Below are 57,671 nucleotides of genomic sequence, written 5' to 3'. Positions count from 1 at the left end.
TTTACCATTTGATTCACTTCTCTTTTTTTGAATTCACGAACGATAACAACTGTGATAAAAAAATTTTTCTAAGAAATGTTGCACATGTCAATGAAAAAGGGTAGTATATTAAAAATAAATTAGAATTGTCAAAATATTCAAAGGATTGATGACTATGATGAAGCATGACAGAACGAAGCAACAGACAATGTATGATCCTTCATTTGAGAAGGACGCATGCGGAATGGGTTTTATCGCCCAAATGGAAGGCCGGGCCTCACGTGAATTAGTAACGCATGCATTAACAATGTTAGAGCGCATGAATCATCGTGGCGGAACGGGTGCAGAACCAGATACTGGAGATGGCGCGGGAATTTTATTGACTTTGCCAGATACTTTCTTTCGAGAAGAGGGGGAAAGGCAAGGAATCGATTTGCCTGCCTCAGGGGACTACGCCGTTGGAATGTTTTTTCTACCAGCGGATGAGCAGCAAAGACTTGGCTTGCTTCAAGCTATCACTAAAGATATTGAGATCGCAGGCTATCCTGTGATCTGGCATCGCGATGTTCCCTTTCAATTTGAAAATTGTGGACCTGGAGCACAACGGGTAATGCCTAGTTTTGTCCAGCTGTTTATCAAACGACCAATGGATGTGACAAAGGGTCGAGTTTTTGAAGATCATTTATTTCGGTTACGAAGAAAATTAGAGAAGACCTATCGAGGAAATGATATGTCGATCTGCAGTCTTTCTTCAAAAACGGTGGTATACAAAGGAATGCTGCATGCTTATCAGGTAGGGATCTTTTATGATGATTTGCAGGCGGAAAACTTTAAAGCCAGTATTGCTGTCGTCCATTCTCGGTTTTCTACCAATACTTTTCCTAGCTGGGATCGGGCACAGCCTTTTCGATTCTTGGCTCATAATGGGGAGATCAACACGTTGCGCGGTGCTGAAAACTGGATGAAAAGTCATGGTGTAGAAGTGTACAACCCTGAGGATTCCGATTCGGCTAAATTAGAAAATTGTATGGAATTTTTGTACCGAAACGGCAGAGACATTCCACAGGTGCTGATGATGATGGTACCTGAGGCTTGGTCGGAAGAAGCTAGCTTAAGCCCCAAATTGACTGCATTCAGTGAATACAATGCGAGTTTTATGGCGCCTTGGGATGGACCAGCGGCGTTATGTTTTACGGATGGTGAAATGGTCGGTGCCGCTCTGGATCGAAATGGACTGCGGCCTTCGAGATATTCGATCACAAAAGATGGGTTAGTCTTAGTTGCCTCTGAATCAGGTGTGGTTGATTTAGATTTCTCTACAGTGGTGGAAAAGGGTGTATTAGGCCCTGCGAATATGATTTTGGTGGATACGACAAAAGGAAAGTTTTATCGCAATCAAGAAATCAAGGAAAAATATGCAACACAATACCCTTACGAAGAATGGTTAGAGAAGCATCGTTTAGAGCTTCATCAGCTACCCGAGAATGAAAACGAGGCCAGTGAAATTTCAGAAACTGAATTGAAAAAGATGTGGCAGCTGCACGGGTATACCGATGAAATCATTCGTGGATTAATTCTGCCTATGGCGGAAAACGGGGAAGAACCCGTCATTTCAATGGGATTCGATGCTCCGTTGGCTGTGCTGAGCGAAAAGCCTCAATCGTTGTTCACGTATTTTAAACAACAATTTGCCCAAGTCACGAATCCACCGATCGATGCGATTCGTGAGCAGCTGGTTATCGGAACCGAGATGTTTTTAGGAAGAGACGGGGATATCCGAAAAGACTTACCAACCAGCTGTCAAAAATTGAAAATCACCAGTCCTGTATTGAGCACGACAGACTTCAACAAGTTGATTTCGTTGAATGAAAAGGGTCAAAAAACAGTTGTGATCTCCACCCTTTATAAAGTTCGAGAACATGAAGCTTGTTTAGAAGATGCATTGGAGCAAATGTTCAAGCAAGCTGAAGAAGCCGTCGATCAAGGAGCAACGATTTTAGTATTGAGTGACCGCGATCCAATGCCTGAAAAAATCTCAATGCCGATCTTATTAGCGGTCTCTGGATTGCATAATTACTTAGTTCGTAAGGAAAAAGCCTCATTAGCTAGTATTGTAGTTGATTCGGCTGAAGTGTGTGAGGTCCACCATTTTGCTACGTTGATCGGATACGGCGCCAGCGGAATCCATCCTTACGGCGCGTATGCCACCTTACAGGATTTTTCAGTTGAAAATGGACTGGAAAAATACCGAAAAGCAGCTGAAAAAGGAATTGTCAAGGTCATGTCGCGGATGGGAATCTCGACGATTGCTGGCTATCATGGTGCTCAACTATTTGAAGCGGTCGGCATTTCAAAACAAGTTACAGATCGATATTTCACTGGAACAGCTAGTCGAATCGGTGGATTGTCGCTGGTTCAGATTGAAGAAGAATACTTGAAACGCCATGCTGCAGCTTACGGAGCCAATGGCAATGATCAGCTTCCTTCTGGCGGAAGTTTCCAATACAAGGCAGAAGGCGAGCATCATTTATATAATCCAAGTACGATTTATCAATTTCAACAAGCGGTGCGCTCTGGAGATTATTCATTATACAAACAGTATGCAAATAAAATGAACGAAGAGGCCCTGGAAACACCAACGACCTTACGTTCAATGTGGGAATTTACTGGACAGCGAGAACCTGTTAAGCTTTCTGAAGTGGAGCCTGCTTCTAGTATCGTAAAACGTTTCAAGGTAGGAGCTATGTCCTATGGTTCATTAAGTGAGGAGGCCCATCAATGTATTGCTGAAGCAATGAATGCGATCGGTGCCAAATCAAACAGTGGGGAAGGTGGGGAAAATCGAAACCGATTCAAACCACGTGCAGATGGAAAAAATTTCAACAGTAAAATTAAACAAGTAGCTTCTGGCCGTTTCGGTGTAAATGCTGAATATTTGATGAGTGCAGAGGAACTGCAAATCAAAATGGCGCAAGGAGCAAAACCTGGTGAAGGTGGACAATTGCCAGGTAATAAAGTTTTCCCTTGGGTAGCAGAGATTCGCGGCTCTACACCAGGTGTTCGTTTGATTTCTCCACCGCCGCATCATGACATTTATTCGATTGAAGATCTTGCTCAGTTGATTTATGATTTAAAAACGATCAATCCTTATGCAAAAATCAATGTGAAGCTGGTTTCCAGTACAGGTGTAGGAACGATAGCCACAGGGGTTGTCAAAGCAGGTGCCGATGTAGTCGTCATTTCGGGATACGATGGCGGTACCGGCGCTTCTCCTAGAAATTCCATCCGTGATGCAGGACTTCCTTGGGAGATGGGACTGGCTGAGGCTCATCAAACATTGGCAATGAATCAGCTGCGTCAACGAATGATTTTAGAGACGGATGGCAAGCTGATGACTGGACGCGATGTTGCAATGGCTACTTTGCTAGGTGCCGAAGAATATAGTTTTGCTTCTTTAGCCTTGGTTGCTATAGGCTGCGTGATGATGCGTGTGTGCAGCTTGAATACTTGCCCAGTCGGTGTAGCTACGCAAAATCCGGCGCTGCGTAAATTCTTTGTCGGCAAACCTGAACATATTATTAATACCATGATGTTCATTGCAGAAGATCTACGAGAGATCATGGCTGAATTAGGCTTTAGAAGTATTGACGAAATGGTTGGACATACTGAAGTCTTGAAGCCGCGATTTGTAGCAAAGGGAAAAGCTAAATCCTTAGACTTCAGCCGAATGCTAACGTCAAGTGTTGGAATCACACGGAAAGTTGAAGATCCCTTCACTGAACAGCGTCAATGGAAAGAACTGGATGCCTTCTCAGAAGCGGCCATCAAAAATGGCGAGTTGATCCAAATCGACAGCACGATCAATAATGTGAATCGTTCTGTCGGCGCACGAATGGGCGGCTGGATCGCAGAGCGGTTTGGAAACTACGCATTGACTCCAGGACAGTTGAAGTATACTTATCGAGGCATTGCTGGTCAAAGTTTTGGAGCATTCATCACGCAAGGAATGGAATTGAAGCTGATTGGCGAAGCAAATGACTATGTGGCAAAAGGATTAAGTGGAGGCCGTTTAGTGATCGTCCCACCTGAAGAGGCGGGTTACGATGTTGAACATTCTCCAATCGTGGGAAATGTGGCGTGCTTCGGTGCAAATCGAGGAGAAGCCTATTTCAGAGGAAGAGCCGGCGAACGTTTTTGTGTTCGAAACAGTGGAGCCAACGTTGTTGTTGAAGGTGTGGGCGATCATGGCTGTGAATATATGACTGGCGGTGTGGCAGTCATTCTGGGATCAACTGGTCGAAACTTTGCTGCTGGAATGTCTGGAGGTGTCGCCTACGTTTACGATCCGCAAAACGAATTAGCTGGAAAATGCAACATGGAGATGGTTGATTTATTCCGTTTGGATGAATCAGGCGATGATACGATTTTAAAAGAGCTGCTGGAAAAACATTTAATCTTCACTGACTCGTTAAAGGCAGAGCAGTTACTGGCCGATTGGGAGAGAGAACAACAGCACTTTGTAAAAGTATATCCAACAGAATACCATGAAATGATCCAAGTCACTGATGAATTAGCGAAAACAGGATTAACCGGCGAGGAATTGATTGAAGAAGCCTTCACTAAAGTTATGGGTGTACAAACAGTCCCAGTTGGAAAGGAGCGTGGCTAATATGGCAGATCCATTTGGATTTTTGAAATACACCCGTCAAGACAATCCTTATCGTCCAGTAGAGGAGCGTACTCAAGACTGGTGCGAGTTGCAGATTCCTTTAAACGAAGAAGCGCGGCGTGAGCAGGCATCTCGTTGTATGAACTGCGGCATTCCTTTTTGCCATACCGGCATTTTTTACGGCGGCAAACGAGCAGTCTCGGGTTGCCCTAATGATAATTTGATTCCTGAATGGAACGATTTGGTTTATCGCGGAGAATTTAAAAAGGCCTTTGATCGACTAGCGAAAACCAATCCTTTGCCCGAAATGACGGGAAGAGTCTGTCCAGCACCTTGCGAAAAAGCCTGTACGGAGGGCCTAAATGGTTCTGGTGTAACGATCCATGACAATGAACGTTTTATCATCGATCATGCTTTTGAGAATGATTGGGTGAAAGAAACGGGGGTACCTGTGGAGCGAACTAATTTTAAAGTTGCCGTTATAGGATCAGGCCCTGCAGGATTGTCTGCTGCGTGGCGCTTGAATCAGCTGGGACACCAAGTCACCATTTTTGAACGCAGTGATCGTCCAGGCGGATTATTGATGTATGGAATTCCCAACATGAAATTGGACAAAGACGTCGTTCAGCGTCGAATTGATGTGATGGAACAAGTCGGAATCGAGTTTGTATTAAATACAGAGGTTGGAGTAGATATCTCGGCAGAAGAATTGCAAGCAGCGTACCATCGGGTGATCATTACCAGCGGCGCCAGTGTACCGAGAGATCTTAAAGTAGTCGGCAGAGAACTACAGGGGGTTCAATTTGCCGTTGATTATTTGACGGAATGCACAAAAGATGTGCTGAAGCACGGGAAAGAAGCCACCAGCAAAAAATTAGCTGGCAAGCACGTGATTGTTATTGGCGGTGGAGATACAGGAAATGATTGTATTGGATCTGCCATTCGGCAAGGTGCTGCTTCTGTGAAGCAGCTGGAAATCACTCCACGATTACCTGAATCAAGAGTGCCAGACAATCCTTGGCCAGAATACCCAATGATTGACCGAACGGGGTACGGACAAGAAGAGGGCTTGTTTGAAAATACGGATCCTTTGACTTATTACAGTACTTCTACAACTGCTTTTATCGGTGCAGAAAGAGGGCAAGTCATTGCGATAGAAACAGCAAAAGTCGACAATACCTTCCAGCCTATTGCAGGGACTGAACAAACCTTCAAGGCTGACCTCGTATTGCTTGCGATGGGCTTTATGGGAGCTGAGCAAAGCTTATTAGACCGTTTTGATGTACAAGAGATCTTTGATGATTACACAACGAATAATGAGCATGTTTGTGTAGCTGGTGATGCCAAGAGAGGACCAAGTTTAGTGATCTGGGCAATCAGAGAAGGTCGAAAGGCAGCGGAAACAGTAGACCAAATGTTACGTGCCTTTGTTTATCAGTAAATAAAAAAGAGCCATTCTCCTCAAAGGAGCTGGCTCTTTTTTAACTGGCAGGTGAAACAGCCATGTTGATATCATCCGCTTCGTCATACAATAAAGTCGGGACGCCGTCTTCGGCTTTGAGCAGTAAATGGTATCCTAATTGATCCTGTATCGCAAATTTTTCATCGCTTAATTCAATCAGCTGATAGTGGATCTCTTTTCCATCGATCATAATTGATAGGTCGGGATAAATGGTCATGGTATGTTTCGTCGCTTCTTTAGGATGAAAGAAGGACCACGATCCTACATATAATTGTGTCACATCTCTTGATTTCGTTGGCTCTCCCTTTTTTAAAATCGCTGACCCTGCAAGACCGGCTAACAAAGATGCGCCTAGAAACAATTGCCATCTTCTTTTCATCAAAAAAGCTCCTTTCGAATTCTTTACCATTTTACTATATAATAAAGAAGGTCTCGTGACTATCAGACTTTAGCAGTATTATTGAAAGAGAAGGATGACGCTATGAAATACGCATCAATCAAGATGGCCTATTTTATTGAGCGGCCCAATCGGTTTATTGCTCATTGCCGATTGGCTGAAACAGATGAAATAGTCATTGTGCATGTCAAAAATACGGGAAGAGGAAAAGAAGTGCTGCTCCCAAATGCTTTAGTAGCATTAAATTATCAACCCTCTTCAAAAAGGAAAACCGCCTACGATCTTGTAGCGGTAAAAAAGGGCGGAATGTGGATCAATATTGATTCTCAGATTCCAAATACATTGGCGGCAGATGGGATTAGAGACGGATGTATTTGTTTACCAAATCTAAAAGGAAAGATCACTTTTTTAAAACGAGAGTACCTTTACGGAACATCCAAATTCGATATTTATTTTGAGACGGATCACCATGAAAAAGGGTTCGTGGAAGTAAAAGGAATGACTTTGGAAAATCAAGGAATTGGAGCGTTTCCTGATGCACCAACATCTAGGGGATTAAAGCATGTAAAGGAGCTGTCTTCTGCGCAAAAGGAAGGCTACAAGAGTTACGTATTGTTTGTCGTGCAGTTTTCTGACGTTGTTAAAGCAACGATTCATCGGGAGATGCAACCCGATTTTTGGGAAGCTGTTTTGCATGCAGTACAAGACGGTGTGATGATTTTAGCGTATAATTGTGAAGTGGATGAAGAAACGATCTCGATCAAAGAGCGCGTTCCTTTTGATTTGTATCAATCTTTTGTTGATCCTAATCTTTGAAAGGCGGAATATCTATGATTAATTTAGGCATCATTGGAACAAATTGGATCACGCATCAATTTGTCGAAGCAGCATTATCGACAGGAAACTATGAATTAACTGCTGTTTATTCCAGAAAATTGGAGAGAGCACAGGAGTTTGGTGAGCGTTATGGCGAGGTAGAATATGCGGTTGATTTGACTACCTTTTTTGGTATCTCTCACATGAGTACGGTTTACATTGCTTCACCTAACAGTCTTCATTTTGAGCAAGCGAAACAAGCCATTTTGGCAGGAAAGAATGTTATCGTTGAGAAGCCAGCGTTTTCAACACCAGAAGAAATGGATGAAATCATCCATTTGGCTAATGAACATAACGTCTTTTTCTTTGAGGCAGCGCGAAATATCCATGAACGAGCATTTAAAACAGTAGCGGATTTCTTACCGCTGAAGGATCAAATCATTGGCGCTGATTTCAGCTTTATGAAGTATTCCTCTCGATATGACTTAGTCTTGGATGGCGAAGAACCCAATATTTTCTCAACGCATTTTTCAGGAGGAGCTTTGGTCGATCTCGGGGTTTACCCAATCTATGCAGCCTTGGCCTGGTTTGGGATGCCAAAGGAGAGCCATTATTTCGGAAAACTAATCTCTACTGGTGTGGATGGATTGGGAATCGGTATTTTGCGTTATGAAGATTTTGATGTTTCAATCCGTACTGGTAAAATCGGGGATAGTTTTCAGCAAGCAGAAATCTATTTGGATTATGGGACCCTTGTCCTAAACGCGGTCAATTCGATCGAAGAAGCTGTTTTTCATGATAGAAACCACGAACGTCAAGAAAAGTTGCCTATTCAGCAAGTAGAAAATCCGATGTCAGAAGAAGCAGATGCTTTTGCAGCTGTTATAATGAATCCGGAAGATCAAGACTTGGGCGTTTTATACGAATCTTGGGTCGAATTAGCAAGAAATGTGAATCAAGTCTTATTTGATATGCGAAAAAGTGCAGGGATCATTTTTGATGCCGACAAGAAATAGAGGAACTCATGAATAATTACGAATTGGCACCATTTTTACAAGCAAATTGGGAGAAAAATCATTTTTCTGAACCATCGTTGATACAAGAAAAAGTATTTCCCGAAATACAAGCGAAAAAAAATGTCGTTGGTATCGCACCAACTGGCAGTGGAAAAACGCTGGCTTACTTGATACCACTTCTAAACCAAGCCATCGCTGGACAGGCGAATCAGCTGTTAATATTAACCTCTTCGCAAGAACTGGCTATGCAAGTCGTGGAGGTCGCTCGTCAATGGACAGGTGGCAGCGATTTGAAGGTTCAGCCATTGATTGGTGGAGCGAGTATCAAACGTCAGCAGGAGGGCTTAAAGAAACGTCCAGAATTACTCATCGGTACTCCAGGGCGAGTGTTGGAGTTAGTGACCAGTAAAAAATTGAAGGTCCATCAGCTTCAAACGATTGTATTTGATGAGATCGATCAATTGATTCAGGGACAGAATTTGACCTTGATCCAACGAATCCTTAAAGCAATTCCCAAGGAGACACAGCGACTGTACTTTTCAGCTACTGCTGACAGAGTCTTGGAGGAGCTGCAGCATCTTGATGCTCAATTGGTGGTTGCTGATGTGAGTGAGACGGATCAGAGCCAAGGAACTGTTCGCCATTTTTATTTAGAAACAACAGAACGAAAAAAGGTTGACATGATGCGTAGATTATTGAACATGCCCATCTTTTGGGGGATTTTCTTCTTTAATCAGGTAGCTGATCTAGGCGCAGCTGAAGAGAAGTTATTGTATCATCAATTGCCCGTTGCTGGTTTAGCTTCCGACCAGTCAAAGCTTTCTCGAAAGCAGGCTATTGAAGGGTTCAAAAAACACCGACTGCTGGGACTGTTAACGACAGATATTGCCAGCCGTGGACTAGACATCCCAGCGCTGCCTTTCGTCATCAACGTTGATTTTCCTTTAACGGCAGAAAGCTATTTGCATCGAGCAGGCCGTGTTGGAAGAATGGGCAATGAAGGGACCGTCATTTCCATGTTGGCCTCTCATGAGATAAAAGAAGCAAAACGGATAGCCAAAAAATTACAGATTGCGTTGACACCAATTTATTTGCATGGTGGAGAATTAACAACAGAAGAGCCGATCAAACTGACGGAGAAACCTAAAAAAAAGAAGACAAAGAGCAGAGGGAACAGGCGGAGATAAGTCTTTGCCTTTTCTTCTTGCGAAATCCCACAATAATCGCTACAATAAATAAAGCTGTTCCTGTAGCTCAGTAGGATAGAGCGATCGCCTCCTAAGCGATAGGCCGCTGGTTCGAATCCAGTCAGGAACGTTAATCCCGCAAGAAAAATCTTAGCGGGTTTTTTTGATTTCTAGCAGGAAGTAAATGATGACAATGGAAAGCACGACGATTCTTTAAGCGGGATCGTTGTGCTTTTTAAAATACCCAAAATAAAATTTTTACGACGAAAAAAATGATAGTTCTGTTATTCAATGAACGGTGGTACTATTTGTTTGGAAGATGATCTGCAACGAATCCTTGATAGATACAAGTTTTTGGTGATTTATTCTAATTTAAAATGATATAAAAACAGTCTCTGTGTTTGTAAAATGAAAACAGGTGTTTTTTTATGAAATGTATTTCAGCAGATCTGTATAAGATCCAACAAATCCCCGACAGATCAATCTTCGTTAAACTTCGTCACAATCGATTATTTGATACCGTTTTCATTTTGTGATGAACTCGTCTGAAAAAGGCTATTTATCCTTTAATATAAATGATGTGAGGTGCAGGTCAATGAAAGAAATGGAAATCCAAATCATTCAAGAGTGTATGCAGCAGCAAAGAATCAATTTGAAAGAATTTACAACGCAGTATGAACTAGAGTCAGGAAAATTCGAAGCGGCTCTTCGATCGATCAACTGTTTGTTGGAAACGAATTTAGTCATTGATGAAAAACAAGTGTTTGTATCGGAGAAGGATCGGGAAAAGTGCTATCGCTATTTAAAAGGCAGCCGAATAAAATTAAATGCCTATTTTGATGTCTTCAATCGACGCAATTTATTGTATTTGCATCTGATTTTCAGCGAATTGGATTTAAATCTGCAGGAATTGGCAGATTTGCTTTTGGTCAGTAAGAATACAGCGTTGGCAGATATCAAACGGTTAAAAAAGGAACTTGAAGCAAAGGAGATTTATGTCAAATATTCAAGAAAGACCGGTTATTATCTATTTGGTTCAGAATTTCATTTGAGAAATGAGCTACTGAATGTCTTGAAGCTGTTGCTTACGAAACCTTATGGCCGCTATTTATTACTGGATACAGGGTATATCCAGCAAAACGAATTACTGCTTTTACGCAATCGATTAATCAATATACAACAAAAAGCTAGAATCACTTTTACCGAAGAAAGTATCGAGGAATTACCCATTCTCTTGAGTCTATTGATCAAACGTGCGCAGCGGTACAAGCAAAATTGGCATCTTCCATTTGAAAAATACGATCTGTCCAATACAAAGGAATATCCGATCTACATGGATATTTTTCGCGGATTTGAAGAGTTGAATGACTACGACCGACTTTATATGGTTATTCAAATTCTTTCCGCTACATTCGTTGAAACCAATCATGACGTTTTCGAGAATAGTGAGGTGAATATTGAGAACGCTATTGATCACTTTGTGACATTTTTAGAGGATGACTGTGTGATGCAGTTTAAAAATCGAGAGGAGCTGAAAAGCAAATTATTGCTCCATCTTCGTCCTGCAGTCTTTCGCTGCTTACTAAATGTGAATATTCGCAATCCATTAACACATGTACTTCGTCAAGAGTATCGGATGCTCTACAGCAAAATCAATGAAGGTGTGCCGATTATTGAGGCGGAAGCCGGTTGTCGATTTCCAGAAGAAGAAATTGCGTTTATCGCCATGATTGTGATCAGCTCAATGCAGGGTGTTAACCAGACGGAGAAGCAAAAAACGTTCAGTGCAATGGTTTTATGCAGAAGTGGTATGTCAATTTCGAAAATGCTGTTGGAAACGTTGAAGCAGCTGTTTCCAAACATCAAATTCATTGGAGCTTACGCGATCAGTGAGGTAGCCAAAAGTTCTGTCAAGCCTGATTTTCTCTTCACGACTGTTCCGATACATTCCGAAGTCACAACGTTTTTGATTCCGCCATTTCTTGATAAGCGTGCAAAGGAAGAAATTAAACAAAAGGTTAATTTGGCAATCAATCAGGACGTCAAAAAGAAAACCAAGGAATTATACAGCTTCCTTGATGATCTATTTCCCGATGGACATAAAGGGGATGCTATTGAACGAATTGAACGCTTTTATCAAAAGGATCAGGAAGAGCTTGAGGTACAAGAGAACTATTTCCAATTGGATCAAAAAAACTTCTCCTACAGCCATGCTGACAATTGGGAAGAGGTATTTCAACAAGCGTTTGATGCATTGAAAAACCGAGAGAGCATTACAGCGGATTATATTAAGGAGGTTCATCGTATCTTTCAACAAGATTACCAATACATGATGATCGCTCCTTGTACTTACTTGCCGCACGCAAAACCTGAATACGGTGTTTTACGACCAGATTATCAAATCACTTTATTGAAACAACCCGTTCATCTGCCCAATGGTGATCACATGAAGATGATGATTGCTTTGGCCCCGTCTGTTGAGAATCAGCATGTTGAATGGTTATTAAAAATGAACCATGTTCTATTAACCGATGATGTTTTGAAAAAACAAAAAGAGGTGTCATCTGCCGAAGCGTTTTATCAGCTGCTGACATATGCTTTTGAACATAATGATTACTTTAAAGAGGTGAGTGAATGTTAGGAACAGAGCTTTTTGATGAACGACTGGTTTTTCTCGAACCGGATATTTCTAGCAAGGAGGAATTATTTTGCTGGTTTTCAGATTATATGGACAAGGCTGGCTACGTAAAAGAAACGTATCTCGAAAACATTACGAAACGTGAAAAGAACTTTCCGACTGGCCTTCAAACAGCAACAGTAGGGGTGGCTATCCCTCACACGGATCCTGAAAATTTGAATAAACCTTTCATTGCTGTGATTCGTCCAAACCAGGGGATTGAGTTTGAACCGATGGGCATTGCTGAGGGAAAAATCTCAGCAAAATTGATTTTTATGTTAGGCGTATTAAAGGATGGGCAGCAAGTGATTGCTTTGCAAAACCTGATGGGATTGCTGTGCAATGACAAGGCAGTAACAGACTTACTGAAAGCCAATGATGCGAAGGAAATCATTGCAATCATTGAAGAAAATTTTGAAACAGTCGAAATCTAACAAAGAAAGCAGGGAGAAACATGAAAAAAATTATTGTAGCATGTGGCAGCGGGGTGGCTACTTCACAGACGGTTGCCAGTAAGGTGAGCCGTTTACTAAAGGACCGAAATGTAAATGCCTATGTAGAAGCAGTAGATCTAAAATCTGTGGATCGATATATGGACTCGAGCGTGGCCTATATTACGATCACTAAAACCACAAAAGAATACCCTATTCCGGTGATCAACGGAATTGCCTTTTTAACAGGGATGGGTCAAGAAACTGAATTACAAAAATTGATCGATATCGTCAATAGCTAGCACAGAAAAATGGAAGGAGCAATAAAATGGAAATTTTAAGTTCAGTAGTCGATTACTTACTTGGGTTAGGAGCAGCGATCTTTGTTCCGATCATAATCATCATTGCTGGGTTAATCGTAGGGATGAAAGTAAAAGATGCCATCAGTGCCGGAATTACTCTAGGAGTGGCTTTTACGGGAATGACTATGCTGATTGGGTTCATGACAGGTGCGATCAGTCCAGCCGCAGAAGCAATGTTAGAAACGACTGGAATTTCTCTGCCGATCGTTGATGGAGGATGGACTACTATGTCTACGATCTCATGGTCTTGGCCCTATGCATTCTTAATGTTTCCGCTGATGATCGGAATCAATGTATTGATGTTGGTTTTGAATAAAACCAATACCTTTAATGCAGATCTTTGGAATGTTTGGGGAAAGATTTTTACCGCAGTAGCAGTGGTAGGAATTACCGGCAGTGTCCCACTGGCTTTTGTTGTTGCTGCAGTTCAAATTGTTTTCGAATTAAAAAGTGCGGATGCACACCAGCATAGGATCGAGAAGTTATCTGGGATCCCTGGCGTGACTTGTACCCATAAGATGGTGTTTATGGCAGCGATTTTCTATCCGATTGATAAGTTGTTACGGAAAATTCCTGCGTTGGACAAAGAGTTTGATGCAGAGGCGTTGAAGGACAAAGTTGGTATTTTTGCGGAGAACCACGTTTTAGGGTTTATTTTAGGTATTGTGTTTGGAGTGATGGCCCGTTATACCATTGCTGAGACGTTAACATTAGCCATTCAAGCTGCTACGGCATTGACCCTTTTTCCGGTTATCACTAAATATTTTATGCAGGCATTGTCTCCAATTTCTGAAGCTGTCTCCGATTTTATGAACAAAAAGTTTGCAGGAAGGACATTATTGGTGGGACTAGATTGGCCATTTATGGGTGGATCAAATGAAATTTGGCTGGCAGTCATTTATTCTGTACCTGTTACATTGATCTTTTCTATGTTTTTACCAGGAAATGAGATTTTGCCGTTTGCTGGAATCATCAATATAGCTTTAGCGGTCCCAGCTTTCTTAGTGACCGGTGGAAATTTGTTGCGGATGATTATTTTATGTACGATTGGAGCCCCAATGTTCTTGTGGGTGGGCACAGCTTTTGCACCATTCATGACGTCGCTGGCTAACCAGACAGGTGCAGTGGAACTAGCAGCAGGTCAAATGATCTCGAATAGTTCAATTGATGGCCCGGTATTTACTTATGCCTTTTCTCATGTCTTCAAGTTTTTGGAAGGAAACTTCATCCCAGCGATTATCTTGGTCGTGTGGATCGGCTGTTTTGTGTTCTATTATAAAGATTTACAACGAGAAGCCAAAGCGGACTCAGAAGCTTTGGAAATCGCAGGCAATGAAGAGATCGCTTGAGAAAATGAGGGGAATCTATGATCTACACGATAACACTGAATCCAGCGATCGATCGGTTGATTTATCTGAATGAGGCATTAACTAAACGAAAAAATAACCGAGCCGATCGCGTCGCTTATGACATAGGAGGAAAGGGCACCCATGGTTCATATGCCATGACTCAATTAGGAGTAGCTAATCTGGCTTTAGGATTTGCAGGAGAGGACAATGCAGACAAATTTCAGCAGATTTTGGAGAACAAAGGCATTCCTCATCACTTTCTTTACGTGAGTGGTAGTTCGACCAGAGAGTCGTTAGTTTTGATTGATCCAAATAATCAGGGGTCCACAATGGTCACAGAACCTAGCTTGGCAGTGGCTGCTAAAGATAAAAGACGATTGATCGAGTATTTGCGTCAACATCTAACGAAAGAAGACATGGTTTTGGTAGCGGGCTCTCAACCGCAAAACTTTGAATTATCGGATCTAAAAGAACTACTGGTGACCATTAAACAAGCAGGTAGTTTTCTAGCATGCGATCTTTCCGAAGAAGCATTATCGTTGGCGGTATCTGTAGGAGTGGATTTTATTAAACCCAATGAGTTTGAAATTGCTGCATTGAGCAATGGCATTGATTCTATTGAACAAACATTACAAGAACTGGCAAAGGGAATTACGTGTATCGTTGCCTCAAGAGGAGAAAAAGGATGTACTTGTTATTATGGAGGAGACATTTATAACGTCACTGCTCCAAAGGTAGCGGAAGTCAATGATACTGGAGCAGGGGATTGTTTCGTTGGGGCTTTTCTTGCGACATTTTATCAAACACAAGCGATCATTCCTTCACTCAAAATGGCGAGTGCCTGCGCAGCAAACAAAGTGCAGTATGAAGACAGTTCTTACTTTGTTGCGACGGAAGCCAAAGAGTTATTAAGCCAGGTAAAAATCACACAATCAACAAGCACGATTTGTTAACTATAGTAGAGCAACGCAACAAGGAGGAAAACGATGTTATATCCAACAGAGAGAGCAAATTTAGCTAAAATCACTAAAAATATTTACCAACGTTACGGAACCAATGCAGCAGGGGGAAATATCAGTGTTCGTTTAAATGACGAGCATATCATTATGACACCAACGTTAATGTCGCAAAACCATTTGTGTGATTTGTCACCATACCAAATATTAGTGGTAGATATGAATGAAATGATCGTCGAAGGGGATGGCAGGTTGACTCGAGAGATCAATATGCATATGGCCTGTTATCGTCAAAATCGTAAAATTGGTTGCGTTTTGCATGGTCATGCTCGGGAATCAATGGTATTTGCAAGTATGGGGATCGATATGCCAAATCTGACAGAGGCAACCCAAAAATTTGGCGAGATTCCTTGTCTGCCATTTGCGCCTGCTTGCTCGCCAGAATTGGCAGAAATCGTGTCAGAACATGTGAAACAGCTTGACAATGATGTGTTATCTAAGGTGATGCTGCTAAACAAACACGGGGTCTTGGTGCTGGAGGAGTCACTGAATAAAGCCAATGATATGCTGGAACGCTTAGAATACAATGCGTACATTGCCTACAAATCGATGATTTTCAATAAATTAGGTATTACGAACGACACTCTTCACGAAGAACAAGCATATGCTTTCAATCTGGAAGAATGAAAAAGCTCCGCAGCTTATCATCTGATGAGTTGCGGAGCAGTTTTTTATTGTGCCCAATCCCCGTTGCGGAAAACAGGAACACGGGTGCCATCAGCGCGAATACCGTCGATCGCCATTTCTGATGAACCGACCATAAAATCAACATGGGTTTGACTGCTGTTGAGACCAGCAGCGGACAGCTCATCTTCGGTCATTTCAGTGCCGCCTTCAACACTGAAAGGATAGGCTGCACCTAAGGCCAAATGATTCGAAGCATTTTCATCGAATAGGGTATTATAAAAGGTGATACCTGATTGAGAGATTGGAGAAGGATCGGGAACCAAAGCGACTTCACCTAAATGCCGTGCTCCCTCATCTGTATCCAGCAATGAAGTCAGTACTGCTTCTCCCTCTTTGGCAGAATGCTCGATCACTTTGCCGTCCTTAAACGTAAATTTCATGTCCAGCAGTGTAGTTCCTGCATAACTTAACGGCTTAGTGCTGGTAATATAACCGTCTACCCGATTTCGGTCAGGTGCCGTAAAAACTTCTTCTGTGGGCATATTTGCCATGAATTCATTTCCATCGGCGGCAAAACTGCCTGCACCTTCCCAGATGTGGTTCTTCGGAAGTCCGATCATTAAATCTGTTCCTGGAGCAGTATAATGCAACGCTGTGAATTGTTCCCGATTTAGTCGATTCGCCTGTTCACGCATCGTTTGATCATGTTCTCTCCATGCCTTTACTGGGTCTGCGTGATAGATTCGGGTTGTTTTGAAAATTTCATCCCACAAAGCATCCACTTGTTCTTCAGTGGCAGGCAACTCAGGGAAGACCTTTTTTGCCCAGGCAGGACTGGCCGCTGCAACCACGGTCCAACGGAGCTTATTCGATTGTGTTGCTTGCATAACCGGCTTAAGAGCTTGTCCTCGAGCAGCTTGATAGGCGGCCACTCGGTTGGTATCAACACCCAAAAGAGCGTCTGGGTTTGAGGAGACGATGCTGATTCTGCTGACTCGACGTTCTGCAAAGTCTGCGGCCTCCGCTTTTTTGTATTCTGGAACCGTCGTTAAGCGAGCCTCCGCAGCGTTAGAAAGAAATTCTTTTTGAACGATGTCGTCATTCCATTGCACGATCACTTCAGCAGCTCCTAAATCATAAGCTTGCTGCGTAACCAATCGAGCGAGCGGTGCTTGCTCAACACTAGCATAAACTACCACTGTATCAGATGGTTGAGTATTGATTCCAACCTCGTTGATCAGACGAGCGTATTTTTCTAAGTTTTCTTTGAAATTAGGCAGTACCATAGCCATTCCTCCATTCATTTTACTTATCATATCACGTTTTATGAAATGAGACAGACCAAATGTTTACACAAAAAATGCCGATCCTAAAAAGGACCAGCATTGTTTTTTAAGAAGCGGCTTCGACAAGTGTTTTCGCAAAAACTTCCAATTTTTCAATGTCCTCTTCCTCAGGAGCCATTTCAACTTTGACGTTTTCAGTACCTTTGCTTGCGCCAGTTTTCGCGAAAGCTGCATCAAAATCATCTACTGATTTGCAGTAGAATTCATAAAATGTGTCTCCAGATCCACAAACACCATAGGTTTTACCACTCAAATCAAGTTCCTGTAATTCTTCATACAAGTCCACGATTTCGTCAGGTAAGTCGCCCTCACCATACGTGTACGTGGCAACAACACAAATGTCAGCATTCTCAAAGTCTTCTGCTTCGACTTGTGTGCATTCCTCTACTTCGACTTCAATATCTAAATTTTCAAAAGCCTCTGCAACGATGTCAGCGATTTCCTCTGTGTTTCCAGTCATGCTGGCATAGACTATTTTGGCTAAGGTCAAAAAAAATTCCTCCTAAAAATTCCCAGAATAAAGGTGACTGTATCAATTTCAAAAGTGATTATACCAAACTAGCAGAAAAAAGGAAATGTTTCTTCTAATCACTTCTTAAGCATTTGTTCGCTTTATAGTGATATGTTAAAATAGGAAAGATGAAAAAGGAGACGAGAACATGATCACATTAAAATCACCTAGAGAAATTGATATGATGAAGGAATCTGGCGAATTATTGGCAGATGTCCATCGTCATTTACGCGACTTTATAAAACCTGGAATTACCAGTATGGAAATCGAGAATTTTGTTAGAACGTTTATTGAGAGTCGTGGCGGAAAAGCTGCGCAAATCGGATTTGAAGGCTATGAATATGCCACTTGTATCAGCATCAACGATGAAATTTGTCATGGTTTTCCTCGTAGAAAGCCGTTAAAAAAAGGCGATTTGATCAAGGTCGATATGTGTGTGGAATATAAAGGGGCCATGTCAGATTCTTGTTGGGCTTATGCAGTAGGAGAAGCAACGTCAGATGTGCAACGTTTAATGGAGGTCACTAAAAAAGCCTTATACATTGGAATCGAGCAGGCACAGGTCGGCAATCGGATCGGCGATATCGGACATGCGATTCAGACTTATGCAGAAGGTGAAGGATTCTCTGTTGTACGTGACTTTGTAGGTCACGGCATTGGACCAACGATCCATGAAGAACCCGCGATCCCTCACTATGGTGAAGCTGGCAAGGGCTTGCGTTTGCGAGAAGGCATGGTGATTACGATCGAACCGATGATCAATACTGGCGATTGGCAAATGAAGATGGATCCTAATGGTTGGACCGCCTATACAAGAGATGGCGGTTTAAGCTGCCAATACGAGCACACTTTGGCCATTACTAAAGAGGGACCGATTTTATTGACCTCTCAGGACGAAGAAGGAACTTACTAAACATTTGAGGATAATTTATGGGTTTAATAAAGAAAATTCAAAGCAATGAGAAACTGATGCGATTCATTGAATCCATTCAAAAGCATATTACAGAAACAGAAATAGGCGGCCGTTCAGTGGTGGTCGCCTATTATTTGTTGTTGTCTTTTTTTCCGTTGCTGATTGTCATTGGCAATCTACTTCCTTATTTAGATATTACTCCTGAAACAGTTTTGCCTTATGTGCGCGAAATTATTCCTATGGAGATCTATAATTTTTTAAAGCCAGCAATCGAAAACTTGTTGTCCAACAATTCTGGCGGCTTGCTGTCGATTTCAGTACTGGCAGCGTTGTGGTCAGCCAGTAAAGGAGTCAATGCATTGCAAACAGCCCTTAATCGAGCCTATGGGGTTGAGGATCGAGGAAATTTTGTAATTAGTCGAATCGTTTCTGTAGGAATGGTTGCGGTTTTACTAGTTGCGATTATTGGAGTTGCCTTATTCTTTAGTATTGGTCAAGTCGTGATGGATGCGCTGCAGCCTCTGCTAGGGTTTTCAACAGAGTATATCGATATTTTTACTACGCTTCGCTGGCCTGTAACTGTAGTGGGCCTATTGCTTATTTTGAGTGCCTTGTATATGGTGATTCCAAATGCTCGTGTACCCTTCAAATATACATTGCCTGGTACAGCAACCACCACAATCGGTTGGATGGTATTGACACAGGGATTTGGCTTATATGCACGTACTTTTGCCAGAAGTATCTCTGGGTATCAAATCATCGGAAGTTTCATTGTCTTAATGCTGTGGCTGAATTTTGCGGCTACTCTGGTCATTTTTGGTGGAATCATCAATGTGACACTTCAAGAGTTTCAGACGGGTAGAGAAGTGAAGGAAGGGCGTAATCGATTCCAGAAGATCCTGCGTTTTTTCAAACGTAAAGCTTTTAAGAAAAAAAGTGAAAAAGACTAGTAACTTTTTTAAATATTTTATAGTACGGTTGTAATGATTTCTCAATTCGATATAATATTTTTGAGAAAAGGGGCAGGTGGCACACGTGTTAATCTCATTGGGATTGATTATTAGGTATTTTTTAACAATTGTATTGGCGTTGATTTTAACGCCAATTTTTAAAATTATTTCCGTTCAGACAGGGTTAGTAGACAAACCCAATGCACGACGAATCAATGAGGTTCCGATGCCCAGTGCAGGTGGATTGCCAATTTTTATCACGTTTGCGATCTCTTCTTTGTTTCTTTTCAGGCACGTGATTCCTCAAAGCTACATACTGCCGATTTTAGCTGGTGGCTGTGTGATTGTGGTCACCGGTGTGTTGGATGATAAGTTTGAGTTGAATCCAAGACAGAAAAGTTTAGGAATACTGATTGCGGCGTTGATCATTTATTTTTTTGCTGACAATGTTCGTTTCGATGTCCTTACACTGCCTGTAGTGGGATTGATTCATTTAGGGTGGTGGAGCTTGCCGGCCACTATTTTTTGGATTTTTGGCATTACTAATGCAGTGAATTTAATTGATGGACTGGATGGCTTGGCCTCTGGAGTTTCGATCATTGGCTTAACGACGATCGGTGTCATCGGTTATTTTTTCTTGCATTCTTCGACAACGTACATTTCATTAGCTATTTTTTGTTTGGTAACCAGCATTATGGGTTTTTTTCCTTATAACTTTCATCCTGCGAAAATCTACTTAGGCGATACGGGTGCTTTGTTTTTGGGCTTTATGATTGCCGTTCTTTCATTGCAAGGATTGAAGAACGTTACTTTTATCACGCTGGTCACACCTTTGATCATTCTAGGTGTTCCAGTGACAGATACTTTTTTTGCGATGGTTCGCAGAAAGTCCAAAAATATGCCGATTTCCGCAGCAGATAAACAGCATCTCCATCATCGGCTGCTAAATTTGGGATTTACACATCGCGGCGCCGTCCTAACGATTTACGCAATTGCGGTTTTATTTTCTTTTACAGCACTCTTGATCAATTACACGAGTCGGATCGGGACCGTTGTCTTAGTTCTTACGATGGGCTTTGCCTTGACTTTCTTGTTGGAACTAATTGGATTAATCAGTGAAAAATACAAGTTTATTACGAAGACTTTCCGCTTTTTTGGGAATAGAGAGTATCGTGGACAAGTATTGAAGAAATATTTTAAGAAATGAGAGCTTATCACTTTTATGGAAAAACAAGCAAAAGAAGTAACGATTAGTATCGTCACTCATAACAGCGAAAAAATTTTTTTGAGCTTGGATGCACTGATCAAATCACTTGGCGAAACATCAACAGTAAGCATCCGGATTTTCGACAATGCTTCAGAAAAGGACTACCAGGATAAGCTCAGGTATTATTTGAATTTTCCATTTATCCAGATTACTTTTTTTGAAGAAAATAAAGGCTTTGGTTTTGGGCATAATTATAACTTGCTACCAAAACCGACACCGTATGCCATTATTTTTAATCCTGATATTATTTTAGAGCAGAATCTCATAATGGGTTTGGTTGGGTTGTTAAAAGAGCATCCGGATTGTGCGCTTTTAGCGCCTAAAATCCTAAATGAAGACGGAACGACACAATATTTGATCCGTAACAAATTGGATGTTTTTGACTATATATTACGATTCATACCATTCAAACCAGTCAAGCGGCTGTTTAAAAAGAGATTATCCCAGTTTGAATGTCGAGGGTTGTCTGATACCAAAGACAGCTATGTGCGGATGATTTCAGGTAGTTTCATGGTGGTTGACTTGGCGAGGTTCTCTGAAGTTGACGGCTTCGATGAACGATTCTTCATGTATTTTGAGGATAATGACCTCTGTCGAAAAATTGAAGCGGCTGGATATAAAGCTTTGTACACTCCTCGTTACGAGGTTGTCCATTTATACGAGCGTGGGGCAGTGAAAAGCAAGAAGCTTTTTCTGATTTTTCTGCAGTCCATGGCGAAATACTTCAATAAGTGGGGCTGGCAGTTTTTTTAGGAGGGATTGAATGGAAAGGCAGAGATCGTTGTCTGTATCGATTTGTATGGCGACGTATAACGGGGCCGCTTTTATCGAAGAACAATTAAATAGTATCCTTCCTCAATTGAATAATGAAGATGAGTTAGTTGTTTCAGATGATGCTTCTACGGACGGTACGTGGGAGTTGTTGAAAAACCGACAGATGCAAGACCAACGGATCAAACTGTACCGCAACCAAGGAAAAGGGGTCATCAGCAATTTTGAAAATGCCATGAGACATTGTCAAAATGCTGTGATTTTTTTTAGTGATCAGGACGATGTTTGGAAAGAGAATAAAATAGACGTGATGATTCACTATTTTGAAAAAAATCCTGAGGCAACCGTAGTAGTGTCAGATCTGATCATTGTTGATAATGATTTTAAGATTCTGATTTCTTCATACCAAGAGATGCGAAAAACTAAAACTGGTTTTTGGCAAAATTTGTTGCGCAGCAGCTATATTGGTGCTGGAATGGCTTTTCGCAGCGATCTTAAGAAATTAATTTTGCCAATTCCTGATGACGTGCCGATGCATGATATGTGGATCGGTCTTTTAGCCGATGAAAACAAAGGTGTCATGTTCATTCCTGAAAAACTGGTCTATTATCGTCGACACGGGTTGAATGCTACGGAGATCAATACAACGGCATCGTTTATGCAACAGGTAAAATGGCGTTGGAATGCTTGGCGATTGGTTCGACGAAGACTAAAGGAAGTTCAAAAAAAATCTTAATTTCATTCTCTCTTGGAACCCTATCATGTATAATAAAAACCGTATGTATTGTAAAAGTGAGGAGCGTAAATGATGAAGGGAATTATTTTAGCAGGAGGCAGCGGTACTCGCCTCTACCCATTAACAAAAGCAACATCAAAACAACTGATGCCTGTTTATGATAAACCAATGATTTATTATCCAATGTCAACATTGATGCTGGCTGGAATCAAAGAAATTTTGATTATTTCAACTCCGCAGGACACTCCGCGATTTGAGGATTTGTTCGGAGACGGCAGTGATTTGGGTATTCATATCGAATATGCAGTTCAAGAGAGTCCGGACGGCTTGGCGCAAGCTTTTATCATCGGTGAGGAATTCATTGGTGAAGATAGTGTCTGCTTAGTGTTGGGAGATAACATTTACTACGGGGATGGTTTATCTAGAATGCTGCAGCGTGCAGCTGGTAAAACAGAAGGAGCGACTGTTTTCGGGTATCACGTCAATGATCCGGAACGATTTGGTGTCGTTGAATTCAATGAAGCGATGCAGGCGGTATCAATCGAAGAAAAGCCAGAAGAGCCAAAGTCAAATTACGCAGTCACTGGCCTCTATTTTTATGACAATGATGTTGTGGAGATCGCGAAAAACATTCAGCCTTCTGAGCGCGGAGAACTTGAGATCACGGACGTGAATAAAGAGTATTTAACCCGCAACAAATTATCTGTAGAGGTGATGAGCCGAGGGTTTGCTTGGTTAGACACCGGGACGCATGAATCACTGCTGGAAGCTTCCACCTTTATTTCCACGATCGAGAAACGTCAAAATCTGAAGGTTGCTTGTCTAGAAGAGATTTCGTATCGGATGGGCTATATCACCAGGGAACAACTGAAAAAATTGGCACAGCCACTGAAAAAGAACCAATATGGACAATATTTATTACGCTTAGCAAAAGAGGAAATGTAATGGGCAAATTAGTGGTAAAAGAAACCAAATTGACAGATGTAAAGATTATCGAGGCGGCAGTGTTTGGAGATCATCGAGGATTCTTTACTGAAAGCTATTCACAAAAGGATTTCAAAGAGGCCGGCATCGATTTTGACTTTATTCAAGACAATCATTCACTTTCGACTCAACCAGGTGTTTTACGAGGATTGCATTTTCAAAAAGGGGATTCGGCCCAAACAAAATTGATCAGAGTAGTGACAGGAGCCGTTCTTGATGTGATCGTAGATATTCGCAAAGGAAGTCCTACTTACGGTCAATGGGAGGGGTATATCCTTTCTGACTCCAACCACCGTCAACTGTTAGTGCCGCGCGGGTATGCACATGGTTTTATGACCTTGACACCCAATGTGAACTTCATGTATAAATGCGATAATTACTATGATGCCCAAGCGGATGGCGGGATTGCGTTTGATGATCCGGATTTGGCGATTGAGTGGCCTATCGCGATCGATAAGGCTATTACTTCTGAGAAGGATCAAAAGCATCCGACTTTAAAAGAATTTGAAGCGGAAAATCCGTTCGTTTATGGAAAAAAATAAACAAAAATTAGTTGAGACGAACAAGGAGCAAAGTAGATGAAAAATATCATTGTGACTGGTGGAGCAGGCTTCATTGGGTCGAATTTCGTTCATTATGTAGTAAAATATCATCCAGAGGTTCATGTTACAGTGTTAGACAAATTGACCTATGCTGGAAATAAAGAGAATCTGGCAGGATTGCCGGAAGATCGTGTGGAGTTAGTTGTCGGCGACATCTCTGATGCCGAACTTGTAGAACGTTTGGTCAAAAAAACAGATGCGGTTGTTCATTATGCAGCGGAGTCTCATAACGACAATTCGTTGAAAGACCCGTTTCCATTTGTACAAACCAACATTATCGGGACGTATACATTGATTGAAGCTTGTCGCAAATACGATGTGCGTTACCATCATGTATCGACAGATGAAGTTTATGGTGATTTGCCATTAAGAGAGGATTTGCCGGGCCATGGAGAAGGAGACGGCGAGAAATTCACCGACAAAACACCTTATAATCCTTCAAGTCCATATTCTTCTACGAAGGCGGGGTCGGATTTATTGGTTAAGGCCTGGGTTCGGTCATTCGATTTGCAGGCAACGATCTCCAATTGTTCAAATAACTATGGACCCTACCAGCATATTGAGAAATTTATCCCGCGACAAATCACGAATGTGTTGAGCGGTATTCGTCCTAAGCTTTATGGAGATGGTAAAAATGTACGGGACTGGATCCACACAAATGACCATTCTTCTGCAGTCTGGGCAATCCTTACCAAAGGAAAGATCGGGGAAACTTATTTGATCGGTGCCGACGGGGAAGAAAACAATAAACGAGTGATGGAACTGATTTTGGAATTGATGGATCAGCCCAAGGATGCTTATGACCATGTAAATGATCGTCCAGGTCACGACTTGCGTTATGCGATTGATTCAACAAAATTGCGAGATGAGCTAGGTTGGACACCTGAATTTACGAACTTCCGAGATGGACTTGCGGACACCATCCGCTGGTACCAAGAGAATCGTGGGTGGTGGGAAGCTGAAAAACAAGCTGTTGAACAAAGCTATGCGAAAAATGGACAATAGATTTCAGGCAGGGTGACCTGCCTTTTTTTGGGAGAGCATTTCAAACTCAAGACTAAAGGAGAGAGTCGTATGATTTTGCTTACAGGCGGAAATGGACAATTAGGAACAGAGTTAAGAAATTTACTAGATGAAAAGAATATCGATTATGTGTCAACAGATGCTGACGTGCTGGACATCACAGATGCGGAAGGAACAATGGCCTATATTTCTGAGCTGAAACCAGAGTTGATCTATCATTGTGCAGCTTATACTGCTGTAGACAAGGCAGAAGATGAGGGAAAAGAACTCGATGAAAAAATCAACGTTGAAGGCACCAGAAATGTTGCTTTGGCAGCTAAGAGTGTAGGGGCTGTTTTGGTATATATCAGTACGGATTATGTTTTCGATGGGACCAAAAAAGAGGGAATGTACCAAGTGGATGACTCGACGAATCCTCAAAGTGAATACGGCCGTACAAAGTTGTTAGGTGAACAAGCTGTACAAGAAGTCATGGAAGATAAGTATTACATTATCCGAACTTCATGGGTTTTTGGGATATATGGACACAATTTTGTTTACACGATGCAGCGATTGGCAGAGACGCACAAACAGTTGACCGTGGTCAATGATCAATTTGGTCGTCCCACATGGACGAGAACTCTCGCAGAATTTATGACATTCGTCATTGAAAACGAAGCTCCTTTTGGAATTTATCATCTATCGAATGAAAACAGCTGTACTTGGTACGAGTTTGCAAAAGAAATTTTGAAAGATTCAGATGTAGAGGTATTGCCAGTCACCTCAGAAGAATATCCTCAAAAGGCAAAACGGCCACAGTATTCTGTGATGGATTTAAGCAAAACCAAGGCATTGGGGTTTGAGATTCCAACTTGGGAAGAAGCACTAGAGTCATTTTTAGCAATTGAGAAAAAATAATCGTTTTTGGGAGTGAGAAGCTTGTTTGATATTGTGATTGTTTTATACGGAATGACTTATAAAGAATCGCCGACGATCAGAAGTTTGAGTGAGCTTCTCGCGAAAGCTTCAATTCCCGAAATCAGCCGAATTTTGGTGTTCGATAATAGTGAAACGGCTGTTCCTTTGACTCAGTTGGATCATAGATTTGTTTACTATCATAGTGATGAGAATGTCGGGTTAGCGAAGGCCTATAATTTCGCTTGGAGAAGCATGAGTGCGCAATGGTTGATCACACTAGATCAGGATACAGTTTTAACCATAGAGTATTTTAGAGAGTTGAGCCAAGAAATTAAGAACATACCTGAAAATTGTGCAGCAGCAGCACCAGTGGTTTGTGACAGAGAGAAACAAATATCACCTGTTTTTTCAAATACTGTCAGACCATTACATGGAAATTTACCTCAAGCAGATACCTGCTACCGTGAGAATATTATGGTTATCAATTCTGGGTTGGCCGTGTCAAAGCGTTATCTCGATAGTATTGAAGGATACAACGAAGAATTTCCTCTAGACTATTTAGATCATTGGTTTTGTTGGCGAATGTTTGAAGAGAAGCAGAACCTTCAAATTTTAAAGGTGAAATTATTTCATCAACTTTCTGTATTGGATTTAAGTTCGTTAAATGAGAAGCGATACACAAGTATTATAAAAGCTGAAAAGAAATTTTATTTCACTTACGCACAGCATTTAAAGGGAAGATACCGTAAACAATTGCTCTTAAGATGTATAAAACAAATAATTACCGGTAAGTTTAATTTTGCTAGAATTACTTGGCAAGAATTTTGAGAAAAGGGTTAGGATGTACATAATGGAAAATATGGCAAATCGATTGCAGCGTATGTTATTAATGTTGCCGATTATTGGGTCGTATATGATATGGCTTTTTGGTATTGAAAATAGTTTTACTCTTTTTTTATTAGGGAATACTGGAACAATACTATTTATTTTACTGATTGCTCTAGTTGTTCTAAATTTTAAGAGGATACAAGTTGCTGATTGGATTTTGGTCGGCTTAGCGATCTTTTCAATTGTCTTTTTCACTATTAATCAGGATCTGCGAAACAGCGCCTCTATTGAAGGCAATCTCATTGTATCGGTGTTTCTTTTATTACTTGTTGGCTATCGGTTATATCCACTTGATGAAATTGACAGATTGATAATCTTAGGCATCGTTTCTTTTTTTCTGTGTGCGATTTCCGTTAGACTATTTGTCGAAATACCCAAAGTACTTACCTGGGAACAAATTTTACAAAATAGTAATTCTTTGTCTACACTATGGCTCAATGTCAATGCAATCGGTGGCGGAATATTGTTCGCTACTATGACTTCAACGATTATCTTGAAATCTTTAGAGAATGGAGTTGCCAATGTTTTCGTTGTACTATTTTATTTGCTCGGTTTAGCTGGAGCTTGGATATGCCAATCTAGAACTTCGTTAATTGTCCTGCTAGGTTTTATTATTGTAGATAATTTATTCGTTAAAAAATTTTTTGAAAGAAACCAAAAATGGATCATGTCGTTTATCTTATTTTTTTGCCTAGCACCATTTCTCATTTATTATCTAGCTGTAAATACATCGGTTGATTTATTTACTGGAAGAGAGAATATTTGGAAATATATCTTTGAAAAGTGGTTAAGTGATCCAGTTTATATTCAGCTGGGAATGGGGGATTACTTATATTCAGCTAAGAATCTAGGCCCTCATAATGGTTTTTTATACTTGCTATCTCATTATGGAATTATTGGGTATGTGTTCGTTTTTGTTCCACTATCCATCCAGATCATTAAATTTGTTAATACGCCTTATTATCTTACAAAATTACAGGTCAGTAGTTTATTTGGCCTTTTTATGGTTTTGATATATTCCATGATGGAAGAGAGCTTGTTTATTGGTGCTTGGGTACCAATAATGACCATTTTCTTATGGTTGGGCTTTGGCGAATATGACTAATTTTTTGCAATACGACAAAAGAAGTAGAGGCGTTATGACAAATCCTATCTCACTCTAAACGAACGGGGTAAAAAAATGAAAGCAAATAATAAAGTAGTATCAGTTTTATTTCAATTGATTGCCTATTTTTTTTCAGCGTTTACGCTATTAATGATTTACGGTTCAATTCGGTCAGTAAATTTTAACCTTTCAAATTTGACAAACGGTTTTTTCTTAGTCGTATTCCTTTTTGTAATAATGGCAATGTTTTTTCTTTTTAGCAAGAAAAATCAAAATTTAGCAATAGATAAGATTCTTTTAATTGGGATGTTCATAAGAAAACGTTTAGGATTGATAACAGCAATATTGTTTTTAATCGGAGTAGTTGTCCAGCTATTTATACTTAAAAATATCACTGTCCCCATTGGCTGGGATGTGGGTCGCATTTTTACCGGAGTGGTGGATTTTCCTGATTCACAGGAGTCAATTTCCGGGTATCTATCATTAAATCCTAACAATTCTTTTTACTTTTTTTTGATGTACACGATAAAAAAAATCGCTGATTCATTTGTTGTTGGGCCAGGAAGTAGCTGGCTCTACTGGCAAATCGGCAATACAATTTTGTTAGATGTTGGAATAATTTTATTTTTCATTGCTGTAAAGAGACTATTTGGTCGAAGGATTGCCTATATTTCCGGATACATAAGTGCGATTTCCCTGATGTTTTCTCCATGGATATTGGTTCCATATACGGATACGATCATGATACCGGTGATTAGTAGTATACTATTGCTTTATTCTTATCTTATAGGCAGCAAGAATAACTATTTAAAACTATGCATAACATTCTTCTTAGGTGTGGGAGTGATGTGTGCCTTTTTACTCAAACCTTCTTCTGTTATTTTTATAATTGCATTAGCGATAGTGTCTGTATTAAAAGGGATACTGGAGAAAAAACGCCCCAGTTTGATCCAGATAATCTTAATTTTAGTATTTATTTTAAGTGCGGGTTTAACTATGCAAGGCTTTACTTTCTTCAAAGACAATCAGAATATTGTCAATTACAATGAAGAAGCAGCCAAGCCATGGACTCACTTTGTCATGATGGGGCTTAAAGGGAGCGGAGGATATGATGAGGAAGATAGTATTGCTACGGATTCTCGTCCCACACAGGAAGAAAAAAAAGCATTTAATATCGAAACGATCAAATCGCGTTTACAAAATTATGGATTTTCAGGATATCTTAAATTTTTGTTTAATAAATTTTTCAGTAATACAGATCGCGGTGATTTTGCTTGGGGTGTAGATGGTACAGAAGAAATTCCGTTGAAAAAAGCCGAAAATAGAATTCAGGCCTATTTAAGAGATATTTATTATAGACAAGGTTCAAGAGTCAATAATCTGAAGTTTATTATGCAGTGTTTATGGGTACTGGTATTGATAGGCATGCTAATGGCATATGCAAAGGCACAAGAAAATAAATTAATTATTATTGCTATGCTGACAGTGATAGGTGCATTGCTCTATCTATTGCTTTTTGAAGGCGGCAGATCAAGATACTTAATTCAATTTTTACCATTCTTTTATTTGGTATCTGGTTTCGGATGGAATCAATTTTTTTCTGGGAAAAGCAAGGTCTGATTTCTAGCTTTGAATGCACAAATGATTTTTAAAGGAGGATTTATGAAGAGGAGAGAAAATGAAAAAAATCAAGCCGTCAATCAATTTTGGAATGGCGTAAAATTGAAAAGCATAAAAGAAATAAGAACGAAAGTAGCTTACTTCATTAAAAAGGAACAAAAAAAAGTGTTTCTTCTTTTTAGTGTCTATTTTGTACCGCTTTTTACCATTGGATTGATTGGATTCCCATATGTAGATGATGTTGATCGACAAATTAACGGCTATACTGGTTTTGGTACTACTTACTCTCGATGGGGAAGTGAAGTTGCTTCTTGGATCATTCAAGGTGGTAGGCATCAGGTGGATTTAGGGATTTTTATGTATGGATTGTCAAGTTTGATTTTGACAGTGTCAAGTTTGATCCTCGTTTATTGTCTTAATAATAGAAAATTGACCTGGTCAAGTATTCTGGTCTCTTCTTTTCTTGGGCTAAATCCTTGGTTCATGGAGTGTTTACTATTTCGATTTGATAATCCATACATGTCGTTAAGTATTCTTTTTTCAGTCCTACCATTTTTGTTTTATGAGAGAATAAAGATGTTCATTCCAATTTCGGTTATAGCGATTTTCCTCATGTGCAATTTTTATCAAAGTTCTTCAGGGATTTACATCATGATAGTAATAGCATTCGTATTTAAAAGCTTAGTATTAAATGCGAAAATTTTAGTTGTTTTTATTAAGACATTGGCTTCTGCAGGTTCTTATATTTTAGGCTTGATCTTATTTTATCTACAGTTAAAGCTCTTGCCTGGCGCCTTTGTTTCAGATGATAATTTATTTTTAGCGTCTGCAGCAAAAATTTACAGCAGTATCAATACGAATCTGGATTCTTACTTGGATATGTATCTTTCTAAGAGTCCAACTAGTTGGATGCTTTTAATCGGAATGCTTTTTCTTTCTTTTATAGTCGTAGTATTGACTCTACCAAATAATAACCTGCTAACTAAGGTATTTGCACTTATGATGTATTTTCTTACGGGAATCCCACTTAGCGCGGGAGTATTTATTGTTTTTGATTCACCATTATTAACGGTGACACCTAGGTATGGATACGGTCTCTCTGTTTTCTGTGTCATTACTGCTTTATTGTTGTTGAACTTGAGCCGAACACGAATGATGACTTTCTATTCTAACAAGATTGCATTGATTCTCTTTTTCTATTTTTTTTCTTTTCCCTTTGTCACTGCGACGTCTCTTGATGCTCAGAAGACATCGTTTGAACATCAAAGTACATTATTAGCAACCGACTTAAATTCTTTTGTAACTCCTGATCGAAAAATAGTACAAATGAACAAATTGTTTAGAAATGCGCCCTTACGATTAAATAACATGAAAAAATATCCGTTGATTGACAATTTGGTACCTAACAATTCTGCATTGACTTGGACAAACACTTTATGGTTTAAAAGTTTTTCTAATTTGGATATTGAAATACAACCTGTAGACTTTAATCAAATTAATACACAGGAACTTGAAATTCAGAAACAATCAAGTCTTTACAACATCTATACAACGGAGGAAGAGATTTTCGTAGAAATGACTTATTAATTTTTAAAGCAGGGACATTTAAGTAGGCAGCTCGAACTTTAATTGTTCGAGCTTTTTTGCATGAGGAAAAATTTTTGAAAAACTTAACTAAGTATAGGGAACTATTAAGTAGTTTCTGTCAAAACCAGACATTTGGTTGTATGGTCATCAGTTTTCGAGTATAATTTTTAAGATTGGGAAGGTAGTAACCTTAAATGAATTGAAATTTATTCTAGAAATTAATAACTAAGGAGCTAGTCGCATGTTCGAGAGAAAAAATCGAATTCTTTTACGAGAATTAGTAAAAACAGATTTTAAACTTCGCTATCAAGGTAGCGTAATTGGATATATATGGTCGGTGCTGAAACCTTTGATGTTGTTTGCTGTAATGTATGTAGTCTTTATCTATTTCTTGCGTTTTGGTCAAGACGTTCCTCATTTTGCAGTCGCTTTATTATTAGGGATGGTTCTCTGGAATTTTTTTACTGAAACTACTAATTTAGGTATGATGTCCATTGTATCTCGCGGAGACTTACTAAGAAAGTTGAGTTTCCCAACTCATATTATTGTCGTTGCTATTTCTATCAACGCACTAATCAATTTGTTGATTAGTTTTGTGATTGTATCGATTTTCGGATTGATCAATGGTGTGGAGATATCCTCTTTTGCATGGGTCGTTCCTTTTCTATTGGTTGAACTTTATGCTTTTTCTTTAGGTGTGGCTTTTGTCTTAGCAACTATTTATGTTCGATTCAGGGATATTGGCCCAATTTGGGAAGTGCTTTTGCAAATCGGTATGTACATGACCCCGTTGATTTATCCTGTGACGTTGGTGTTGGATAGAAGTGAATGGATCGCAAAGCTTTTACTATTGAATCCAATGGCACAAATCATTCAAGATATGCGCTATTTACTTACGAGTCCGGTAAATATTACGACTTGGCAATTGATCGAGCAAAAATGGGTCGTTGTCATTCCATATGTCATTCCTTTTATCGTCTTATTTGTTGGATTTAGATTATTTGATAAAAGTTCTAAGAAATTTGCGGAGATTATTTAGATGATGAATAAAGAGATTGCAGTAAAAGTTGAACAGGTTAAAAAATCATTTCGATTGCCTATCGAGAGCACTAGCAGCTTGAAGCGAACGATTGTTAACTACTTTAAAGGGATCAAGGGGTATCGTGAACAGAAGGTATTGAAGGGGATTTCCTTTGAAGTTAATAAAGGGGATTTCTTTGGCATTGTTGGGCGAAATGGCAGCGGAAAATCAACACTTTTAAAAATTATTTCTCAGATCTATGTTCCCGAAAACGGAACCGTTGAAATTGATGGGAAATTGGTTTCTTTTATTGAACTTGGAGTTGGGTTCAATCCTGAGCTGACGGGGCGTGAAAATGTCTATTTAAATGGAGCGATGTTAGGATTTTCCGAAAAAGAGATTGACAGTATGTATGACGACATCGTTGAGTTTGCGGAATTATCAGAATTCATGAATCAAAAACTTAAAAATTATTCTAGCGGTATGCAGGTTCGATTGGCTTTTTCTGTTGCTATTCAAGCAAAAAGCGATATTTTGGTTTTAGATGAAGTCCTCGCAGTAGGAGACGAAGCTTTCCAAAGAAAATGTAATGACTATTTTATGCAAGCACGGAAAGACAAAAAAACAATTATTCTAGTCACCCATTCAATGGAGGCTGTCAGAAAGTATTGCAATCGAGCAATGATGATCGATAAAGGCGAGATCAAAGTTATTGGAACTCCTGATGAAGTGGCTAATCAATACTCATTGGACAATGTTTACGGTCTGCCAACAAGTGAAGCGGCAGATGTTGAAAAAGAAATGCCTATCACGGATTTAAAGATTCGGTTGCTATCAAACACTCTGTTAAATCTGCCTGACCCTACCGTCGAATTTGAGGTTTCTTATCGGGTAATGAAGGATATGCATTCCTATATTGCCTTCTCATTAACAGATATTGACCGAAATGTTTGGCTTTATAATGATAATTCCTTCGATCAAATGACGAAGGGCGAAGGGAAAAAGATCTTTAGATATCGTTGTCAATTAAAAGGAATTAACCAATGCAAACTGAAGCTGGTGGTTTCGGTTCGTGGTGATTCGGAGGAACCTTTAGCTATAGCAGATGCAGATAATTCTCCAGTAATTATCCTTTCACCTAAAGCGGACATGTCTTTTAGTGAACGGGATTCCAGCACTGGAGTTTTAACACGAACTGGGGCTTGGGAAGTTATCTCTAAATAAGAAATTAAGAATCTCGGAGGAAGAATACGTGATGGATCTAATTACGGTAATAGTGACGTGCTATAATCATGAATTGTATATCGAGGAGTGCCTGTATAGCATTTTTAAACAGACTTATTCTGAAATTCAACTTATCGTAATCAATGATGGATCCACTGACTTGTCTAATGAGCGAATAAAGCGGACAATACAGGAGTCTCCCTTTAAGAATACAACTTATATTTCACAAGATAATCAGGGAGTCTGTGTATCTAGAAATCTTGGAATCGAAAATGCTCAAGGAAAATACCTGCTGTTTGTTGATGCAGACAACTTTTTAGATGACTCTCATATCGAGAAGCTACATAAGGTCGCTGAAGAGGAACATGCAGATATTATTTATACTGATCTATATGATCCAGACAAACAAGAGTTTTTTCTGCACTCTCGAGACTATGATTTTCAGTCTCTGATTGAACATAACTATATTGATAACTGTGCTTTGTTGCGTACTTCCGTGATTAATGACGTGCGATATGATATAACATTGAATCGTAAATTTCTTGAAGATTATGATTTTATTTTGACTTTGATTATTGATCAACAAGCAAAACCATATTATGCGAGAGGTCTCAAGTTGAATTATCGTGTTTTATCAAATTCAGTCTCTCGAAAGGATAATCACACTTCAAGAGAATATTTTTATGAGGTCTATCTATACATTTTGAAAAAACATGTTCTAAAGATCAAGGATGCAGTGTTTCATGCGGTCGACTCTCATCTAATGAGTTTAGAAAATCGGTTATCTGATCTTACTAACCATTTAAATGAGGTGACTAGTTATGTAAAGGATACCGAAAAGCAGTTCTGTGAACTACTAGCAGAAAAAGATGAATTTAAGGCTCAAAATCATCAGCAAAGTGAAATAATCCGTGATTTGATTCAAGATAAAGAATTATTGGTCAACTCAACTTCCTACCGGTTAGGCAACTCTATTGTAAAACCGTTTAAGTACTTGTTAAAAATACTTAAGAATCCCCGCTTAGTAAAAAAAGCGATAAAAAGAATTTATCAATATGGCTCTAGACAAATAAAAAAGATGCCCAACCCTAAAACATATGGATTGAGAATTTTGCGAAATATGCAACGCAAGAATAATCAAAATCCAAAACGACTTCTAATTTATGTGATTTACGAAAATCAGAATCATTTACAGGAGTATAAATTGCTGTTTTTAGAGTCTTTAGCGATGATCAGTGATGAAATCTTGATCATCGTGAATGGAGAGTTGTCTGTCCATGATACGTCCACACTAGAAAAGTATGGTAAAGTTATTTTCAGAGAAAATGAAGGATACGATACTGCAGCTTTTCGTCATGGAATCCTTACTATAGGAAAAGAGAATTTAAAACAGTATGATGAGCTTCTATTAGTAAATGATACAAATGTCGGACCGATGTCGGATCTTAAGAAGATTTTTGAAAAGATGTCAAAGAAGCAGGTGGATTTTTGGGGGATCTCATACGGGGAGGAACAACCAGATATTACCACCTATAATCCCTACCAGTATATTCCGATTCATTTACAAACTTACTTTTTAGTTGTTCGAAAAAACTTGCTGAGTTATTCTGGTTTTTATGACTATTGGTTAAATTTGACAGATACAAACTCTCGCATGAAGGCGGTAGGAAGACACGAGACCGTTTTTACTAAATATTTTTCCGACCTCGGGTTTGCTCATGATGCTGTGGTAGAAAACAATCAAGACAGTGCCATGTATATTCATCCTTTAAAAATGTTGCAAGCGGGCGTTCCACTAGTCAAGTACTCTGCATTTAGTAATTACGATGATGACCGTTTTTTGTGGCAGGGATTACAAAGAAACAGTGAAATTCCTGCTTTAGTTGAATATATTAAAGCAAACTCCTTATATCCAATGAGTATTATTGAAAAAATTCTGGAAGAAATGAAAGCCAAATCGTTGCGACAAGACATTTTGATTATTGATGGAGTGGAAAACCAGATTCCTCAATGTACAAGGTATCGTGCACTGAATAAAGCGGAACAATTACGATCATTTGGATACAACGTACGTGTGATCAATTCGTCAGCGTTTCGACTAAGCGATGCAGAATTTGCCCATTTAGTGATCATCTATCGTTGTGGGTATTCTGATCAACTGGCAGAGCTTTGTCGCTTGGCAAAACAATTCAAGAAAACGGTGTTGTATGACATCGATGATCTTGTTATTGATACCAAGTATACTGATCTTTTGGAGTACACACAAAAGCTTTCAAAAAGCGAAAAAGCAAATTACGATGCAAATGTGATGGGCTATGGGCGCATGTTGAAGCTTTGTGATGGGGTGATAACCTCTACTACTAAACTTAAAGAAGAGTTGGGAAACTATCAAGATCTTGTGTTATTAAACCGGAATATCGTCAGCCAAGAATTAATTAGTATTAGCAGAAAGCATATGAAAGATTACACTCAAAAGTCTGAAAAAATCAAAATCGGCTATTTTTCAGGTTCAATTACACACAATGAAAACTTTGAATTAGTAAAACCGGATCTGATCAAGTTAATGGCTGAATATCCTCAAATCGAGTTACATTTGGTAGGTCATTTATTGCTGCCCAAAGACTTGATGACGTTTAAAAGTCAAATCGTGACGCATGACTATGTAGAGTGGCACGAATTACCCGCTCTAATTAGCGAAGTAGATATCAATATAGCACCGTTGACAAAATCCATTTTCAACGAAGCAAAATCTGAAATTAAATGGTTAGAAGCTACTCTTGTCAAAGTACCAACTATTGCAAGCAATATAGGTGCTTTTTCTGAAATGATTTTAGAACAGCAAACGGGTGTCTTGGCGAAAGATGGCGAATGGCTGGAAAAATTGAAAAAACTGATTGATTCTAAATCTAAACGTCAGTATATTGCAGAAAACGCATATCAATTTGTGCTGAAGAATTGTACTACAGATCAAAAAAATGATGAATTGGTAGGATACATCAATGGAAAAAATTAAGATTGAAAATCTTTTTATTGCTTTAGCTACTCTATTTATCGGCATTTCAATTGCGGTGATGCCGATAAATAGAGTCCCGGATGAATCAAATCATGCAAGAATGGCTTGGGGCATTCTTTATGAGCAAACAGATAGCAGCTTTGACTGGATGAATAGTATCAGCCAAAATGCGCCTATAAATAAACATGAATACAAGCAGTTATTTACTGAAAAAATCGACATGAGCCATGAAGCGGTACGTCTAAAATTTGGATTGAAAAATATTGTCCATATTCCTCAATTCATAGGGATGATTCTCGGAAGTATGATTTATCCGTCAATCGGATTGATGATCACACTTGGGCGGGTGTTTAATGGGCTGTTTTATATTATGGGCATGTATCTGATTATAAAACATTCTAAATATGGAAAGCTGCCTCTTTCTTTTATCTCTCTTTTGCCTATTATGATTCAGCAGGCAGCCTCCCTTTCTTATGATGTTGCTAATTATTTAGCAATAACTGCTTTTTTTGCTTGGATATCCAATCTTTCCGTGTCTAAACAAATAACTAAAAGAACTATTGTTCAATTTATCGTGATGTTTTTTGCGTTGTATGCTACAAAAATCAATAATTTATTGTTGTTTCTACTTCTGCTGACATTAGGATTAAGATTTTCTGGAATTCTTGAAGGGGTGAATCCCTTTATTGAAAAGACAAAAGCCTTTGTTTTGAAGTATAGGTATTTATTACTCACGATAGTGCTCTTTTTAGGTTTAGCCACCGTTTTGGTGATCAATCAACTAATTGACGTAAAGCATTTCACCCGTGTGATGATCAATACATTGTTTTCTAATAACCTAAATGAGCATTTAAACACAATTTTAACCATTGGTATGTTCGGGTATTTTGGAAATTTTGCAATCCAACTCCCTTTATGGCTCATTTTTGCGGATGTTGCTTTCCTAACGTTACTGTTTACACTTGAAACTGAAATTGAGATAAACAAATTTTTTGGGGTCATTTCAGGTGTTATGGTGCCGTTCCAAATCGCAGCAATTATTGCAGGGATGTATTTTGCTTGGACGCCAGTTGTATTGGGTACTAATGCCAATATTTCTGTAGGTGCTCAAGGACGTTACTTCACACCTTTTTTGATTTATTTTGTTCCCTTATTTTTAAGTTTTAAAAACAAACTAGTTCTTCGATACGATAGGTCTTTTGTAAAAATCATTTTTACCGCACTTTGTCTATTTAACTTTTTAGTTATGATGCTTTTAGTTATCCCTTATTACTGGTAACAATCTATTTACCTAGGAGTGAAAGAAATGCCGAAAAAAATTCTGTTTATTTCTCCAACAGGAACATTTGATAATGGGGCTGAGATCTCAATATTCTATTTAATGAAACATCTAGTTCAACAAGAATATGAAGTTTACAATGTAGCACCTCAAGCCAACGCCGGCATTCAAACCGAATATTACAACAAGTATATGGAAGCAGGTATAAAAGTTGATTTTATTCCTATTCTTAAATGGTGGTGGGAGGATGCGCCTGGCGGATTACCCGGGACAAAAGAGGATCGCAATGCCTATTATAGAGAGAATATTCTAAAAATCCGTCAATTGATTCAGCGAGAAAAAATAGATTATGTTGTCACAAATACGGTAAATATGTTTCAAGGTGCAGTAGCGGCTTCATCGGAGTCCATCCCTCATTTTTGGTTAATCCATGAATTTCCTACTGGTGAGTTTGGTTATTATCGCGAAAAAATCGATTTTATCGATGACTTTTCAGATCAGATTTTTGCTGTTACTGGGAATTTGCAAATTGAATTACAGAAATTATTTCCCAAGCGAGAAATAATGGGATTTGCATCTTTTACTGAAATACGATCAGTAAATCAGAAGATTGGAAAAAAGACTAGAATTGTCTCTATTGGCCGTCTGACACAACGCAAAAATCAATTAGAATTAATCAAGGCCTATCAACAGCTCGGTCAAACCGATGTAGAATTAGTCTTTATCGGCGCTTGGGACGATGAGTACAAAAAAAAATGTACCGAGTATATCAAAACACATCAAATAAAGAATGTTCATTTTAAAGGGAATAAAGAAGATCCCTGGAAAGAAGTCACTGACCAAGATATATGTGTATATACTTCTTCGATGGAAACTTTTGGATTGGTTTATGTAGAAGCTCTTCTAAATGGAGTTCCTGTTATTATTTCGGATAATCCTGGTTATATGTCTGCCTACAACATGTTTCACTTAGGAAAAATTTATCAATTAGGCAATGAAATACAGTTAGCAAGGCTCATTCGTGAATCAATCACTAATTTTTCTAACGAGAAGTCGAACGCTGTAAAAATGATTGATTCTGTCCGTGAAATCTATCAAGTTCCAGTTGTTTATCGAGATATTCTTCTTGCGCTTGAAAAAGAAATAGAGCCCACTAAAAGATCGATGCGTCATTTGGCTGATTTAGTTAGTTCAAATGAACAAAAGGGGCGTTTAGCGAGATTTGAGATCAGAGCTAGAAAATTTGTCTCCAAAGTACATCATCGATTACGTCGCTAAAACGGATTAAAGTGTCAATCTTTTTTATATTAACGATGTACACTAGCATCTATTTGCTAGAAATGATACTGAGAAAAAAGGAATTTTGGTAATTAGTGATATTGCACTAGTATCGTCCAAGAAAAAACATGATAGAGGGTAACTATGGAAAAAAAATTAAAAAAACTTCAATCTATTTTTTTGATAAATTCCTATAAATTTGGATTAGTACTGATCATCTATTTGTCTGTGACACTTGCGATAGGGATAGTCAACTATCCTTATCTTGACGATGCTGCACGTCAATTAAGCGGAGGAACCGATTTTGCTCGCAGTTATTCTCGATGGGTAAGTGAAGTTGCCTCTTGGGGAGTTCAAGGTAGCCGGCATCTCACCGATATGGGACTTTCTACACATATCTTGACAGCTATCATCTTAGCTGCTACTAGTATTTTGGCGGTATATATTCTTAATCGGAAGACATTTAGCTGGGGTGCTTTAATTTGTTCAACGATGATAGGGATTAATCCTTGGTTTTTACAATGCATCAGTTTTCGTTTTGACAGCCCTTATCTCTCGTTAAGCCTGTTCTTTTCTTTTCTGCCTTTTCTATGGTGGGGAAGCAGAAAGTCTTTTTTCATCGCATCTGTTCTATGTGTATTAGCCATGTGCAACACCTATCAACCATCTTCTGGAATTTTTATTGTAATGGTTTTAGCTCTAACTTTCAGAGATTGGCCTGACAAAAAGTTGAGTTCTATTATTCAAGGGATTGTTGTTTCAGGCATTGCTTATGGTGTCGGCCTGATTTTCTTTTTGATGGAAACTAAATTGAATCCTGAATTGGCTGAACGTGGTGGAACAACCTCTATTGCTTCATTTGAGGAAATACCTGCAACGATTATAAAAAATGTTGAAATCTATTTCAGCACAATCATCAATCAAAGTGCGAAGATTTGGATAGTATTGTGTGCTTTTACAATTGCTTTATTTGTAATATCATCAATGATCCGCACTAAAAAAAATGCTCTTTTGTCCTTATTCATGAGTAGTGCATATTTGATTTTTGGATCTATCCTTAGTTACGGAGTGTTGCTGATTTTTACCGAAGGATTAGCTGCTTGGAACCCGCGATATGCGTATGGATTTGCGGTTTTTATAGCTATTTCCTTGATTCTGCTGGTTGGTGAAAATAAGGGTGAACCGTTGTATCACGTCAATCTGCTGTTTTCCGGGATATTATTTTATTACATCCTGTCGTTTTCCTTTACTTACGCTGCAACGTTAAATTATCAAAAAGAAGCGTTTCAAAATCAAAGTGTTCAATTAGCTTCAGATCTAAAAAGAGTATTGCCGACTAAAGGTTCATCCGTATATATGAATCGCTTTTTCGAAGAATCTCCTATTTTGACCAATAGTAAAGCAAACTTCCCGATATTACACAACTTAGTTCCTAGAAATGACGATCTATATTTTGTAAATAGATGGATGTTTAATACTTACAGCAACCTAACAATCTCGGTTGAACCAATTCAAAACCAGGACTTTTTGTCTGGTGAATTAAAAGTTTCAACCGTTTCTTATGATATTTATTCTGTGAATGAGGATACGTATGTTCTGATGAAATAAGTCTTTTGTTATCCCTACAGGATGAAGCTGTTGCATCAATTAAGAAATCAACATGCTTGTTTTTAGGGTGGGATTCATTTCTCACCCTTTTTGTATGTCAGTGGTTAGCCATAAAAAAATAATTCGATTACATTATTCTGATATTCAAAAAATTTCAGATTTTCAATTCATACAGTATATGCTATAAATTATTCTCTTACAGGATGAATTGACTTGAATAAAAGTAGAGCATGAGCCGAAGAATTAGTAAATTGCTGCTTTTCCCATTTTGAATTATTTGAAATACAAGGATAATGCAGAAAGTAAAATCTGTTATCAATTTTTTTAGATTTTAGCCTTGAGTTGAGTTATAATTGAAAAAGTTATAGAAATTGGAGGGGGAAGTGTGTCAAAAGAATATAGTCACACATTTGTCATATGTGCATATAAAGAGTCTCATTACTTAGAGGAATGTATAAAATCTATACAATCTCAAACGGCTCCTTCAAAGGTTATTATCTCTACAGGAACACCTAATAAATACATTTCTGATGTAGCAAAAAAATACAATATAGAGCTTTATACACACCTACACCCTGGTATAGGGGTTGATTGGAATAATGGATTAGCATTGGCTAAAACTCCTTTTGTTACTTTGGCGCATCAAGATGACATATATTTGCCAGAATACGTAGATGCGACACTTACACAAATGAACCAGTCAAATACTTTAATCGCATTCACTGATTATAGAGAGTTGCAAGATAAAGATGTTCGTGTAAAAAATGCGAATTTAAAAATTAAGAGAAGAATGCTTTATCCAATAAAAATATTCAAGAAGTCTATTTTTATCAGAAGGCTTATTCTTTCTTTAGGAAATCCGATTTGCTGTCCTGCTGTGACTTACAATATGAAAAAACTCAAAGACTTTCGCTTTATCGAAAACATGCGATCCAATTTAGATTGGGATGCTTGGGAAAGAATTTCTAAGATGACAGGCGAATTCACCTTTATCGATAAGGAGCTCATGTATCATCGAATACATGAAGATTCCGAAACATCAAATGCTATCGCATCTAATAAAAGAACAACAGAAGATTTAGCTATGTTTGAACGTTTTTGGCCCAAACCAATAGCTCGACTTCTTATTAAACAATATATAAAAAGCCAAGAAACGAACTGAGAGGAAAAGTAGATGTCAAAAATACTAATAACAGGAGGAGCTGGTTTTATCGGCTCCAATCTCGCAAATCATTTACTGAAGAAAAACGAAGTAATTGTTATTGATGACTTGTCTATGGGAAAAAAAGAGAATTTGTCAACGTCCAAAGGATTGACATTTATAGAAGGAAATGTATTGGATCAAACATTAATGACTCGGGTTTTTAAGCAAAACCAATTTTCCTACATCTATCATTTAGCAGCGATTGCGAGTGTTGCTGATTCAGTAGAAAGACCAGTAGAGACTCATGCAATAAATTTTGATAGCACATTACTTTTATTGGAACTTACACGACGGTACCAAAAGGATTTAAAAAGATTCATTTTTGCCTCTTCAGCAGCAGTTTATGGGGATGGGGAAGAACTGCCTAAAAGAGAGGAATCTCCCATAATACCGTTAACTCCGTACGCTATCGATAAGTATGCATCTGAGAGATATGTTGCAAACTATTGGAATCTCTACCAAGTGCCTACTGCTGCGGTTCGTTTTTTTAATGTTTATGGACCGAATCAAAACCCAAGCTCTCCGTATTCTGGGGTCATCTCGATATTAATGAATAAATACGAGGAATATAAAAGAAACAAGGAGAGTTGTTTTACCTATTTCGGAGATGGCAGTCAAACAAGAGACTTCGTGTATATTGACGATGTAGTGCAAGCTTTGAATTTAGTTGCTGAGAAAAACGAGGCATTAGGAAATGTCTACAACGTTGGAACTGGAAATAAAATTTCATTAAAAGAGATTAAGTCAAATTTGGATGAATATTTTTCTGTTCAATTACCTGTTAAAAATAAGCCGAACAGGAAAGGGGACATTAAAGACTCCTTTGCTTCAATCAAAAAACTGGAAGAGTTAGGCTTTAGCCCTAATTTTTCAGTAGTTGATGGATTACGCGACTATTTAAAAACGTTAGAGGAGAAGGGAGAGGTTCCTGTTGAATGAATTGAACCCACTCCTAATTATTCCAGCTTATAATGAGGAAGAGAGTTTATCTTCAGTCATATTAGAGCTAAGAGAATTTCAACCTGAATTAGATTTTATTATCGTAAATGACGGGAGTTCAGACAATACTGTTGAGGTTGCGGTATCGATGAATGCTAATATTCTTGACTTACCAGTTAATTTGGGGCTCTCTGGTGCTTTTGAAGCGGGTGTTAAATATGCAAAACAAAAAGGGTATGATTGTGTAATACAATTTGATGCTGATGGACAGCACATGGCAAGTTCAATACCATCCATGATTTTGGAAGCTCAGAAAGGTGCAGACATAGTTATCGGCAGTCGTTTTCTAAAAACAAAAAAAAACAGGTCTCTGAGAATGATGGGCAGTGATTTAATTGCTCTAGCTATTCGATTAACTACGGGAGTAAATTTAACTGATCCTACAAGTGGGTTAAGATTATACAATAAGTCAGCAATTGATGCTTACTTATCAGTTCCTAATATGACACCAGAGCCCGATACAATGAGTTTCTATATCAAATCAAATGCTCAAATCAAAGAGGTGCAGGTTAACATGCGTGAGAGGTTAGCCGGTGACAGTTATCTCACTGTATCTAGGAGTATTCGGTATATGTTGCGAATGACTATTTCTATTTTGATTCTTCAGTTTTTTAGAAAAAAATTGGACTTAACAAAAATGAACAGAATGGCGGTTGGGAAATGACGATTGAGTTGAGATTGCTACTGTTTTTAGGAGCTTTATTTACAACCATTTATATTGGATTTGAAGTCAAGAAGGGGCGAATAGATATTGAACATTCTCTTTTTTGGGTACTGTTTTCATTTGGACTGGTAATTTTGAGCATCTTTCCGAAAATTGTTATCTTTTTTTCCAGTATTGTTGGAATTCAATCGCCAACGAATTTTCTTTTTCTCGTGATGATTTTCGTCCTGTTCATCAAGGATTTTTCAATGAGCAAAAGCTTTTCAAAGATAGAAAAAAAAAATAAAGAATTAACTCAGAAGATCGCTTTAGAAAAAAAAAGTGAAGCGGAGAAGCGAAATAAAGAGTTTTAGTTATTAACTCTCTTTATAGTTAAAAAGTGTATGAACTGTCGAATGAATATTATCTATTGATAATGAAAATTACATTATGAATTGGGAGAAAGAATGAAGAAGTATTACAATGAACTTTTAGAAAAGGCTCCAAATTCAAAAAAGAACAGCCTGTGGTATAGTATTGGAATGTTTACTTTTTCCTTTTCATCGATTCTGCTGCTTTTAGTTGTTACACGAATGCTAGGTACTTCTGAAGCTGGAATTTTTTCAATTGGCTGGGCTGTTTGCCAGCAAATGTTAACGATTGGAATGTTTGGAACAAGAAATTATCAAGTTGCAGACCTCAACGAGAAATACAATTTTAACTATTATTTTTACTCTAAATTTTGTTCAGTAATGATAATGTTAGTTGGCAGTTTCGTTTATGGAAAACTCCTCCACCTAGACGGCTATAAAATGCTCATTGCTTTTTTATTGACGCTTTTGATGAGCGGGGAAGCCTTTGCGGATGTCTTTGCGGGTTTTTTTCAACAGCATGAACGTTTAGAAATTTCCGGAAAATCCTATTTTGTACGGATTCTTTGTTACGACATTTTGTTTATAGGTGCGCTTTACTTTTCGAACAATCTAGCCTTGGCAATTATATTTGCCATTTTCTTTTCCTATATTTGGCTATTTTTTGTTGACTTTCAAGTGATTCGACATCTGCGAAAAGAACTAAACAAGCCAAAAAGCAAGAGAATGCTTCAGCTATTTATTGAATGTGCTCCCATTTTTTTGAGTGCCTTTTTAACAAATTACATTATCAATATTCCTAAAAATTCAATTGAGTTATTACTAACCAATGAAATTCAGTCTGTTTATAATGTTTTGTTTATGCCCTCAGCTATAATAACTTTGTTTACCTCTTTTGTACTTGTACCAATGTATACTACTATTTCAAAAGCCTGGAGCATTAATGATCGAAAGGGCTATTTTTCAATTGTCAAAAAAGTAACATTCACAGTTTTAGGTTTAACTATTCTTGTTGTTTTTGGAGGCTACTTCATTGGAATTCCAGTATTATCACTTGTTTATTCAATAGATCTGTTTCCTTATAAAAATGAGTTTATATTGTTGTTGGTTGCGGGCGGATTAAATAGCTTTGCGAATGTACTTGTTTATTTATTGATTGTAGCAGGAAAGCAAAAATATTTGCTCTATGTCTATGGGATTGCTGCCATATTAGCAACAATAATCAGCACTATTTTAGTGAGCAAATTCGGTATATTTGGTGCAGCTTCTCTTTATTGTATAAGTATTTCATTTGTAGTAATTTCTTTATTAGTTATTCTGTTTAGTTTGTTGTATAAACAAAAAAAATTCCGAGAATAAACTAAAAGGATGGGAGCAAGTTCCCATCCTTTTTATTATGTAAAAAACATAATGTTTCATTTTAACAGATGTATTCAAATCTATAAGCAGGACAGAATCGAACTTCTTTGTTTTCTTTAACATTTCAGCAATAATCTACTTTTTTAAGATTGACTATGTTAATATGTTAGATGGATTATTTTTGAAAGTAGGAGGAAATATGAATAACAACAAAGATGAATGGAGTGCAGCCAAGAGGATACTAATTATTCTCATGGATGTATTAGTATTCAATTGCTCCATTTACTTAGCTTTTTTGGTGAAATTCGATGCTGAAGTTCCTTTAAGAAATTTTCAAACGTTCGAAAATTCAGCATTCATCATTTCCATTTTTTTTATTTTACTCAACATTTTACTAGGAACTTATGTTTTTTATAATAGAATCATAACCGATATTGTTTACGTAACGGTCATAGGCCAATTTCTGGTGTCTTTGGGCATAATGATTATTACTTTTGTAGGAAGATGGTTTGCTTTCCCTAGAACAGTAATTGCTCTTTCCTTTGTAATTTCAGTCCTCTTATTAAGTGCTTATAGAATAATAGTATACAAGCTTTATCTGAAGCTCAGCAACAATAAAAGATTGGCAGTGGTTGGGTTTGAGGAAGACGTCGTTGCAGCGATGAACAATTTTGATTCTCGTAAAAATAATAAGCACAAAGTCGCAGCGGTTGTGGTAGGGCATTACTTTGAGAATCTTCAACTGATAATTGACGACATTGATATTGTTTATGTAGCCTCGAAACTTCCTGAGATCGATAAAATCAATATTTATCAGCTGACAATACAAAAAGAAAAAAAGTTGTTTTTAAATACTACCTTCGAAAACTTAATAACGATGAATGCGAATATTATGAATTTTGAGGATGAAAGCATCATAGAATCCTCTGGTTTTCGCATACCCTCAGAAGAAGCATTGTTCAAACGTCTTTTTGATATAATCATATCGCTTATCTTACTCATAATAACGGCACCCTTTATGATTATAACCGCTTTTTTTATAAAAGTTACTTCTCCAGGGCCTGTTATTTACAAGCAGGTACGAATCACTAAAGATCAAAAAGAATTTTCAATATACAAGTTTCGTTCGATGACAGTTTCTGCGGAGGCATCATCCGGACCAGTTCTCGCAAAAAGCAATGACTCACGTGTTACTCCCATAGGTCAAATCATTCGTACTGTTCGAATAGACGAATTACCTCAATTGTTTAATGTATTAAGGGGAGATATGTCTATTATTGGACCTCGGCCGGAAAGACCTTATTTTGTTGATCAATTTAATAAAGAGAATCCTTATTATTACTTGAGACATAATGTTCGAGCGGGAATAACGGGGTATGCCCAAGTATATGGAAAGTATGTTTCTGATTATAATAGCAAATTGAAATTTGATCTGCTTTATATAAAAAAATACTCTTTACTTTTAGACATGAAAATTTTATTGCAAACAATCCAAATTTTATTTGATAAGGTTTCTTCACAAGGTATCGATGAGGCACCCTTTGGCACGAAGTTATCAAACTTTCCAGAAGAACAAATATATAGGTAATAGAGGTGCATTATGAATAAACCGATGTTTAGCATTATTGTTCCAGTATACAATGCTGAAAAAACAGTTTCTCGGACTATTCATCATTTGAAAGCTATTTTGTTTGACAGTTATGAAGTCCTATTAATAAATGATGGGTCTACGGATCAAACTTATGAGCTGATTTCTAGAGAAATAACTGGAGATTCGCGATTTCAAGTTTATACAACAAAGAATCAAGGGCCTGGATCGGCAAGAAATTTTGGAATAAGCAGAGCTGCAGGGAAATATTTGCTTTTTTTTGATGCAGATGATTATCCGTCACCTTCTGTTCTAATTGATTATTCCAAATTGCTGGAAAGTAATAATCGAATACAACTAATTATTAGTTCTTTTACTATGATCACTCGGTATAACGAGAAACTTTCGAAAAAAAAGTATTTGGTAGAAGATATAATTTATTATAAAAAAGAGGACTTTCAAAACAGCATTTATCAATTGATGTGCAAGCAATTAATGTATGTTTTATGGAATAAATGTTACCGCCGAGATTTGATTATTGAGAACAATATTCGTTTTAAAAATTATCGAAGTTGTGAAGATCGAATGTTCAATCTAGAATACTTTAAACTTTGTGATGTCGTAGCGATGAATTCTAAAAATGAATACTATTATGAATATGATCCATCGGACGGAATTACTACCCGATACTTTGATGATAAGTTTGACTCATTCAAGGAGTTTTATCAATTAGCGAACCAGGTTACATTAGATCGAAACAGAACGGGAATGGCAGCATTGCACTTAAAAGGGACTGTTTCAGTTATTTTTTCTATTTTTGGAAATGCGCATTTGCCTTGGAAGAAGAAAAAAAGTCAAGTATACTCAATTTTGAATGATGACACAATTATTGAGGCTAAAAAGATCACTGAAGTTGATACAACTCCAAGAAAGTTAACAAAGCTGATTTTTGATCTTCCTAATGCTTTGTCATTTTGCATACTGAATTTCGGAAGTTGGGTGGAACGAAAATTCCCCAAAATCATTTTTTCGATTAAGAAAAGGTATTAATTTTTAACGTTCTGGAGGTTTACATGGTAAAAAGAATATTGCATTTTCAAGGCAGAATGGGTCTTGGAGGTGCCGAATCATTTATGATGAATCTTTATCGCAAGTTGGACAAAGAAGAGTTCCAATTTGATTTCTTAATATATGACGACTATCAGGACGTAACTGACTATCAGGATGAAGTACTGAAACTAGGTGGGCGTTTTTTTGTAGTAACAAATCCGAAAAAAAATATTTTTAAGTATCTTCATGAAGTTCGTATGCTGTTAAAAAAAGAGCATTTTGATATCGTGCACAATCAGGTCTACTTTGGTGGCGGTATTAATTTGTGGCTTTCTAAAAGAAACGGAATAGGTAAAAGAATCGCACATAGTCATGCCACAGAGGACGGGAAAGGTCAAGGATTTTTGGTATCTATTCTACGATTCTTTTTGGCGAAGCTTTTGCTAAACAATGGGACAGATTTTTTAGCTGTAAGTGAAGAAGCCGGAATCAGTCTTTTTGGGAATCATCCTTTTCAGATTGTTCATAACGGGATAGATCTTTCCTTGTACGATCATCCAAAGAAGACAAGAGAACTTAAAAGAGATGAATTAGGAATCGAAAAGGAAACATTTGTTATCGGAAATATTGGCAGGTTGGAAAAACAAAAAAACCAACTTTATCTAATCAATGTTTTTTATGAAATAAAAAAAATCAAAAAACGAAGCAAGTTAGTCATTGTTGGCAGCGGCTCACTAGAAAACGATTTGAAGGAGCAGGTAAGAGTACTAGGTTTAGATTCGGATGTCTTATTTTTGGGTGAGAGAAGGGACATTCCCGAATTGATGAGTGTGTTTGACGTTTTTGTTTTGTCCTCAATTTATGAAGGGTTACCAATGGTTGGTTTAGAGGCACAAGCAGCCAAGAAAAAGCTAGTCATGTCTGATCGCATTTCTAGAGATACGGCAGTTACACCTAACTGTGTCTATATTAACCTAGCCGCTCCGATTTCAGAATGGGTAAAAGGAATTCTGGAAGAACCTTACGACAACGATTATACGCCTTTATTAGAAAAATATGATGTGAGCTATACGCTAAATCAAATGGAAAAAATATATAGAAAAAAAGTATAGGAGTGTTACTCGTTGAATCAGGAATACATGACTTTAGATGAAATTCATCAGGAACTATTAGGGATGTTGCAAGATTTTCATAAACTATGCAACCAATTAGATATCAAGTATTTTCTTTCCGGCGGCTCATTACTAGGAGCAATCCGTCACCAAGGTTTTATTCCTTGGGATGATGATTTAGATATTATGATGTTACGAGAAGATTATGTTAAATTGATTGAAAATCGCGAGCAACTTGATGGGAAGTATCGGTTGAGCAGTTTGGAAACGGTGAGTGATTGGCAGTATCCATTTGCTAAGATAGACTTAATATCCACATATATTGATGATGAGTATAGGGATGTTCAGCACGGTCTTTTTATTGATATTTTTCCGATAGACAATCTTCCAGATGACCCTGAACGTCAAAATGAAATTTGCAAAAAGATAAGGCGTTTAGACTTTTTGAGAGGATCGGGTACAAAAAAAGCTTTTCGGCCCTCTGAAAAGCATCGAGTGATCAAAAACTTGATCAAACCTTATGCAAATGTATTAGGACCAAATTATTTTGCTAGAAAGATAAATCGACTGGCGCTAAAGATCAATCAAGAGAATCAGCAGTCAAATACGATGGGAGTAGCAGTGGTTTCCACGCATGGAACTAAGGAATTTTTATCTGCAAAAGCCTTTTCACAGGCAGTGGAAGTCTCTTTTGAAAAAGAAATTGCCACCATTCCGATTGGTTATGAAGAATATTTAGGAAACTTGTATGGAGACTACATGCAATTGCCACCAGAGAAAGATAGAATCCCTGCTCATTATAAAATTCTTAGAAAATAGGATTGAATTATCTATGATTGGAGTATTTATATCATGAATCTAAGACCCTCGGTTTCGGTCATCATGCCCACTTATAATGGAGAAAAAAACATTCTAGAGCAGCTGGATTCTATTCGCCAACAGACCTATCCTGTTGAAGAAGTTATCATATTAGATGATCGTTCAACGGACAACACGGTTTCTATGGTTAAGGAATATATAAAAAAATATAATCTAACTAATTGGCAAGTGGAGGAGAACAAAAAAAATCTTGGATGGCGTTTGAATTTCTTTTGTTTACTTAACAAAGCCTCTGGTGATATTGTTTTTCCATCTGACCAAGATGACATTTGGTATCTTGACAAGATAAATAAGATGGTGGATTTTTTTTTGAGTCATTCTACTGCGAACGTTTTAGTATCGAACTATGACGAGTTAATAGAATTTGGTGGAGTATCTTATCCTTGTAGTCAGCGAGTAATTGAAAAGGTGACGCAAGAAGGTAGAATTCCGTTTACTTTAAAAAATATTTATTTGAACCGACCTGGGTGGGTCTATGCAGTCAGAAAGAGTTTTTTAAAAGAAGTTAAGATATTCTTCGATTTTGGCGTAGTTCCAGTTCATGATAGTGCGATGTGGTCAGTAGGAGTATTAACAGATAGTTTATTTATTTTGAGGGAACCTACGGGACAATGGCGAAAGCACGGACAAAGTGCAATGCGCACTGAAAAAAAAGATGAAACTAAAAAGGGACTATTCGGTATAAGGATAAGGAAATTGGAAAGACTTAAAGAAATAACGATTTCAAGTATACATTATCTGGAGCATAGTTCAGCATCAATACCTCAAAAAAAAGATCGGGCACAAATCCTTCATAAGCTTATAAGAGAGTATGAAATAAGAAGTTCTATAATGGAAAAGAGAAAAATTTATTTGGTATTCACCAATATCAGTAAATATACCAGTTTACATCCGATATTGGCTGATTTGTGGTTTTTAATTAAAAATAAATAAAAAGGGTGAGATTCTATGATAACAGCAGTAATTATTGCCGGCGGAGTTGGAAAGCGAATGGGGCAAGATATACCTAAACAGTTTATTACTGTTGAAGGCAAACCCATTATTATCTATACGTTGGAATCTTTTCAAAACCATCCAGAGATCGATCAGATATTAGTTGTCTGCAAGTTTGGATGGGAAGAGACGCTTTGGGCATATATCAAAGAATTTAAGATCAATAAAGTTCGTTGGATTATTCCTGGTGGGAATAAAGGTCAAGAATCGATTAATAATGGTGTTCAATTCTTGAAGGAATTTTGCTCGGATGAAGATATTGTTGTTATCCATGATGGGATACGTCCTTTAGTCGATGAGTTGGTTTTGTCTGATGTCATTGTAAAATGTAAACAATTTGGGAACGGGGTTACATCTTTACCTTACAATGAACAAATCTTTATCAAGGAGACAGAAGAGAAGACGAGGAAATATGTTGACCGTAATACGCTAAGAAGGGTTTCCACACCACAGGCATATAAGTTCGGAAAATTATTGTGGGGGTATAATAAAGCTGTTGAAGAGAATATTGGTATGACTGATTCTTCTTATACAAATACGATGATGGTGGATTTAGGAGAAACATTGTACTTTTCAGTAGGATCTGAAAAAAACATTAAGTTGACAACTGTTGATGATCTAGAGCTTTTTAAAGCATATTTAAAAATGAAATATTGAGAGGTGGCACTAATGAACAATTTATACATTGAGGATATCGAAAGAGTTGCTGATTTAGAATATGATTGGGAGAGAATCGACAATCATTCGATCTTAGTCGTTGGTGCTTCTGGTATGTTGGGAACTTGCTTGATTGACGTTCTAATGACGAGAAATAAAAATGAGAATGCTAACATTAAAATATATGCTATGGGTAGGAACGAAGAAAATTTAAAAATGAGATTTGAACATTATTCAAATAATGATGATTTAACCTTGATCAGGGGAGATATTACGGATCCTATTCCTAACTTACTCAATGTCGATTATGTTATTCATGCTGCTAGTAACACACATCCCAAAGCCTACTCTACAGATCCTATTGGGACTATAATGACAAATATACTTGGCATGGAAAATGTTTTAAAATATGCTGAATCTATCAATGCAAAGAGAAGTCTTTTCTTATCTTCCGTAGAAATATACGGTGAAAATAATGGTGATGTTGAGTATTTCAAAGAGTCTTATTGTGGATATATTGATTGTAATACCTTGCGGGCGGGTTATTCAGAGAGCAAAAGAGTGAGCGAGGCTTTATGTCAAGCTTATATTGAAAGTAAAAAAATGGATATCGTTATTCCGAGATTGGCCCGGGTCTTTGGTCCTACTATGCGGATGAGCGATTCAAAAGCATCCTCGCAATTTATTAAAAATGCAGCAAACCAGGAATCGATCGTTCTGAAAAGCGAAGGCAATCAATTATTTTCATACATCTATGTTTGTGATGCGGTATCTAGTTTAATTTTCTTGCTTATCAATGGTCAAAATGGTCAAGCTTATAATATCGGAAATCCTAATTATGATTTGAGACTTAAGGATTTAGCTCAAAAATTGGCAGAAATAGCTGGAGTCGAAATTATCTATGATTTGCCGGACGAAATTGAAATCAAAGGTTATTCGAAAGCAACTAAAGCGCTTTTGGATGTTGATAAAATAAGAAAATTAGGATGGAGCCCCATTTTCGAATTAGAGACGGCCTTAAGCCATACTGTAGAAATAATTGAAAAAAATTAATGAAATAGGAGTTAGTTCATTTGATATATCAACGATTAAAAAAAATAAACTTTTATCTATATGGGCCTTTTATAGTACTATTTGAGCTAGTGCTTATTGCTCGTATGGTCAGTCTTTACTATTTGGTCGATCCTAGATTAGACTCACTCATTTCTTGGACTTTAGTTGGTTTATCCATATTTTTAATGGCCGAATTTTTTATTGAACGGATAAAGAACAAGGCTTTCTTTCTATCTGATATTCTGTTGTCTATTTTTTTGATTGTTCTATTTGTTAGTATGCTTGTAAATAGAGGTTATGGTATTTTTGATAATCTTAAACTTATAATGTGGCAAGGGATTTACTTTTTTGCTGTGTTTGAATTAGGTAGGAGAAAGAGTAAAAGATTACTTGTCTTATTCGAGAGTGTGCTGATAGCAGTATGGTTTCTACTAGTAATGATTGCGGTCGTTCTTTTCATCACTAAGTTTTCTAATTCATTCTCTTTTGATAAGCTTTATTATGGCGTTCGATTGGGTATTGTGGAAAATAGATTGTATGGCGTATTTGTGGATCCGAACTATGCATCTACAATCTCGTTGATCACCATAATATCATCATTTCATTTGTTTACTGTGCTTGGTAAAAATAAATTAATCAAATCATTTCTCGTTGCAAATATTTTTTTTCAATTTAGTTATATTATTTTGTCAGGATCGCGTTCTGCACAAATTCAATTGGTTATAGCTGTTTTGATTTGTACTTTTTTCTTTTTACTAAAAAGCAATAGAGTGAAAAAATACCTTAATGCATTGATTCTTTCAATTTTAGCAGTATTTTTAGTGTTGGGCAGCTTTCAAATATTAAAACAGGCATGGGTTTGGACGGCCAATAGCGTTAAGATTGATTTAAGTAATAGTGGGCATTCAAATGAGCTCTCGGACAGTTTAACATTGAGCAGAAATGATGTAGACAATAATTCAGATGTTTCTAATAGCCGTTTTAAATTATGGAAAAGTTCTTTAGAAATTTTTGAAAATAATCCGATTTTTGGGACTTCTCCTAAAAATTTGTATATAGTTGCTCAGGAACAGACACCAAAAACATATATTGCTGTAAAAGAGCAAACCTCTCATAATTTTTTGTTTTATTTGTTAGCTACGACAGGGATAATGGGAACAATCCCAATTCTCATCTTTTTAATTATAAATGCTAAAACTATCTTTAGCAGACTTCTTCTGGTTAGAGATCATTCGGATGACTATTTCCAATATCTATTTTTGAGTCTTGTGGGAATAACGGTATTAATCTCGGCCTGCTTAGTTACGGATATGGTGCTCGTCAATCGGTTGGCTGGATTTATTTTTTGGTTTTTTGCTGGTTATCTGCAAAATTCTAATACATTAACGAAAAAATAGTAGAACCCTTGTTCAAGCATTAGAAGGCTTGAATGAGGAAGGGCGAGGAATCATGAATAATAAAGCTAAAAGTGTAATTAAAAACCTCTATTATACAGTGGGGGCGAATTTTGCGACGCTCCTCATTTCTGTGCTTCTTAATCTATTCGTTCCGAAAATATTAGGAGTAAAAGAGTATAGCTATTGGCAGTTATATGTATTTTACTCCTCTTATGTCGGATTTTTGCATTTTGGCTGGATAGATGGGATTTACCTGAAAATTGGGGGAGAAGAATACAATGATTTAGATAAGCGTTCCTTAGGCTCGCAATATTGGTATCTGTTAATGCTAGAGGTCTGTTTTTCCTTGGGTATTACAATGTATACTCTTTTTTTCGTTGCTCATACGAATAAGTCTCTGATTTTGATTTTAACAGCATGTGTCTCATTTATAACAATAGCTAAGACCTTTATTCAATACATCTTACAATCAACAAATCGTATCAGAGAGTACGCACATCTTTCAAGAAGTGATCGTTACCTATATGTTGTCTTATTGGTGATTTTTTTCTTGTTTGGAGGAAGGACTTTTTCGTGGCTAATTATCATTGATATTTTTTCTAAACTTTGTGTGACTATTTGGGGAATGTATCAGATACGCGATATGCTTACGATCAAACTAATCTCTTTAAATAAAATCATCAAAGAAATTATTGATAATATTTCCATAGGGAGCAAATTAATGCTAAGCAATATTGCCAGCATGCTCATTTTAGGAATTATTCGTTTCTTTGTACAGAATAAATGGTCAATAGAGGTGTTTGGGAAACTTTCTTTCACATTAAGCATATCTAATATGTTCTTGACATTTATCAATGCAATAGGCGTGGTGATGTTTCCTTTATTACGAAGAACAAATAAAGATAGAATTGCGAGTCTCTTTTTAGTGTTAAGGACCCTATTCGTTCCTCTTACGTACTTTTTACTGTTTTTCTATATTCCCATCAAAGAAGTATTGGTCATTTGGCTTCCCCAATACTCCGTTAGCTTAATGTATATGGGTATTCTTTTTCCCATGATTATTTTTGAGGGAAGGATGTCACTGCTGATCAACACTTATCTGAAAACATTACGTAAAGAGAAATACATCCTTTTTGTTAATGTAGTGACACTTAGTGTTTCTGCAATAGGCGGTGTTGTAATAGTTTACTTAGTACAAAACCTTTTGTTGGCTGTCGGATTGATTATTTTTTGTTTAGCTTTAAGATGCATTTTAGCTGAAAAAATATTAGCAGGCTTTTTAAAGATTAATTTGAATGTACAACAAGCATTTGAAATAGTTCTTGCTTTAATGTTTATATTGGGAAATGTTTTCTTTACAGATATATTAAGTTTTATAGCATATACCGTCTGCTATGTGATATATATTATAATGTTTCAGAGGGATATACGCAAAGCATTGAGTGATTTCTTACTGTTAGTCAAATCTTAGTATTATGGGTAGGCACAGTAAGTTAGCGAAAATTCAGCAGCAAGTTTGCAGGTATCTATGTGACGTAATGCAGTATACCTGCAAATCATAGTTTTAAGCCAAGAATGTTTTTATAGGGAGGGAATTAAGTGAAAAAGATTTATAAAGTTGTGCTAACTGTACTATTATTGATGCCATACAAACCTGTATTTGCAGAAGAAAAGGTATCTGATTCTAGCAGTAATGGCAATCAGGTTTCTGAGTCTACAACAGAAAGTTCAACTATCATTGAGAGTACCGAAACAGTTGAAACTGAGGAAAATGATAGCGGTTCAAGGCAAACTACTTCTGAAGAGGAGGGAAAACCTGCTAAGTTAGAATATTTTGGTGAGGATGAAAACGGTGGCTATTCTTTACCCCAAGGTCGATCTGATTTAAATCCTGGGATTCAACTGAGGTCAAATATTCCAGCGGTTTCGGCGACAAATAACAATACACCAAGTAAGAATTTTGTGGATATTTCTTCTCATAATGGAAACGTCTCTACAAACGATTTCTTAATTATGAAAAAATATGGAGTAACTGGTGTGGTAGTAAAACTTACTGAAGGTACGGGATATATCAATCCTTATGCGGCTGCGCAAGTAAAAAACGCCAAAGCTGCAGGAATGAAAGTATCTGCTTATCACTATAGCTGGTTCAAAACTAATGCTCAAGCCTCTGCCGAAGCGGATTATTTTGCAAAAGCGGCTAGAAATGTTGGTCTAGATAATAATACTGTAATGGTTAATGACATGGAAGAACCCCAGATCGCAGGCTTAGCCAATCATACTTCAACGTCAATTGCTTTTGAAACGCGTCTAAAACAATTAGGATTTAAAACAATTCATCATTATGTCGGATTATACTGGATCAATAGTGGATTAATTAATGCCGATCTTTTAGGAAACAAAAAGATTTGGGTGGCAGCATATCCATATACTTTGACGTCCCAAAATTACTATACACAATTTGGTGCCTGGCAATGGAGTTCTAGATTGAGTTTTCCAGGTGTAAAGGGATCCTTTGATATCTCTGCTGATTATACAAAGACATTTAGCAGTATGAGCCCTCAAGCTGTAAAAACAGTAAATTATTCTAGTCATGTACAGGATTATGGCTGGACTAATCAGGTCTCAAACGGTCAATCTTCTGGTACCACTGGTAAGGGGAAACAAATGGAAGCTATGAAGATTTCCTTATCCAACGACCTCTCTGGGAACATCGAGTATCAAAGTCATATTCAAGGGATCGGTTGGGAAAAAACTTGGAAAAAGAATAATCAAATTAGTGGTACCGAAGCTCAATCTAGACGACTTGAGGCGGTGAAAATTAAGCTTTCTGGAACAGTATCCAATCAGTATGATGTGTATTATCGTGTTCATACCCAGAAATTTGGTTGGATGAATTGGGCTAAAAATGGACAAGAGGCTGGAACAGAGGGCCTTAGTTACCGCATAGAAGCAATGCAAGTTAAACTAGTTCCTAAAGGGCAGGCCGGTCCAACTGGAATGGGTCGATCGTTTGTAAAATCAAATAATAGTAATGTTATTTATAGAAGCCATGTTCAAGGCCAAGGATGGGTTTCCCCTTCAGTCAACGGTGAAATCACTGGAACGACTGGTAAGGGTCTGAGGATGGAAGGGTTGAAAGTGATGCTTCCTAAGTCCCTAGCCAATTCAGGAAGTGTGGAATATCGGGGCCATGTTCAAAGAATCGGTTGGCAGAATTGGACACGAAATGACGGTCTTTCCGGAACAGAGGGGAAAAGCTTAAGACTGGAGGCAATTCAAATTCGTTTGACTGGTGCTCTAGCTAATCGCTATGACATTGTGTATCGAACACATAGTCAAAAAAATGGTTGGTTAGGTTGGACTAAAAATGGTTCTTCAGCCGGAACACAAGGATTCAGTAGAAGAATAGAAGCAGTAGAGATAAAGATCGTTCCGAAAAATTCCTTTTCTATTGATCCAAACATAAAATCATTCGAAAAGAAATAATGTTTTATATATGTTTCAGCTACAAAAGGGAATCAGGATAATCTTGATTCCTTTTTCGTCGTTTTGTGTGATCAGTAGTAAGGTAAGCGCTTCGGCGCTTACGATCAGCATAGGAGAAAAGGAATAATGACTCGTTTCTTTGAGGAACCTTTCTTTTTATTTTCTTATCATTTAAAAAAGTTTATAAAAATGATAATATGAGAAGTGTGTAATAACAAAAAAAGGAGAGTACTATGAAAAAAAGTGTAAGGAAAAGAGCTACCCAA

At 37.8% G+C, this 57,671-nt stretch carries 48 protein-coding genes and 1 tRNA gene; 46 read left to right on the top strand and 3 right to left on the bottom strand.

Going from position 1 to position 57,671, the window contains the following annotated elements; translation table 11 throughout:
• Positions 1-148: 148 nt before the first annotated feature.
• Complete coding sequence (gene gltB / locus NRIC_RS09135; RefSeq protein WP_146622396.1) at positions 149-4,648, top strand: glutamate synthase large subunit; 4,500 nt, start codon at positions 149-151, stop codon at positions 4,646-4,648.
• A 1-nt stretch (position 4,649) separates the two neighbouring features.
• Positions 4,650-6,089 carry a glutamate synthase subunit beta gene (locus NRIC_RS09130; protein ID WP_146622395.1) on the top strand — a complete coding sequence of 480 codons (1,440 nt, stop codon included), beginning with the start codon at positions 4,650-4,652 and terminating at the stop codon, positions 6,087-6,089.
• A gap of 40 nt (positions 6,090-6,129) precedes the next feature.
• Here the strand turns inward: NRIC_RS09130 and NRIC_RS09125 are convergent, their stop codons facing one another.
• Positions 6,130-6,489 carry a DUF4828 domain-containing protein gene (locus NRIC_RS09125; protein WP_146622394.1) on the bottom strand — a complete coding sequence of 120 codons (360 nt, stop codon included), beginning with the start codon at positions 6,487-6,489 and terminating at the stop codon, positions 6,130-6,132.
• A gap of 102 nt (positions 6,490-6,591) precedes the next feature.
• Between NRIC_RS09125 and sfsA the strand changes: the two genes are divergently transcribed.
• The 10 genes from sfsA to NRIC_RS09075 all read left to right on the top strand — a co-directional run bounded on the left by sfsA (position 6,592) and on the right by NRIC_RS09075 (position 15,988).
• Positions 6,592-7,323, top strand: coding sequence for a DNA/RNA nuclease SfsA (gene sfsA, locus NRIC_RS09120; protein ID WP_146622393.1), 732 nt, complete (start codon positions 6,592-6,594; stop codon positions 7,321-7,323).
• A 14-nt stretch (positions 7,324-7,337) separates the two neighbouring features.
• Complete coding sequence (locus tag NRIC_RS09115; protein WP_146622392.1) at positions 7,338-8,339, top strand: Gfo/Idh/MocA family protein; 1,002 nt, start codon at positions 7,338-7,340, stop codon at positions 8,337-8,339.
• Positions 8,340-8,347: 8 nt separating this feature from the next.
• A complete protein-coding gene (locus NRIC_RS09110) occupies positions 8,348-9,526 on the top strand; it encodes a DEAD/DEAH box helicase (protein WP_146622391.1) in 1,179 nt (392 codons plus the stop codon).
• A gap of 56 nt (positions 9,527-9,582) precedes the next feature.
• Positions 9,583-9,656: transfer RNA gene (locus tag NRIC_RS09105), tRNA-Arg, on the top strand.
• 465 nt (positions 9,657-10,121) lie between these two features.
• Positions 10,122-12,167 (top strand): BglG family transcription antiterminator, encoded by a 2,046-nt coding sequence (locus NRIC_RS09100; protein WP_175580048.1) that lies wholly within the window; start codon positions 10,122-10,124, stop codon positions 12,165-12,167.
• On the top strand, positions 12,161-12,637 hold the full coding sequence (locus NRIC_RS09095) for a PTS sugar transporter subunit IIA (protein ID WP_146622389.1): 477 nt from the start codon (positions 12,161-12,163) through the stop codon (positions 12,635-12,637). Before NRIC_RS09100 ends, NRIC_RS09095 begins: the two co-directional genes overlap by 7 nt.
• Positions 12,638-12,657: 20 nt before the next feature.
• Entirely contained in the window at positions 12,658-12,936 is a 279-nt protein-coding gene (locus tag NRIC_RS09090; RefSeq protein ID WP_146622388.1) for a PTS sugar transporter subunit IIB, read from the top strand.
• A 26-nt stretch (positions 12,937-12,962) separates the two neighbouring features.
• The gene (locus NRIC_RS09085; RefSeq protein WP_146622387.1) at positions 12,963-14,345 is read left to right on the top strand and encodes a PTS galactitol transporter subunit IIC; all 1,383 of its coding nucleotides are present in this window, start codon (positions 12,963-12,965) and stop codon (positions 14,343-14,345) included.
• Between the two features lie 17 nt (positions 14,346-14,362).
• Complete coding sequence (locus tag NRIC_RS09080) at positions 14,363-15,298, top strand: 1-phosphofructokinase family hexose kinase (protein WP_146622386.1); 936 nt, start codon at positions 14,363-14,365, stop codon at positions 15,296-15,298.
• A gap of 33 nt (positions 15,299-15,331) precedes the next feature.
• Positions 15,332-15,988 carry a class II aldolase/adducin family protein gene (locus NRIC_RS09075; RefSeq protein ID WP_146622385.1) on the top strand — a complete coding sequence of 219 codons (657 nt, stop codon included), beginning with the start codon at positions 15,332-15,334 and terminating at the stop codon, positions 15,986-15,988.
• Between the two features lie 44 nt (positions 15,989-16,032).
• On the opposite strand, the gene NRIC_RS09070 is transcribed toward NRIC_RS09075, so the two are convergent.
• Entirely contained in the window at positions 16,033-17,274 is a 1,242-nt protein-coding gene (locus tag NRIC_RS09070; protein WP_146622384.1) for an aminopeptidase, read from the bottom strand.
• Between the two features lie 106 nt (positions 17,275-17,380).
• Entirely contained in the window at positions 17,381-17,824 is a 444-nt protein-coding gene (locus NRIC_RS09065; RefSeq protein ID WP_146622383.1) for a flavodoxin, read from the bottom strand.
• Positions 17,825-17,993: 169 nt separating this feature from the next.
• On the opposite strand from NRIC_RS09065, the gene map reads away from it, so the two are divergent.
• The 34 genes from map to NRIC_RS08895 all read left to right on the top strand — a co-directional run bounded on the left by map (position 17,994) and on the right by NRIC_RS08895 (position 57,405).
• Positions 17,994-18,758 (top strand): type I methionyl aminopeptidase, encoded by a 765-nt coding sequence (map, locus tag NRIC_RS09060; protein WP_146622382.1) that lies wholly within the window; start codon positions 17,994-17,996, stop codon positions 18,756-18,758.
• Between the two features lie 17 nt (positions 18,759-18,775).
• The gene (locus NRIC_RS09055) at positions 18,776-19,708 is read left to right on the top strand and encodes a YihY/virulence factor BrkB family protein (RefSeq protein WP_146622381.1); all 933 of its coding nucleotides are present in this window, start codon (positions 18,776-18,778) and stop codon (positions 19,706-19,708) included.
• Between the two features lie 85 nt (positions 19,709-19,793).
• On the top strand, positions 19,794-20,915 hold the full coding sequence (locus NRIC_RS09050; protein ID WP_146622380.1) for an MraY family glycosyltransferase: 1,122 nt from the start codon (positions 19,794-19,796) through the stop codon (positions 20,913-20,915).
• Positions 20,916-20,930: 15 nt separating this feature from the next.
• The gene (locus NRIC_RS09045) at positions 20,931-21,728 is read left to right on the top strand and encodes a glycosyltransferase family protein (protein WP_146622379.1); all 798 of its coding nucleotides are present in this window, start codon (positions 20,931-20,933) and stop codon (positions 21,726-21,728) included.
• Between the two features lie 10 nt (positions 21,729-21,738).
• Positions 21,739-22,482: a glycosyltransferase family 2 protein gene (locus tag NRIC_RS09040; protein WP_146622378.1), complete on the top strand. Its 744-nt coding sequence runs from the start codon at positions 21,739-21,741 to the stop codon at positions 22,480-22,482.
• A gap of 72 nt (positions 22,483-22,554) precedes the next feature.
• On the top strand, positions 22,555-23,427 hold the full coding sequence (gene rfbA / locus NRIC_RS09035; RefSeq protein ID WP_146622377.1) for a glucose-1-phosphate thymidylyltransferase RfbA: 873 nt from the start codon (positions 22,555-22,557) through the stop codon (positions 23,425-23,427).
• A complete protein-coding gene (gene rfbC, locus NRIC_RS09030) occupies positions 23,427-24,008 on the top strand; it encodes a dTDP-4-dehydrorhamnose 3,5-epimerase (RefSeq protein ID WP_146622376.1) in 582 nt (193 codons plus the stop codon). Before rfbA ends, rfbC begins: the two co-directional genes overlap by 1 nt.
• Positions 24,009-24,044: 36 nt before the next feature.
• Positions 24,045-25,073, top strand: coding sequence for a dTDP-glucose 4,6-dehydratase (gene rfbB / locus NRIC_RS09025; protein ID WP_146622375.1), 1,029 nt, complete (start codon positions 24,045-24,047; stop codon positions 25,071-25,073).
• Positions 25,074-25,142: 69 nt separating this feature from the next.
• On the top strand, positions 25,143-25,988 hold the full coding sequence (gene rfbD / locus NRIC_RS09020; RefSeq protein WP_146622374.1) for a dTDP-4-dehydrorhamnose reductase: 846 nt from the start codon (positions 25,143-25,145) through the stop codon (positions 25,986-25,988).
• A 21-nt stretch (positions 25,989-26,009) separates the two neighbouring features.
• Positions 26,010-26,816: a glycosyltransferase gene (locus NRIC_RS09015; RefSeq protein WP_146622373.1), complete on the top strand. Its 807-nt coding sequence runs from the start codon at positions 26,010-26,012 to the stop codon at positions 26,814-26,816.
• A gap of 22 nt (positions 26,817-26,838) precedes the next feature.
• Positions 26,839-27,981, top strand: a complete 1,143-nt coding sequence (locus NRIC_RS09010) for an EpaQ family protein (protein WP_146622372.1) — start codon at positions 26,839-26,841, stop codon at positions 27,979-27,981.
• Positions 27,982-28,056: 75 nt separating this feature from the next.
• On the top strand, positions 28,057-29,601 hold the full coding sequence (locus NRIC_RS09005) for a glycosyltransferase-like membrane protein (protein WP_146622371.1): 1,545 nt from the start codon (positions 28,057-28,059) through the stop codon (positions 29,599-29,601).
• A gap of 42 nt (positions 29,602-29,643) precedes the next feature.
• Positions 29,644-31,188 carry a glucosyltransferase domain-containing protein gene (locus NRIC_RS09000; protein ID WP_175580047.1) on the top strand — a complete coding sequence of 515 codons (1,545 nt, stop codon included), beginning with the start codon at positions 29,644-29,646 and terminating at the stop codon, positions 31,186-31,188.
• A gap of 241 nt (positions 31,189-31,429) precedes the next feature.
• Positions 31,430-32,227, top strand: a complete 798-nt coding sequence (locus NRIC_RS08995; RefSeq protein ID WP_146622369.1) for an ABC transporter permease — start codon at positions 31,430-31,432, stop codon at positions 32,225-32,227.
• 3 nt (positions 32,228-32,230) lie between these two features.
• On the top strand, positions 32,231-33,433 hold the full coding sequence (locus NRIC_RS08990; protein WP_146622496.1) for an ABC transporter ATP-binding protein: 1,203 nt from the start codon (positions 32,231-32,233) through the stop codon (positions 33,431-33,433).
• Between the two features lie 28 nt (positions 33,434-33,461).
• A complete protein-coding gene (locus NRIC_RS08985; RefSeq protein ID WP_146622368.1) occupies positions 33,462-36,446 on the top strand; it encodes a rhamnan synthesis F family protein in 2,985 nt (994 codons plus the stop codon).
• On the top strand, positions 36,433-37,725 hold the full coding sequence (locus NRIC_RS08980; protein ID WP_146622367.1) for a DUF2142 domain-containing protein: 1,293 nt from the start codon (positions 36,433-36,435) through the stop codon (positions 37,723-37,725). The genes NRIC_RS08985 and NRIC_RS08980 overlap by 14 nt, the downstream gene beginning before the upstream one ends.
• A 27-nt stretch (positions 37,726-37,752) precedes the next feature.
• Complete coding sequence (locus NRIC_RS08975; RefSeq protein ID WP_146622366.1) at positions 37,753-39,003, top strand: glycosyltransferase family 4 protein; 1,251 nt, start codon at positions 37,753-37,755, stop codon at positions 39,001-39,003.
• Between the two features lie 144 nt (positions 39,004-39,147).
• Positions 39,148-40,611: a glucosyltransferase domain-containing protein gene (locus NRIC_RS08970; protein WP_146622365.1), complete on the top strand. Its 1,464-nt coding sequence runs from the start codon at positions 39,148-39,150 to the stop codon at positions 40,609-40,611.
• Between the two features lie 385 nt (positions 40,612-40,996).
• Complete coding sequence (locus NRIC_RS08965) at positions 40,997-41,773, top strand: glycosyltransferase family 2 protein (RefSeq protein WP_146622364.1); 777 nt, start codon at positions 40,997-40,999, stop codon at positions 41,771-41,773.
• Between the two features lie 12 nt (positions 41,774-41,785).
• Positions 41,786-42,754, top strand: a complete 969-nt coding sequence (locus NRIC_RS08960) for an NAD-dependent epimerase/dehydratase family protein (protein WP_146622363.1) — start codon at positions 41,786-41,788, stop codon at positions 42,752-42,754.
• Positions 42,747-43,478: a glycosyltransferase family 2 protein gene (locus NRIC_RS08955; RefSeq protein WP_227873777.1), complete on the top strand. Its 732-nt coding sequence runs from the start codon at positions 42,747-42,749 to the stop codon at positions 43,476-43,478. The genes NRIC_RS08960 and NRIC_RS08955 overlap by 8 nt, the downstream gene beginning before the upstream one ends.
• Positions 43,475-43,831: a DUF2304 domain-containing protein gene (locus tag NRIC_RS19850; protein WP_146622362.1), complete on the top strand. Its 357-nt coding sequence runs from the start codon at positions 43,475-43,477 to the stop codon at positions 43,829-43,831. The genes NRIC_RS08955 and NRIC_RS19850 overlap by 4 nt, the downstream gene beginning before the upstream one ends.
• A 93-nt stretch (positions 43,832-43,924) precedes the next feature.
• Positions 43,925-45,187 (top strand): lipopolysaccharide biosynthesis protein, encoded by a 1,263-nt coding sequence (locus NRIC_RS08945; protein WP_146622361.1) that lies wholly within the window; start codon positions 43,925-43,927, stop codon positions 45,185-45,187.
• A gap of 199 nt (positions 45,188-45,386) precedes the next feature.
• Positions 45,387-46,775, top strand: a complete 1,389-nt coding sequence (locus NRIC_RS08940) for a sugar transferase (RefSeq protein WP_146622360.1) — start codon at positions 45,387-45,389, stop codon at positions 46,773-46,775.
• Positions 46,776-46,787: 12 nt separating this feature from the next.
• Positions 46,788-47,825: a glycosyltransferase family 2 protein gene (locus NRIC_RS08935; RefSeq protein WP_146622359.1), complete on the top strand. Its 1,038-nt coding sequence runs from the start codon at positions 46,788-46,790 to the stop codon at positions 47,823-47,825.
• Between the two features lie 23 nt (positions 47,826-47,848).
• Positions 47,849-48,937: a glycosyltransferase family 1 protein gene (locus NRIC_RS08930; RefSeq protein WP_175580046.1), complete on the top strand. Its 1,089-nt coding sequence runs from the start codon at positions 47,849-47,851 to the stop codon at positions 48,935-48,937.
• 12 nt (positions 48,938-48,949) lie between these two features.
• Positions 48,950-49,756 (top strand): LicD family protein, encoded by an 807-nt coding sequence (locus NRIC_RS08925; protein WP_146622358.1) that lies wholly within the window; start codon positions 48,950-48,952, stop codon positions 49,754-49,756.
• A gap of 33 nt (positions 49,757-49,789) precedes the next feature.
• Positions 49,790-50,749 (top strand): glycosyltransferase, encoded by a 960-nt coding sequence (locus NRIC_RS08920; RefSeq protein WP_146622357.1) that lies wholly within the window; start codon positions 49,790-49,792, stop codon positions 50,747-50,749.
• A gap of 15 nt (positions 50,750-50,764) precedes the next feature.
• The gene (locus tag NRIC_RS08915) at positions 50,765-51,466 is read left to right on the top strand and encodes an IspD/TarI family cytidylyltransferase (RefSeq protein ID WP_146622356.1); all 702 of its coding nucleotides are present in this window, start codon (positions 50,765-50,767) and stop codon (positions 51,464-51,466) included.
• A 12-nt stretch (positions 51,467-51,478) separates the two neighbouring features.
• Positions 51,479-52,519 carry an NAD-dependent epimerase/dehydratase family protein gene (locus tag NRIC_RS08910; RefSeq protein WP_175580045.1) on the top strand — a complete coding sequence of 347 codons (1,041 nt, stop codon included), beginning with the start codon at positions 51,479-51,481 and terminating at the stop codon, positions 52,517-52,519.
• A gap of 20 nt (positions 52,520-52,539) precedes the next feature.
• Positions 52,540-53,916, top strand: a complete 1,377-nt coding sequence (locus NRIC_RS08905; protein ID WP_146622354.1) for an O-antigen ligase family protein — start codon at positions 52,540-52,542, stop codon at positions 53,914-53,916.
• A gap of 52 nt (positions 53,917-53,968) precedes the next feature.
• The gene (locus tag NRIC_RS08900; protein WP_146622353.1) at positions 53,969-55,387 is read left to right on the top strand and encodes a lipopolysaccharide biosynthesis protein; all 1,419 of its coding nucleotides are present in this window, start codon (positions 53,969-53,971) and stop codon (positions 55,385-55,387) included.
• 128 nt (positions 55,388-55,515) lie between these two features.
• A complete protein-coding gene (locus NRIC_RS08895) occupies positions 55,516-57,405 on the top strand; it encodes a GH25 family lysozyme (RefSeq protein WP_146622352.1) in 1,890 nt (629 codons plus the stop codon).
• The last annotated feature ends 266 nt before the right edge of the window (positions 57,406-57,671 follow it).

Source organism: Enterococcus florum, from assembly GCF_004309355.1.
GTDB lineage: Bacteria > Bacillota > Bacilli > Lactobacillales > Enterococcaceae > Enterococcus_A > Enterococcus_A florum.
Note: the sequence above shows the minus strand (reverse complement) of the source record. Positions and strands in the feature narration are given on the sequence as shown.

What these genes read in the sequence shown, in the direction of transcription:
- rfbD (WP_146622374.1), top strand. Translation starts at nt 25,143, where the DNA reads ATGATTTTGCTTACAGGCGGAAATGGACAATTAGGAACAGAGTTAAGA.
- NRIC_RS09075 (WP_146622385.1), top strand. Translation starts at nt 15,332, where the DNA reads ATGTTATATCCAACAGAGAGAGCAAATTTAGCTAAAATCACTAAAAAT.
- NRIC_RS08970 (WP_146622365.1), top strand. Translation starts at nt 39,148, where the DNA reads ATGGAAAAAAAATTAAAAAAACTTCAATCTATTTTTTTGATAAATTCC.
- NRIC_RS09100 (WP_175580048.1), top strand. Translation starts at nt 10,122, where the DNA reads ATGAAAGAAATGGAAATCCAAATCATTCAAGAGTGTATGCAGCAGCAA.
- NRIC_RS09115 (WP_146622392.1), top strand. Translation starts at nt 7,338, where the DNA reads ATGATTAATTTAGGCATCATTGGAACAAATTGGATCACGCATCAATTT.
- NRIC_RS08930 (WP_175580046.1), top strand. Translation starts at nt 47,849, where the DNA reads ATGGTAAAAAGAATATTGCATTTTCAAGGCAGAATGGGTCTTGGAGGT.
- rfbB (WP_146622375.1), top strand. Translation starts at nt 24,045, where the DNA reads ATGAAAAATATCATTGTGACTGGTGGAGCAGGCTTCATTGGGTCGAAT.
- NRIC_RS08980 (WP_146622367.1), top strand. Translation starts at nt 36,433, where the DNA reads ATGGAAAAAATTAAGATTGAAAATCTTTTTATTGCTTTAGCTACTCTA.
- NRIC_RS08975 (WP_146622366.1), top strand. Translation starts at nt 37,753, where the DNA reads ATGCCGAAAAAAATTCTGTTTATTTCTCCAACAGGAACATTTGATAAT.
- map (WP_146622382.1), top strand. Translation starts at nt 17,994, where the DNA reads ATGATCACATTAAAATCACCTAGAGAAATTGATATGATGAAGGAATCT.
- NRIC_RS19850 (WP_146622362.1), top strand. Translation starts at nt 43,475, where the DNA reads ATGACGATTGAGTTGAGATTGCTACTGTTTTTAGGAGCTTTATTTACA.
- rfbC (WP_146622376.1), top strand. Translation starts at nt 23,427, where the DNA reads ATGGGCAAATTAGTGGTAAAAGAAACCAAATTGACAGATGTAAAGATT.
- NRIC_RS09040 (WP_146622378.1), top strand. Translation starts at nt 21,739, where the DNA reads ATGGAAAGGCAGAGATCGTTGTCTGTATCGATTTGTATGGCGACGTAT.
- NRIC_RS09070 (WP_146622384.1), bottom strand. Translation starts at nt 17,274, where the DNA reads ATGGTACTGCCTAATTTCAAAGAAAACTTAGAAAAATACGCTCGTCTG.
- NRIC_RS09010 (WP_146622372.1), top strand. Translation starts at nt 26,839, where the DNA reads ATGGAAAATATGGCAAATCGATTGCAGCGTATGTTATTAATGTTGCCG.
- NRIC_RS09055 (WP_146622381.1), top strand. Translation starts at nt 18,776, where the DNA reads ATGGGTTTAATAAAGAAAATTCAAAGCAATGAGAAACTGATGCGATTC.
- NRIC_RS08935 (WP_146622359.1), top strand. Translation starts at nt 46,788, where the DNA reads ATGAATAAACCGATGTTTAGCATTATTGTTCCAGTATACAATGCTGAA.
- NRIC_RS09095 (WP_146622389.1), top strand. Translation starts at nt 12,161, where the DNA reads ATGTTAGGAACAGAGCTTTTTGATGAACGACTGGTTTTTCTCGAACCG.
- NRIC_RS09130 (WP_146622395.1), top strand. Translation starts at nt 4,650, where the DNA reads ATGGCAGATCCATTTGGATTTTTGAAATACACCCGTCAAGACAATCCT.
- NRIC_RS09090 (WP_146622388.1), top strand. Translation starts at nt 12,658, where the DNA reads ATGAAAAAAATTATTGTAGCATGTGGCAGCGGGGTGGCTACTTCACAG.
- NRIC_RS08910 (WP_175580045.1), top strand. Translation starts at nt 51,479, where the DNA reads ATGAACAATTTATACATTGAGGATATCGAAAGAGTTGCTGATTTAGAA.
- NRIC_RS08990 (WP_146622496.1), top strand. Translation starts at nt 32,231, where the DNA reads ATGAATAAAGAGATTGCAGTAAAAGTTGAACAGGTTAAAAAATCATTT.
- NRIC_RS08940 (WP_146622360.1), top strand. Translation starts at nt 45,387, where the DNA reads ATGAATAACAACAAAGATGAATGGAGTGCAGCCAAGAGGATACTAATT.
- NRIC_RS08945 (WP_146622361.1), top strand. Translation starts at nt 43,925, where the DNA reads ATGAAGAAGTATTACAATGAACTTTTAGAAAAGGCTCCAAATTCAAAA.
- NRIC_RS09125 (WP_146622394.1), bottom strand. Translation starts at nt 6,489, where the DNA reads ATGAAAAGAAGATGGCAATTGTTTCTAGGCGCATCTTTGTTAGCCGGT.
- rfbA (WP_146622377.1), top strand. Translation starts at nt 22,555, where the DNA reads ATGAAGGGAATTATTTTAGCAGGAGGCAGCGGTACTCGCCTCTACCCA.
- NRIC_RS09045 (WP_146622379.1), top strand. Translation starts at nt 20,931, where the DNA reads ATGGAAAAACAAGCAAAAGAAGTAACGATTAGTATCGTCACTCATAAC.
- sfsA (WP_146622393.1), top strand. Translation starts at nt 6,592, where the DNA reads ATGAAATACGCATCAATCAAGATGGCCTATTTTATTGAGCGGCCCAAT.
- NRIC_RS09085 (WP_146622387.1), top strand. Translation starts at nt 12,963, where the DNA reads ATGGAAATTTTAAGTTCAGTAGTCGATTACTTACTTGGGTTAGGAGCA.
- NRIC_RS08995 (WP_146622369.1), top strand. Translation starts at nt 31,430, where the DNA reads ATGTTCGAGAGAAAAAATCGAATTCTTTTACGAGAATTAGTAAAAACA.
- gltB (WP_146622396.1), top strand. Translation starts at nt 149, where the DNA reads ATGACTATGATGAAGCATGACAGAACGAAGCAACAGACAATGTATGAT.
- NRIC_RS08960 (WP_146622363.1), top strand. Translation starts at nt 41,786, where the DNA reads ATGTCAAAAATACTAATAACAGGAGGAGCTGGTTTTATCGGCTCCAAT.
- NRIC_RS08920 (WP_146622357.1), top strand. Translation starts at nt 49,790, where the DNA reads ATGAATCTAAGACCCTCGGTTTCGGTCATCATGCCCACTTATAATGGA.
- NRIC_RS09110 (WP_146622391.1), top strand. Translation starts at nt 8,348, where the DNA reads ATGAATAATTACGAATTGGCACCATTTTTACAAGCAAATTGGGAGAAA.
- NRIC_RS08915 (WP_146622356.1), top strand. Translation starts at nt 50,765, where the DNA reads ATGATAACAGCAGTAATTATTGCCGGCGGAGTTGGAAAGCGAATGGGG.
- NRIC_RS09080 (WP_146622386.1), top strand. Translation starts at nt 14,363, where the DNA reads ATGATCTACACGATAACACTGAATCCAGCGATCGATCGGTTGATTTAT.
- NRIC_RS09000 (WP_175580047.1), top strand. Translation starts at nt 29,644, where the DNA reads ATGAAGAGGAGAGAAAATGAAAAAAATCAAGCCGTCAATCAATTTTGG.
- NRIC_RS09005 (WP_146622371.1), top strand. Translation starts at nt 28,057, where the DNA reads ATGAAAGCAAATAATAAAGTAGTATCAGTTTTATTTCAATTGATTGCC.
- NRIC_RS08900 (WP_146622353.1), top strand. Translation starts at nt 53,969, where the DNA reads ATGAATAATAAAGCTAAAAGTGTAATTAAAAACCTCTATTATACAGTG.